53 protein-coding genes (2 of these 53 running past the window's edge) are annotated in these 57171 nt (G+C 55.6%); 29 read left to right on the forward strand and 24 right to left on the reverse strand.

What is annotated here, in order from left to right:
* A protein-coding gene (locus AC1RKC_RS00270) for an alpha/beta fold hydrolase (RefSeq protein WP_261135423.1) crosses the window boundary here: on the forward strand, positions 1-326 show its final stretch. It extends 472 nt beyond the left edge of the window; the window shows 326 of its 798 coding nt (coding positions 473-798); its start codon lies off the left edge, out of view; it ends in the stop codon at positions 324-326.
* Positions 327-555: 229 nt separating this feature from the next.
* Positions 556-1452, forward strand: a complete 897-nt coding sequence (rluB, locus tag AC1RKC_RS00275) for a 23S rRNA pseudouridine(2605) synthase RluB (protein ID WP_020827138.1) — start codon at positions 556-558, stop codon at positions 1450-1452.
* Between the two features lie 44 nt (positions 1453-1496).
* Here the strand turns inward: rluB and cobO are convergent, their stop codons facing one another.
* On the reverse strand, positions 1497-2087 hold the full coding sequence (gene cobO, locus AC1RKC_RS00280) for a cob(I)yrinic acid a,c-diamide adenosyltransferase (RefSeq protein ID WP_493092251.1): 591 nt from the start codon (positions 2085-2087) through the stop codon (positions 1497-1499).
* A 13-nt stretch (positions 2088-2100) separates the two neighbouring features.
* Positions 2101-2862 (reverse strand): YciK family oxidoreductase, encoded by a 762-nt coding sequence (locus tag AC1RKC_RS00285; RefSeq protein ID WP_020827136.1) that lies wholly within the window; start codon positions 2860-2862, stop codon positions 2101-2103.
* Between the two features lie 358 nt (positions 2863-3220).
* Here AC1RKC_RS00285 and sohB point away from each other — a divergent pair, with 358 nt between their 5' ends.
* Positions 3221-4267 (forward strand): protease SohB, encoded by a 1047-nt coding sequence (gene sohB, locus AC1RKC_RS00290; protein WP_020827135.1) that lies wholly within the window; start codon positions 3221-3223, stop codon positions 4265-4267.
* Between the two features lie 47 nt (positions 4268-4314).
* On the opposite strand, the gene AC1RKC_RS00295 is transcribed toward sohB, so the two are convergent.
* Positions 4315-4566 carry a YciN family protein gene (locus tag AC1RKC_RS00295; RefSeq protein ID WP_020827134.1) on the reverse strand — a complete coding sequence of 84 codons (252 nt, stop codon included), beginning with the start codon at positions 4564-4566 and terminating at the stop codon, positions 4315-4317.
* 426 nt (positions 4567-4992) lie between these two features.
* Here AC1RKC_RS00295 and topA point away from each other — a divergent pair, with 426 nt between their 5' ends.
* Positions 4993-7590: a type I DNA topoisomerase gene (gene topA / locus AC1RKC_RS00300; RefSeq protein ID WP_020827133.1), complete on the forward strand. Its 2598-nt coding sequence runs from the start codon at positions 4993-4995 to the stop codon at positions 7588-7590.
* Positions 7591-7951: 361 nt separating this feature from the next.
* Entirely contained in the window at positions 7952-8926 is a 975-nt protein-coding gene (cysB, locus tag AC1RKC_RS00305) for an HTH-type transcriptional regulator CysB (protein ID WP_020827132.1), read from the forward strand.
* Between the two features lie 106 nt (positions 8927-9032).
* Here the strand turns inward: cysB and AC1RKC_RS00310 are convergent, their stop codons facing one another.
* Positions 9033-9635 carry a hypothetical protein gene (locus AC1RKC_RS00310; RefSeq protein WP_174574321.1) on the reverse strand — a complete coding sequence of 201 codons (603 nt, stop codon included), beginning with the start codon at positions 9633-9635 and terminating at the stop codon, positions 9033-9035.
* A 346-nt stretch (positions 9636-9981) separates the two neighbouring features.
* Between AC1RKC_RS00310 and acnA the strand changes: the two genes are divergently transcribed.
* Positions 9982-12654 (forward strand): aconitate hydratase AcnA, encoded by a 2673-nt coding sequence (gene acnA, locus AC1RKC_RS00315; RefSeq protein WP_174574320.1) that lies wholly within the window; start codon positions 9982-9984, stop codon positions 12652-12654.
* 48 nt (positions 12655-12702) lie between these two features.
* Here acnA and ribA read toward each other — a convergent pair whose 3' ends face one another.
* On the reverse strand, positions 12703-13296 hold the full coding sequence (gene ribA / locus AC1RKC_RS00320; protein WP_041415420.1) for a GTP cyclohydrolase II: 594 nt from the start codon (positions 13294-13296) through the stop codon (positions 12703-12705).
* 278 nt (positions 13297-13574) lie between these two features.
* Between ribA and pgpB the strand changes: the two genes are divergently transcribed.
* The 3 genes from pgpB (at position 13575) to lapB (ending at position 16109) form a co-directional block, all read left to right on the forward strand.
* Positions 13575-14345 (forward strand): phosphatidylglycerophosphatase B, encoded by a 771-nt coding sequence (pgpB, locus tag AC1RKC_RS00325; RefSeq protein ID WP_020827128.1) that lies wholly within the window; start codon positions 13575-13577, stop codon positions 14343-14345.
* A 285-nt stretch (positions 14346-14630) separates the two neighbouring features.
* Positions 14631-14933 carry a LapA family protein gene (locus AC1RKC_RS00330; RefSeq protein ID WP_020827127.1) on the forward strand — a complete coding sequence of 101 codons (303 nt, stop codon included), beginning with the start codon at positions 14631-14633 and terminating at the stop codon, positions 14931-14933.
* A 6-nt stretch (positions 14934-14939) separates the two neighbouring features.
* Complete coding sequence (lapB, locus tag AC1RKC_RS00335; protein ID WP_020827126.1) at positions 14940-16109, forward strand: lipopolysaccharide assembly protein LapB; 1170 nt, start codon at positions 14940-14942, stop codon at positions 16107-16109.
* A 57-nt stretch (positions 16110-16166) separates the two neighbouring features.
* Here lapB and AC1RKC_RS00340 read toward each other — a convergent pair whose 3' ends face one another.
* Positions 16167-16463: an Arc family DNA-binding protein gene (locus AC1RKC_RS00340; protein ID WP_020827125.1), complete on the reverse strand. Its 297-nt coding sequence runs from the start codon at positions 16461-16463 to the stop codon at positions 16167-16169.
* 170 nt (positions 16464-16633) lie between these two features.
* Positions 16634-16894: a multiple stress resistance protein BhsA gene (gene bhsA, locus AC1RKC_RS00345; RefSeq protein ID WP_493092250.1), complete on the reverse strand. Its 261-nt coding sequence runs from the start codon at positions 16892-16894 to the stop codon at positions 16634-16636.
* Between the two features lie 328 nt (positions 16895-17222).
* Here bhsA and pyrF point away from each other — a divergent pair, with 328 nt between their 5' ends.
* Both pyrF and yciH read left to right on the forward strand, forming a co-directional pair.
* A complete protein-coding gene (pyrF, locus tag AC1RKC_RS00350) occupies positions 17223-17951 on the forward strand; it encodes an orotidine-5'-phosphate decarboxylase (RefSeq protein WP_258089597.1) in 729 nt (242 codons plus the stop codon).
* A 10-nt stretch (positions 17952-17961) separates the two neighbouring features.
* Positions 17962-18288 (forward strand): stress response translation initiation inhibitor YciH, encoded by a 327-nt coding sequence (gene yciH / locus AC1RKC_RS00355; RefSeq protein ID WP_020827122.1) that lies wholly within the window; start codon positions 17962-17964, stop codon positions 18286-18288.
* A gap of 207 nt (positions 18289-18495) precedes the next feature.
* Here the strand turns inward: yciH and osmB are convergent, their stop codons facing one another.
* Positions 18496-18714, reverse strand: a complete 219-nt coding sequence (gene osmB, locus AC1RKC_RS00360) for an osmotically-inducible lipoprotein OsmB (RefSeq protein ID WP_004945176.1) — start codon at positions 18712-18714, stop codon at positions 18496-18498.
* 352 nt (positions 18715-19066) lie between these two features.
* Between osmB and araD the strand changes: the two genes are divergently transcribed.
* Complete coding sequence (gene araD / locus AC1RKC_RS00365) at positions 19067-19762, forward strand: L-ribulose-5-phosphate 4-epimerase (RefSeq protein ID WP_020827121.1); 696 nt, start codon at positions 19067-19069, stop codon at positions 19760-19762.
* Between the two features lie 50 nt (positions 19763-19812).
* Here the strand turns inward: araD and AC1RKC_RS00370 are convergent, their stop codons facing one another.
* Genes AC1RKC_RS00370 through AC1RKC_RS00380 form a run of 3 tightly spaced genes read right to left on the reverse strand, consistent with a single transcriptional unit; the run spans position 19813 to position 23944 of the window.
* On the reverse strand, positions 19813-20559 hold the full coding sequence (locus AC1RKC_RS00370; protein WP_046373397.1) for a DeoR/GlpR family DNA-binding transcription regulator: 747 nt from the start codon (positions 20557-20559) through the stop codon (positions 19813-19815).
* Between the two features lie 48 nt (positions 20560-20607).
* Positions 20608-23040, reverse strand: coding sequence for a formate C-acetyltransferase/glycerol dehydratase family glycyl radical enzyme (locus AC1RKC_RS00375; RefSeq protein ID WP_493092249.1), 2433 nt, complete (start codon positions 23038-23040; stop codon positions 20608-20610).
* A gap of 4 nt (positions 23041-23044) precedes the next feature.
* Entirely contained in the window at positions 23045-23944 is a 900-nt protein-coding gene (locus AC1RKC_RS00380; protein ID WP_048758679.1) for a glycyl-radical enzyme activating protein, read from the reverse strand.
* Between the two features lie 147 nt (positions 23945-24091).
* Between AC1RKC_RS00380 and fsa the strand changes: the two genes are divergently transcribed.
* On the forward strand, positions 24092-24757 hold the full coding sequence (fsa, locus tag AC1RKC_RS00385) for a fructose-6-phosphate aldolase (RefSeq protein WP_020827117.1): 666 nt from the start codon (positions 24092-24094) through the stop codon (positions 24755-24757).
* A 200-nt stretch (positions 24758-24957) separates the two neighbouring features.
* On the opposite strand, the gene AC1RKC_RS00390 is transcribed toward fsa, so the two are convergent.
* From AC1RKC_RS00390 to gloA, 3 genes are all read right to left on the reverse strand, one after another.
* The gene (locus AC1RKC_RS00390; RefSeq protein ID WP_116690360.1) at positions 24958-27015 is read right to left on the reverse strand and encodes a carbon starvation CstA family protein; all 2058 of its coding nucleotides are present in this window, start codon (positions 27013-27015) and stop codon (positions 24958-24960) included.
* Positions 27016-27243: 228 nt separating this feature from the next.
* Positions 27244-29178, reverse strand: coding sequence for an exoribonuclease II (locus AC1RKC_RS00395; protein ID WP_217331320.1), 1935 nt, complete (start codon positions 29176-29178; stop codon positions 27244-27246).
* 185 nt (positions 29179-29363) lie between these two features.
* Positions 29364-29891, reverse strand: coding sequence for a lactoylglutathione lyase (gene gloA, locus AC1RKC_RS00400; RefSeq protein WP_020827114.1), 528 nt, complete (start codon positions 29889-29891; stop codon positions 29364-29366).
* Positions 29892-29990: 99 nt separating this feature from the next.
* Between gloA and AC1RKC_RS00405 the strand changes: the two genes are divergently transcribed.
* On the forward strand, positions 29991-30845 hold the full coding sequence (locus AC1RKC_RS00405) for a LysR family transcriptional regulator (RefSeq protein WP_217331319.1): 855 nt from the start codon (positions 29991-29993) through the stop codon (positions 30843-30845).
* Positions 30846-30860: 15 nt separating this feature from the next.
* Here AC1RKC_RS00405 and AC1RKC_RS00410 read toward each other — a convergent pair whose 3' ends face one another.
* On the reverse strand, positions 30861-33167 hold the full coding sequence (locus AC1RKC_RS00410) for an FdhF/YdeP family oxidoreductase (protein WP_217331318.1): 2307 nt from the start codon (positions 33165-33167) through the stop codon (positions 30861-30863).
* Positions 33168-33447: 280 nt separating this feature from the next.
* On the opposite strand from AC1RKC_RS00410, the gene dacD reads away from it, so the two are divergent.
* Together dacD and AC1RKC_RS00420 are read left to right on the forward strand one after the other, a co-directional pair.
* Entirely contained in the window at positions 33448-34617 is a 1170-nt protein-coding gene (gene dacD, locus AC1RKC_RS00415) for a serine-type D-Ala-D-Ala carboxypeptidase DacD (protein ID WP_041414592.1), read from the forward strand.
* A gap of 81 nt (positions 34618-34698) precedes the next feature.
* Entirely contained in the window at positions 34699-35595 is an 897-nt protein-coding gene (locus tag AC1RKC_RS00420) for a LysR family transcriptional regulator (protein WP_020827110.1), read from the forward strand.
* 3 nt (positions 35596-35598) lie between these two features.
* On the opposite strand, the gene AC1RKC_RS00425 is transcribed toward AC1RKC_RS00420, so the two are convergent.
* The 6 genes from AC1RKC_RS00425 to sapA all read right to left on the reverse strand — a co-directional run bounded on the left by AC1RKC_RS00425 (position 35599) and on the right by sapA (position 42669).
* Positions 35599-36786, reverse strand: a complete 1188-nt coding sequence (locus AC1RKC_RS00425) for a CMD domain-containing protein (RefSeq protein WP_217331317.1) — start codon at positions 36784-36786, stop codon at positions 35599-35601.
* 585 nt (positions 36787-37371) lie between these two features.
* Positions 37372-38184 (reverse strand): putrescine export ABC transporter ATP-binding protein SapF, encoded by an 813-nt coding sequence (gene sapF / locus AC1RKC_RS00430; protein WP_020827108.1) that lies wholly within the window; start codon positions 38182-38184, stop codon positions 37372-37374.
* 1 nt (position 38185) lies between these two features.
* Positions 38186-39178: a putrescine export ABC transporter ATP-binding protein SapD gene (gene sapD / locus AC1RKC_RS00435; RefSeq protein ID WP_020827107.1), complete on the reverse strand. Its 993-nt coding sequence runs from the start codon at positions 39176-39178 to the stop codon at positions 38186-38188.
* A complete protein-coding gene (gene sapC, locus AC1RKC_RS00440; RefSeq protein WP_020827106.1) occupies positions 39178-40068 on the reverse strand; it encodes a putrescine export ABC transporter permease SapC in 891 nt (296 codons plus the stop codon). Before sapC ends, sapD begins: the two co-directional genes overlap by 1 nt.
* Positions 40055-41020, reverse strand: coding sequence for a putrescine export ABC transporter permease SapB (sapB, locus tag AC1RKC_RS00445; RefSeq protein WP_046373407.1), 966 nt, complete (start codon positions 41018-41020; stop codon positions 40055-40057). The genes sapC and sapB overlap by 14 nt, the downstream gene beginning before the upstream one ends.
* Entirely contained in the window at positions 41017-42669 is a 1653-nt protein-coding gene (gene sapA / locus AC1RKC_RS00450) for an ABC transporter substrate-binding protein SapA (RefSeq protein ID WP_020827104.1), read from the reverse strand. The genes sapB and sapA overlap by 4 nt, the downstream gene beginning before the upstream one ends.
* A gap of 205 nt (positions 42670-42874) precedes the next feature.
* Between sapA and folE2 the strand changes: the two genes are divergently transcribed.
* The 3 genes from folE2 to zigA are packed head-to-tail and all read left to right on the forward strand — an operon-like array spanning position 42875 to position 45554.
* Positions 42875-43804: a GTP cyclohydrolase FolE2 gene (gene folE2 / locus AC1RKC_RS00455; RefSeq protein WP_176983499.1), complete on the forward strand. Its 930-nt coding sequence runs from the start codon at positions 42875-42877 to the stop codon at positions 43802-43804.
* Positions 43794-44354: an LbetaH domain-containing protein gene (locus AC1RKC_RS00460; protein WP_046373410.1), complete on the forward strand. Its 561-nt coding sequence runs from the start codon at positions 43794-43796 to the stop codon at positions 44352-44354. The genes folE2 and AC1RKC_RS00460 overlap by 11 nt, the downstream gene beginning before the upstream one ends.
* Before the next feature lie 12 nt (positions 44355-44366).
* A complete protein-coding gene (gene zigA, locus AC1RKC_RS00465) occupies positions 44367-45554 on the forward strand; it encodes a zinc metallochaperone GTPase ZigA (RefSeq protein ID WP_129982772.1) in 1188 nt (395 codons plus the stop codon).
* Between the two features lie 192 nt (positions 45555-45746).
* Here zigA and pspF read toward each other — a convergent pair whose 3' ends face one another.
* Positions 45747-46754: a phage shock protein operon transcriptional activator gene (gene pspF / locus AC1RKC_RS00470; protein WP_128865188.1), complete on the reverse strand. Its 1008-nt coding sequence runs from the start codon at positions 46752-46754 to the stop codon at positions 45747-45749.
* 184 nt (positions 46755-46938) lie between these two features.
* Between pspF and pspA the strand changes: the two genes are divergently transcribed.
* From pspA to tyrR, 7 genes are all read left to right on the forward strand, one after another.
* Positions 46939-47604: a phage shock protein PspA gene (pspA, locus tag AC1RKC_RS00475; RefSeq protein WP_020827099.1), complete on the forward strand. Its 666-nt coding sequence runs from the start codon at positions 46939-46941 to the stop codon at positions 47602-47604.
* A 160-nt stretch (positions 47605-47764) separates the two neighbouring features.
* The gene (pspB, locus tag AC1RKC_RS00480) at positions 47765-47992 is read left to right on the forward strand and encodes an envelope stress response membrane protein PspB (protein ID WP_012145351.1); all 228 of its coding nucleotides are present in this window, start codon (positions 47765-47767) and stop codon (positions 47990-47992) included.
* Positions 47992-48351: an envelope stress response membrane protein PspC gene (gene pspC / locus AC1RKC_RS00485; RefSeq protein ID WP_020827098.1), complete on the forward strand. Its 360-nt coding sequence runs from the start codon at positions 47992-47994 to the stop codon at positions 48349-48351. Before pspB ends, pspC begins: the two co-directional genes overlap by 1 nt.
* A gap of 96 nt (positions 48352-48447) precedes the next feature.
* A complete protein-coding gene (gene pspD / locus AC1RKC_RS00490) occupies positions 48448-48696 on the forward strand; it encodes a phage shock protein PspD (protein WP_262255521.1) in 249 nt (82 codons plus the stop codon).
* Between the two features lie 122 nt (positions 48697-48818).
* The gene (locus tag AC1RKC_RS00495; protein ID WP_262255520.1) at positions 48819-50216 is read left to right on the forward strand and encodes a YcjX family GTP-binding protein; all 1398 of its coding nucleotides are present in this window, start codon (positions 48819-48821) and stop codon (positions 50214-50216) included.
* Positions 50213-51274, forward strand: coding sequence for a YcjF family protein (locus AC1RKC_RS00500; RefSeq protein ID WP_020827095.1), 1062 nt, complete (start codon positions 50213-50215; stop codon positions 51272-51274). Before AC1RKC_RS00495 ends, AC1RKC_RS00500 begins: the two co-directional genes overlap by 4 nt.
* Positions 51275-51602: 328 nt before the next feature.
* Positions 51603-53174, forward strand: a complete 1572-nt coding sequence (tyrR, locus tag AC1RKC_RS00505) for a transcriptional regulator TyrR (protein ID WP_020827094.1) — start codon at positions 51603-51605, stop codon at positions 53172-53174.
* Positions 53175-53250: 76 nt separating this feature from the next.
* On the opposite strand, the gene tpx is transcribed toward tyrR, so the two are convergent.
* The gene (tpx, locus tag AC1RKC_RS00510) at positions 53251-53754 is read right to left on the reverse strand and encodes a thiol peroxidase (protein ID WP_020827093.1); all 504 of its coding nucleotides are present in this window, start codon (positions 53752-53754) and stop codon (positions 53251-53253) included.
* 224 nt (positions 53755-53978) lie between these two features.
* Between tpx and ycjG the strand changes: the two genes are divergently transcribed.
* Positions 53979-54950: an L-Ala-D/L-Glu epimerase gene (gene ycjG / locus AC1RKC_RS00515; RefSeq protein ID WP_262244107.1), complete on the forward strand. Its 972-nt coding sequence runs from the start codon at positions 53979-53981 to the stop codon at positions 54948-54950.
* Positions 54951-54955: 5 nt separating this feature from the next.
* Here ycjG and mpaA read toward each other — a convergent pair whose 3' ends face one another.
* Positions 54956-55663, reverse strand: coding sequence for a murein tripeptide amidase MpaA (gene mpaA, locus AC1RKC_RS00520; RefSeq protein WP_020827091.1), 708 nt, complete (start codon positions 55661-55663; stop codon positions 54956-54958).
* A 207-nt stretch (positions 55664-55870) separates the two neighbouring features.
* On the opposite strand from mpaA, the gene AC1RKC_RS00525 reads away from it, so the two are divergent.
* Positions 55871-56221: a hypothetical protein gene (locus AC1RKC_RS00525; protein WP_020827090.1), complete on the forward strand. Its 351-nt coding sequence runs from the start codon at positions 55871-55873 to the stop codon at positions 56219-56221.
* A gap of 158 nt (positions 56222-56379) precedes the next feature.
* Positions 56380-57171: the beginning of a peptide ABC transporter substrate-binding protein gene (locus tag AC1RKC_RS00530; RefSeq protein ID WP_041414588.1), read on the forward strand. It continues 843 nt past the right edge of the window; 792 of the gene's 1635 nt are visible here — the first part of the coding sequence; its start codon is at positions 56380-56382; its stop codon lies beyond the right edge, outside the window.

The following is a 57171-nucleotide window of genomic DNA, read 5'->3' on the forward strand; positions in this document are numbered from 1 at the left end:
AACACCCACAGGTAAAACAGCATTTGACCGTTGAAATGGCGCAGGAGGATTATCGCGTTTGGCAGGCCGCCGGCGTGGCGATTGAGCAAGCCTACAGGCAATACGGTTCGCCGCTAAACCGGCTGGGGGAATTAGCTTCACCGCCTGCTTGCCGGCATATTTACTCACTGGATCGTGGCGAAGACTATTTGCGGCAACAGCAGAGCTTTGCCGCCAACCATCCATTTTTCTCGGTCGTGCGGCTGGAGAATGCCCGTACTCACCTTGGTATTCTTGAGCAGCCAGCGGCAGTGTATCGGGCGGTAGTCGATTTCCTCGATGATTAATCCGTTTTCCGAGTAGGTTATAAAGCGGGGGCAGACCCGCTTTTCAGCGAGTTCTCACGCAATCGATAGCTTTCGATAATCGACCAGACAACAAAGTGGGTTTCAACCCTATTGAAAGCCTGTATAATGCGCGGTTCGATCCAAGTAAACGTATTGTTACCGCTGTGGCGCCTGACGCCGCGACGGTCATCCCCCCGACGCCTGTGAAGGCGACACTAGAGGTTGCTCAATGAGCGAAAAGTTACAGAAAGTTTTAGCGCGCGCCGGTCATGGCTCGCGTCGTGAAATCGAAACCATTATTGAAGCCGGGCGCGTCAGCGTCGACGGTAAAATTGCCAAACTGGGTGATCGCGTTGAAGTAACCCCTTCAATGAAAATCCGTCTGGATGGTCACGTCGTTTCGGTTAAAGAATCTGAAGAAGCGGTTTGCCGCGTGCTGGCTTATTACAAGCCGGAAGGCGAATTGTGTACTCGCAGCGACCCAGAAGGTCGCCCGACGGTCTTCGATCGCTTGCCCAAGCTGCGTGGTTCGCGCTGGGTAGCGGTAGGGCGCCTGGACGTCAATACCTCAGGCCTGTTGTTGTTCACCACCGACGGTGAACTGGCTAACCGCCTGATGCACCCAAGTCGTGAAGTTGAGCGTGAATATGCCGTGCGCGTATTTGGCCAGATTGACGACGAAAAAGTGAAGCAACTGAGCAAAGGCGTTCAACTGGAAGATGGCCCGGCGGCTTTCCGCACCATCACTTTCCAGGGTGGCGAAGGCATAAACCAGTGGTACAACGTAACCCTGACCGAAGGGCGTAACCGCGAGGTTCGTCGTCTGTGGGAAGCCGTTGGCGTCCAGGTTAGCCGCCTGATCCGCGTGCGTTACGGCGATATCGACCTGCCAAAAGGCATTCCTCGTGGCGGTTGGACCGAACTGGAATTGCCGGCGATCAACTACCTGCGCGAACTGGTTGACCTCAAGCCTGAAACCGTCAGCAAGATGCCTGTTGAGCGCGAGCGTCGCCGTGTGAAGGCTAACCAGATCCGTCGTGCCGTTAAGCGTCACACCCAGGTGGCTGGGAGCGGTCGCCGCAGTGCTGCGGGCAGCAAGCCGGGTAAACCGAGCAAACGCAGCTGATTATCACGCCGTAGCCCATTCGGGCTGCGGCGTTTTTCTTTTCGTTACCAGTCAATCCCCTGTTGTGCCTTGATACCCGCGTCAAACGCGTGCTTCACCGGCCGCATCTCGGTCACCGTATCCGCCAGCTCCAACAAATCACGATGGCAGCCACGCCCGGTGATGATCACCGTCTGGTGCGCAGGACGTTGTCGTAGCGCTTCCAGTAGCTCATCCAGTTCAAGGTAGCCGTAGCTGACCATATAGGTCGGTTCGTCCAGCAGCACCAGATCCAGGCTGCTGTCAGCCAGCATACGTTTGCCGTGTTGCCATACGGCCTGACAGGCGGCGGTATCGCTGGCCTTATCCTGTGTTTCCCAGGTAAAGCCGGTCGCCATCACCTGAAACTCGACGCCGTGCTGTTGCAGCAGATTTTTCTCACCGTTCGGCCATTCACCCTTGATGAACTGAATGACGCCAGCTTTCATCCCGTGGCCAACGGCCCGGGTCACGGTGCCAAACGCCGCAGTGGTTTTACCTTTACCGTTGCCGGTGAATACCAGCAGCAGCCCCCGCGCTTCCTGAGCAGCAGCAATGCGCGCATCCACCTGCTCTTTAAGGCGTTGTTGACGTTGTTGGTGGCGATCTTCAGCCATGATAAAGCCCCTTTTATTCGGCCGCGCCGGGTTTACGGTTAGGTTGAGCGTCGAAACTCATACCGGTTTTACGGCGGCTGTCATCCCCCATCAAATAGAGGTAAAGCGGCATGATGTCAGCCGGGGTTTTCAGCTTGCTTTTGTCTTCGTCAGGAAACGCAGATGCGCGCATTTGGGTGCGAGTTCCGCCCGGATTGATGCAATTTACCCGCAGATTGCGATTTTTGTATTCATCGGCCAGCACCTGCATCATGCCTTCGGTGGCGAATTTTGACACGGCGTAGGCGCCCCAGTTGGCACGCCCGGTGCGGCCAACGCTGGAACTGGTAAACACCAGCGATCCGGCGGGGGATTTCAACAGCAGAGGCAGCAGCGCCTGGGTGAGCATAAAGGTCGCATTGACGTTCACTTGCATCACCTCGTTCCACATCGTCATTGACAGCTCGGCCATCGGGGCGATGTCACCCAGCAGGCCGGCATTGTGCAACACGCCGTCGAGACGCGGGACGCGGGTTGCCAGCTCATTCGCCACCTGTTGGCACTGCTCTTGCGTAGTATGCAGCAGGTCCAGCGTGATGGTGTAAGTGGGGGCATCACTGAGTTTGGCGATTTCGGCCTGTACCGCCTTTAGTTTGCTTTCGGTGCGGCCCAACAGCACTAATTGTGCGCCAAATTTGGCATAGGTGAGTGCGGCTTCGCGGCCGATGCCGTCACCGGCGCCGGTGACCAGAATAATACGTTGTTGCAACAGATCCTGCTTGGGTTGGTAATGCACAATAATTCCTCGCGCCTTGGTGGCTGGTCTCCCGCTTGCATCGGGGAGGGGGTGGATTGAGGGGCCATGACAGGAGCAAAGGCTCGACCGCATGCAGGCCCCGCAGCGAATTTGGATCATCATCTTGATGAATAATCCGTGTTATATGCCTTAAATGGATCGTATTTTCAATGATTAGGCGGCAGAAACGGCATTCTTTTGTAACAAAAATGGCAGGGGGCCAGCTTGGTTAAGCCAAAACCCGCCCACATAGTAAAGAGGCCGCACAAGGAATTTTTATTTAGTCGCGACAGCCACCGCTTCGGTTGGCTAGAATGAATGAGATAGTACTAACAACCTGTTAATAAAGGCGGAATCTGTGGAGTTTATATCTGTTTACGGCCTGTTTCTGGCCAAAGTCGCGACGGTTGTGATTGCCATCGCCGCGCTGGCGTTGCTGGCGGTCAGCCTTGGGCAACGCAAAGCCCGACACAAAGGGGAACTGCAGCTTACCGACCTCGGAGAACAATACCGGGACATGCAGCGCGATATGCGTTTGGCGCGGATGGGCGAAGCGGAACAAAAGGCCTGGAGCAAGCAGTTTAAAAAGCAGACCAAAGCCGACGATAAACTGAAGAAGCAACGTGCCAAAGCCGGGGCGGTGGAAGCCACCAAACCTTGTCTTTACGTGCTGGATTTCAAAGGCAGCATGGATGCCCATGAAGTGACTTCACTGCGCGAGGAAGTCTCCGCGGTGCTGGCCGTGGCGACGCCGCAAGATGAAGTTTTGCTGCGGTTGGAAAGCCCCGGCGGGGTGGTTCATGGCTACGGGTTGGCCTCATCGCAATTGGCCCGTTTGCGTGCCGGCGGCATTCGCCTGACGGTCGCGGTAGACAAAGTCGCCGCCAGCGGCGGTTACATGATGGCCTGCGTGGCGGATCGCATTGTCGCCGCGCCCTTTGCCATCATTGGTTCGATCGGCGTCGTGGCGCAAATCCCGAACTTCCACCGCTTGCTGAAAAAGAATGATATTGATGTGGAGTTGCACACCGCCGGCGAGTTCAAACGCACATTGACCCTGTTTGGCGAAAACACCGAGCAGGGGCGTGAGAAGTTCCGTGAAGATCTGAACGAAACCCACGAACTGTTTAAAGAGTTTGTGCATCAGCAGCGCCCATCGCTGGATATCGACAGCGTGGCGACCGGTGAACACTGGTTCGGTACCCAGGCGAAAGAAAAAGGGTTGGTTGATGCAATTGGCACCAGTGACGATCTGCTGATTGCTGAAATGGAAAATCACGAGGTGGTGGGGGTGCGCTATGCACGTCGTAAACGCCTGATGGACCGTTTTACCGGCAGCGCGGCCGAAAGTGTCGATCGTCTGCTGTTACGTTGGTGGCAGCGCGGGGAAAAACCGCTGCTTTAAGCGTAGCGATTAAATAGCAGGGGGGCTTAGCCCCCCTTTTTTTATGCTTAATCGACCAAATGGTATTTCTCAGAAAACACGTGAGCCAGGTGTTTAAACATATTAAATACTGCGGTCGTTTTTGCCGTTGGCAATCCATCCGGATCTAAAAAGAATTCTCCGCGAAAAACTAAAACGCTGCCTTTTTGTTCAACATCGGTAGCAATCATGCCATGCAGATAATCATCGTGCTGGCGAATCAGGTTATTTGCTTCTTGCAGTAAGGTTTCACGATCAATGGGTAAGGTATTAGCGCGCATTTATTACACTCCAAACATAAATTCTGCTCATATTCTAACGTCAGTTCGCATTTATCCGCAAACAGACTAAGGTTTATTTGCCGTCTGGATGGCTAGCGGTATCTGCCGATTGGCGAAATCTGCCTTTCCGTGCTAATTAGGTTGCGTGACGCTTTTTATCAGGTACAGTGTGGGATTTTGCGGCGTCGGGTGGAAGGTTTTGTTTACGCCATAAATGAGTCTCACACAGCCATACTTCTGGGGCATGGGTGAATAGCAGGCAGGATCAACAACTTGCGTTCAGGTTGAGCAGTTAAGCAGCCAACAGAAAAAAACATGTTGATCTCTTGCCAGACTGCCGCAATATAAAAAAGAGATATGAATCGCTGCGGCACGGCGAGATAAAAGACTTCTTTTTAGAAGAAATAAAATTAGGTAAAGGTAAATATGGGTAAAGCTCTCGTAATAGTTGAGTCCCCGGCAAAAGCCAAAACTATTAATAAATACTTAGGTAATGACTACGTGGTGAAGTCCAGCGTCGGTCATATCCGTGATTTGCCGACCAGTGGCTCAGCCAGCAAAAAGAGCGCTGACTCAACCGAAAACAAAGCCAAGAAGAAAGTTAAAAAAGATGAGAAGACGGCGCTGGTAAATCGGATGGGCGTCGATCCTTACCATGGCTGGGAAGCGCAATATGAAATTCTGCCGGGTAAAGAAAAAGTTGTCGCCGAGTTAAAGTCGTTAGCGGAAAACGCTGACCACATTTATCTCGCAACCGACCTTGACCGCGAAGGGGAAGCCATTGCCTGGCACCTGCGGGAAGTGATCGGGGGGGACGACAAACGCTTTAGCCGCGTGGTGTTTAACGAAATTACCAAGAACGCGATCCAAAATGCGTTCAAACAGCCGGGTGAGCTGAATATCGATCGTGTTAACGCACAGCAGGCGCGTCGTTTTATGGACCGCGTTGTGGGTTACATGGTTTCGCCACTGCTGTGGAAGAAAATTGCCCGTGGCCTGTCTGCTGGGCGTGTGCAATCCGTTGCGGTACGGCTGGTGGTAGAGCGTGAACGCGATATCAAAGCCTTCGTGCCGGAAGAATATTGGGAATTGCACGCCGATTTGTTAGCGAAGGGCGATACCGCGCTGCAAATGGAAGTTACGCATGCCCACGACAAACCTTTCAAGCCGGTTAACCGCGAGCAGACTCACGCCGCGCTTAAACTGCTGGAAAAAGCCCGCTATACGGTACTGGATCGCGAAGACAAACCGACCAGTAGCAAGCCGGGTGCGCCTTACATTACTTCTACGTTGCAGCAGGCAGCCAGTACCCGTCTGAGCTTTGGCGTGAAGAAAACCATGATGATGGCCCAGCGCCTGTATGAAGCCGGTCACATTACCTATATGCGTACCGACTCCACCAACCTGAGCCAGGATGCGCTCAACATGGTGCGTGGTTACATCGGCGAAAACTTCGGTGATAAGTACCTGCCGAAAGCGCCGAACCAGTACAGCAGCAAAGAAAACTCGCAGGAAGCGCATGAAGCTATCCGACCTTCGGATGTGAACGTGCTGGCCGAACAGTTGAAAGACATGGAAGCGGATGCGCAGAAACTGTATCAGCTGATTTGGCGCCAGTTCGTCGCCTGCCAGATGACGCCGGCGCAGTACGACTCCACCACGCTGTCGGTTAAAGCCGCTGATTACCTGTTGCGCGCCAAAGGCCGTACGCTGCGTTTCGATGGCTGGACCAAAGTGATGCCTGCGCTGCGCAAGGGCGATGAAGACCGCACCTTGCCGTATGTAGAAGTGGGCAGCGAGCTGGAACTGCAAAAGCTGATCCCAAGCCAGCACTTTACCAAACCGCCTGCACGTTACAGTGAAGCCTCGTTGGTCAAAGAGCTGGAAAAACGCGGTATCGGCCGCCCATCTACCTACGCTTCTATTATCTCAACCATTCAGGATCGTGGCTATGTGCGGGTCGAAAGCCGCCGTTTCTACGCCGAAAAAATGGGCGAGATCGTTACTGACCGTCTGGAAGAAAACTTCCGCGAGCTGATGAACTATGACTTCACCGCTCGCATGGAAGATGGCCTGGACCAGGTAGCGAACAACCACGCCGAGTGGAAAGCGGTGCTGGATGAATTCTTTGCCGAATTCAGCGAACAGCTGGAAACGGCGGAAAAAGATCCTGAAGAAGGCGGTATGCGCCCGAATCAGATGGTGATGACCAGCATCGACTGCCCGACCTGCGGTCGCAAGATGGGCATTCGTACCGCCAGCACCGGCGTGTTCCTGGGCTGTTCCGGCTATGCGCTGACGCCGAAAGAACGCTGCAAAACCACCATTAACCTGGTGCCGGAAACGGAAGTGCTGAACGTTCTCGAAGGGGATGATGCGGAAACCAACGCATTGCGTGCACGCCGTCGTTGCCAGAAATGCGGCACGGCGATGGACAGCTACCTGATCGATAACCAACGCAAGCTGCACGTATGCGGTAATAACCCAGCGTGTGACGGCTACGAGATCGAAGAGGGCGAATTCCGCCTGAAAGGCTATGACGGCCCGGTGGTTGAGTGCGATAAATGTGGTTCCGAAATGCACCTGAAAATGGGGCGCTTCGGCAAGTACATGGGATGCACCAACGAGAACTGTAAAAACACCCGCAAGATCCTGCGTAACGGTGATGTTGCACCGCCGAAGGAAGATCCGGTTCCATTACCGGAACTGCCGTGCGAAAAGTCGGATGCTTACTTTGTTCTGCGTGACGGCGCAGCCGGGGTGTTCCTGGCGGCCAATACCTTCCCTAAATCGCGCGAAACCCGTGCGCCATTGGTGGAAGAACTGGCTCGCTTCAAGGATCGCCTGCCTGAAAAGCTGCGTTATCTGGCAGATGCGCCGGTAACGGATGCGGAAGGCAACAAAACCATGGTGCGTTTCAGCCGTAAAACCAAACAGCAGTATGTCTCTTCGGAGAAAGACGGCAAAGCCACCGGCTGGTCCGCTTTCTACATCGATGGCAAGTGGGTTGAAGGCAAAAAGTAAATTTACAGCCTGAATGCAACATAAAAAAAACCAGCCCCTGTGGCTGGTTTTTTATTGGCTAAAGCCGGTGAACAGATCTATTCTTTGCTGTTTTTTCCATCCTGGCCCCTGGGTTTCACGTTGATCGCAATGCAAAATAATCGTTACCATAGTGTGACGCGGATCTATACTTGAAGCTGTAGCGTGATATAGTGGTTATATAAAAAGTTTTTTTATGATTAAAGCTTATTAGCAACGGCGGTTTCTTCAGCCTCTGAGTGAAACACTGTGTTCATGGCTTATTCGTTTTCAGCATACCGGGGCGACACCGATATACCTGGCTGCGGCTCAACGCAGTGTTTAACCTAGGATGGTATAAGATATGAAATTGCAGCAGCTTCGTTACATCGTGGAAGTGGTTAACCACAACCTGAATGTCTCCTCGACGGCAGAAGGGCTTTACACCTCGCAGCCCGGCATCAGTAAGCAGGTACGGATGCTGGAAGATGAGCTGGGTATCCAGATTTTCGCCCGCAGTGGCAAGCACCTGACTCAGGTCACGCCGGCAGGATTGGAAATTATCCGTATTGCGCGTGAAGTTTTGTCCAAAGTGGATGCTATCAAAGCCGTCGCCGGCGAGCATACCTACCCGGACAAAGGCTCGTTGTACGTGGCGACCACCCACACCCAGGCGCGCTACGCGCTGCCTAACGTCATTAAAGGCTTTATTGAGCGCTATCCGCGAGTCTCTCTGCACATGCATCAGGGATCGCCGACGCAAATTGCGGAAGCCGTCTCTAAAGGCACGGCAGATTTTGCCATTGCCACTGAAGCGCTGCACCTCTACGACGATTTAATCATGCTGCCGTGCTATCACTGGAACCGCGCGGTAGTGGTGAAACCCGATCATCCTTTAGCCGGTAAAAGCCACATTACCATCGAAGAACTGGCGGCTTATCCTATCGTGACCTATACCTTCGGCTTCACCGGCCGCTCTGAGTTGGATACGGCATTCAACCGTGCCGGACTGACACCGCGCATCGTATTTACGGCTACCGATGCCGACGTGATTAAAACATACGTGCGTCTGGGCCTTGGGGTGGGTGTGATCGCCAGCATGGCGGTGGACCCGATACAAGACCCGGATCTGGTGACGGTGGATGCTCGTGATATCTTCACCTACAGCACCACCAAAATCGGCTTCCGTCGCAGCACCTTCCTACGCAGCTATATGTACGATTTTATCCAGCGTTTTGCGCCACACCTGACGCGTGACGTAGTCGACAACGCGGTTGCATTGCGTTCCAACGAAGAGATCGAAGCGATGTTCAAGGACATCAAGCTGCCGGAAAAATAAGCCGGTAATCTAACAACTAACAAAAAGATTTATGCAGCAGGAGAGGTGTGTTCTCTCCTGCTTTCCCCTCTTACTGACTTCCTTCATTCAGGCTTTATTTCCTCTGTTAACCGCCTTTTGCCAGTTTACGCTGTACTGAAAGCAAGGTACGCCGTCGGATCCACCCGCTGGCGGGACGGATCATCGCCCAATAGCCGGCAAGCCGCGCTTTAACCTGCGATGTCGGGCACCAGATAAAGGTTTCGGTACGCAGCATAGCGCGCCCGGAAGCCTCCGGGATAACCTTAAAACGCAGCACCAGTTTTGCGGCTTTCTGGTCGTTAAATTGGTGAAAATCCTCTGCAGTTGCCAGTTTATTGACGCCCAACATAGGCCGCCAAAAACGCCCGGCCAACCCCAGCGAGACTTCATGGCTGTCCTGATGGAGCAGGGTAAAGGTGTCGAAGCCAAAGGCCGCTGGCGGCGTAGTAAGCTCTGTTTTGAAGAGCCTTTGGCGCACCGTGCCCGGCAGTTGGCGTAGCATCAGCAGCCTGCGGATGATCGGATCTTCCGCCATATCCAGTGATAACACCGCTTGAATAATGGCTTCGGGTGCAGCGTCGATAGGTTCTGACTGGTGTTTTTCATAAAAACTGAACGCGGGAAGGTAAACTGATGCATCTTGCCAGCCACGACACTGCCGTTCACTGACGAACCCCAAAAATGCCACTGCGCGCTCCTTAAGCTCAAGTTGTTAGCCATCCGTCGCCGCGCCAACGGAGGTCTGGACGCGGGGGCATTGTCGAACGATACTATACTGGCATTGCGCGCTATGTTCCCACTAGTGTGATGATGAAACCTTTGCTTTTGCACTGCCATCGACGCATGTCCGACCAGTTAGCTGCCATTCTTAGACTAATCCGCAGACCTAACAAGCACTTACCTTTATTGATTGTTATTGCCTATCGTTATGATCAAAACGTGTTGTTATCAAAACGTTACGTCATCTTTGTGTTATCTTTAAATAAGACCTCAGTGATTACCCTGTTTTAGACATAATAAGAAATGGAGGAGCTATGTCGTCCGATCTTCGTGAAACGAGTATGGATAAGCTGGTGGCACTCAATACTGAGTACGGCTATTACAGCCTGCCATTGGCGGCAAAACAGTTGGGCAACATCGACCGACTGCCAAAATCAATGAAAGTACTGTTGGAAAACTTGCTGCGCCATGTGGATGGCGACACCGTGCAGGTTGACGATCTGAAAGCTATTGTTGGCTGGTTGCAAACGGGCCATGCCGATCGTGAGATTGCCTACCGTCCGGCCCGCGTGCTGATGCAGGATTTTACCGGTGTGCCAGCGGTCGTAGATTTGGCTGCGATGCGTGAAGCGGTGCAGCGGTTAGGCGGGAACGTTGACCAGGTCAACCCGCTGTCACCGGTCGATTTGGTGATTGACCACTCGGTCACCGTTGATGAGTTCGGCGATGACGACGCTTTTGAAGAAAACGTGCGCATTGAAATGGAGCGCAACCACGAGCGTTACACCTTCCTGCGTTGGGGGCAAAAAGCCTTTAACCGCTTCCGCGTTGTTCCGCCGGGCACCGGTATCTGCCACCAGGTCAACCTGGAGTATCTCGGCCAAACCGTATGGCATACGGACGAGAGCGGGCAGCGTATCGCTTACCCGGATACCTTAGTCGGTACCGATTCTCACACCACCATGATCAACGGCCTGGGCATTCTGGGCTGGGGTGTGGGTGGCATTGAAGCCGAAGCGGCAATGTTGGGTCAACCGGTGTCTATGCTGATCCCTGACGTGGTGGGCTTTAAACTGACCGGTAAGCTGAGCGAAGGCATTACCGCCACCGATCTGGTGTTGACCGTGACCCAAATGCTGCGCAAACACGGCGTGGTGGGGAAATTTGTCGAGTTTTACGGTGACGGCCTGGCAGACCTGCCGTTGGCCGACCGGGCAACCATTGCCAACATGTCGCCAGAGTTTGGCGCAACCTGCGGCTTCTTCCCGGTGGACGAAGTGACGCTGGGTTACATGAAACTCAGTGGCCGTAGCGACGAGCAAATCGCACTGGTAGAAGCCTATGCCAAAGCGCAAGGCATGTGGCGTAACCCGGGCGATGAACCGGTCTTTACCAGCACGCTGGCGTTGGATATGTCGACGGTGGTCGCCAGCCTGGCAGGGCCGAAGCGCCCTCAGGATCGCGTCGCGCTGCCGGATGTACCTAAGGCGTTCAACGCCGCGACCGAACTCGAGATCGGCAATCAGCATCGCAAGTCCGAATTCAAAACCTTCACTTTGAACCAACAGCAGCATGAGCTGCATAACGGCGCGGTGGTTATCGCGGCCATTACTTCTTGTACCAACACCTCGAACCCCAGCGTAATGATGGCAGCCGGCCTATTGGCGAAGAACGCGGTGAAAAAAGGTTTGCGAACCAAGCCTTGGGTGAAAACCTCGTTGGCACCGGGGTCCAAAGTGGTGACTGACTATTTTGACAGCGCCAAACTGACCGCCTATCTTGAGGAACTCGGTTTTAATCTGGTCGGTTACGGCTGTACCACCTGTATCGGTAATTCCGGGCCATTGCCTGATCCGATTGAGCAGGCGATTAAAGAGGGTGATTTGACCGTAGGGGCGGTGCTATCCGGCAACCGTAACTTTGAAGGTCGTATCCATCCACTGGTCAAAACCAACTGGTTGGCTTCGCCGCCGCTGGTGGTCGCTTATGCGCTGGCTGGCAGCATGAAGATTGATTTGACCAAAGAGCCACTGGGCGAAGGTCACGACGGGCAGCCGGTCTATCTGAAGGATATCTGGCCGAGCAGCAAAGATATCGCCCAGGCGGTGGAAGAAGTTCGCACTGAGATGTTCCATAAGGAATACGGCGCGGTATTTGACGGTGACGCCAACTGGCAGTCGATTCAGGTTACCGGCTCGGCCACTTATCAATGGCAGGCGGATTCCACCTATATCCGTCATCCGCCATTCTTCAGCACCATGAAGGTGAAGCCGGACCCGGTACGGGACATCAAAGATGCGCGTATTCTGGCGATCCTGGCCGACTCGGTGACCACCGACCATATCTCTCCAGCGGGGAATATCAAGCGTGACAGCCCAGCGGGACGTTATCTGAGCGATCATGGCGTTGCGGCGCAGGACTTTAACTCCTACGGCTCTCGCCGTGGTAACCACGAAGTGATGATGCGTGGCACCTTTGCCAATATCCGTATCCGTAACGAAATGGTGCCGGGTGTTGAGGGGGGCTACACGCGCCATATTCCGTCGCAGAATCAGCTGTCGATCTATGACGCCGCCATGCAATATCAACAAGAAGGCGTGCCGTTGGCGGTGATTGCCGGTAAAGAATACGGTTCAGGCTCCAGCCGTGACTGGGCGGCGAAGGGGCCGCGGTTGCTGGGTGTTCGGGTGGTGATTGCCGAGTCCTTTGAACGTATTCACCGTTCTAACCTGATTGGGATGGGCATTCTGCCGCTGGAATTCCCGGCAGGCGTGACGCGCAAGACACTGGGGCTGAGCGGTGACGAGCAGATCAGCGTCAGCGGGCTGCAAACGCTGCAGCCGGGGCAGACGGTGCCTGTACATATCACCTATGCCGACGGGCGCAAGGAAGTGGTGAATACCCGTTGTCGTATCGATACTGGCAATGAGCTCACTTACTATGAAAACGACGGTATCCTGCACTATGTAATCAGGAAAATGCTGTAATAAAAAAGGGCGCCTTATTCGGCGCCCTGATTTTTTCCCGCAGGGAAATTATTTCTGGTCCAGCAAATGGCCCATTTTGGCTGCCTTGGTGGCCAGGTAACGTTCGTTCTTCGGATTGCGGCCAACGATCAGCGGCACGCGCTCGGTGATGTTGATGCCGGCTTCCGTCAGGATCTCAACCTTTTTCGGGTTGTTGGTCAGTAAGCGTACCGCATCCACGCCCAACAGCTTGAACATGTCGGCGCACAGGGTGAAGTCGCGCTCATCGGCGGCGAAACCTAGCTGATGGTTGGCCTCTACCGTATCCGCGCCTTTGTCCTGCAAAGCATAAGCGCGGATTTTATTCAGCAAACCGATATTGCGACCTTCCTGACGATGGTAGAGCAGGATACCGCGACCTTCCTCTGCGATATGCTCCAGCGCCGCTTCCAATTGAAAACCGCAGTCGCAGCGCAGGCTGAATAATGCATCACCGGTCAGACACTCAGAATGTACGCGTGAGAGTACCGGCGTCGCGCCAGAAATATCACCGAACACCAGCGCCAAATGGTCGTGTCCGGTAGCCAGTTCTTCGAATCCTACCATCAGGAAATCGCCCCAAGGTGTTGGCAATTTGGCCTCTGCCACCCGTTTAAGCTGCATGTTGCTCTCCACAAATACATCCGATTCAATCATGGTTGCGCATCCTACTTCCGGTACGGTGAACTGACCAGTATTAAAATGCGCAACGACGATCGGCATTTCGTTAATTATCGGCTATTTTGCCATAACTTCTTGCCCTGCGGTGCTCAGCAAACCAGCATCCGGCGTTTTCAGCCAACTATTATTGCGATAGGTTTTTTATCTGTTTAATTTTTAGAGTGTTATCGATATTACAAGATTGTTACACTGCAAATTGGCTTAAGCAAAGGACGATAGGAATGTTTGAGATAGCAAAACGCACGGCGGCAGGTGCCATAGTTCTGTTGCTGATGCCTTTGGCGGTGTGGCTTTCCGGCTGGCAATGGCAACCGGGGGGCGACGGACGCCTTCTGAAAGGCCTGTATTGGTTGACCGAAACGGTCACTTCGCCATGGGGCATTATCACCAACATCATTCTCTGCGCCTGGTTCCTGTGGTGCCTGCGCTTTCGCATCAAGCCGGCCATTGGCCTGCTGGTGCTGCTCAGCGCGTCGATAATGATTGGCCAGGGCGTGAAGTCCTTTATCAAGGACCGGGTACAAGAGCCACGGCCTTTCGTGCTGTGGCTGGAATCAGCCCATCAGATTGATGAAAAGTACTTTTACTCACTCAAGCGCAAAGAGCGGGGGGCGTTGGTCAAAGAGCAACTGCAGGACCAACCGCTGGTGCCCGTATGGTTGCGCGAACATTGGCAGTTTGAGACCGGTTTTGCGTTTCCTTCGGGCCATACCATGTTTGCCGCCAGTTGGGCGCTGCTGGGCGTGGGGTTGCTGTGGCCGCGTAGGCACTACAAGACCGTGGCGATACTGATGGTTTGGGCAGTAGGGGTGATGGGGAGCCGTTTGTTGCTGGGGATGCATTGGCCACGTGATCTGGCGGTGGCGACCTTGATTAGCTGGTTGCTGGTCACCTTGGCCTGTTGGCTGGTGCAACGCTGGTTCGGGCCGTTGACGCCACCACCGCAAGAGCAACAGGAAATCGCAGAAAGAACTCTGTCTGACAAAAACTAGGTGACTGTGTCACTTTTACGGCGTCAGCATGGCGCCGTATTAACCACTTACATAGCACTTCATTGCAATTCGCATTAACGCCCCCATATCTTTATTAATCCATTATTTTGAGAAGCTTTCTCATTAATTTGTTCGGGAGTGCCGTTTACTGTCGAATATGCCAGCATATATGGTTTTATCGTGCCGCAGGGTTTCCCTGCTACGACGGGAAATGCTAACTTATTAGTTAGGGACGCCACGTATTGGCATAGTTCATCCGATTAACTCGGCATCGCGGGAAAGAATGTGAAATATTTGCTGATTTTTTTGTTGGTTCTGGTGATCTTCGTGATTTCTGTCACGTTGGGCGCGCATAACGATCAGGTGGTGAGTTTTAACTATCTGGTTGCGCAGGGCGACTATCGCGTATCGACTCTGTTGGCGGCGTTGTTTGGCGCCGGTTTTGTTCTCGGTTGGGTCATTTGCGGCCTGTTTTATCTGCGTACCCGCATTGCGCTGGGGCGTGCCGAACGCAAAATCAAAAGGCTGGAACTGCAGCTTGAACAACCTGCTGAGCCGGCAGCTCAGTCCGTTGTCAGCAAGGAATAATCTTCTATGTTAGAGCTGCTGTTTCTGTTGCTGCCCGTGGCTGCCGCGTACGGATGGTACATGGGGCGCAGAAGTGCTCAACAGGATAAACAACAGGAAGCCAACCGTCTGTCGCGCGAGTACGTGGCCGGGGTTAACTTCCTGCTCTCCAACCAGCAGGATAAAGCGGTCGATCTGTTCCTTGATATGTTGAAAGAGGACAGCAACACCGTTGAAGCCCACCTGACGCTGGGTAACCTGTTCCGCTCGCGTGGTGAAGTCGACCGCGCTATCCGCATCCATCAGGCGCTGATGGAAAGCGCTTCCCTGACCTTCGAACAACGTTTGCTGGCCGTGCAACAGCTGGGCCGCGACTACATGGCCGCTGGCATGTACGATCGTGCCGAAGACATGTTTGGCCAACTGGTTGGCGAAGAGGATTTCCGTCTTTCTGCGCTACAGCAACTGTTGGCTATCCATCAGGCCACCAGCGACTGGTTGAAAGCCATCGACGTGGCGGAAAAACTGGTCAAATTAGGCAAAGACAAACAGCGCGTCGAGATCGCACATTTCTATTGCGAACTGGCCTTGCAGGCGATGGGCAGCGACGATCTCGATAAAGCGATGGGATTGTTGAAACGCGCGGCTTCCGCCGACAATCAGTGTGCCCGGGTGTCGATCATGGTGGGACGTATTTATATGGCCCAGGGTGAGTACGCCAAGGCGGTTGAGTCGCTACAGCGCGTGCTGAATCAGGATAAAGAACTGGTGAGCGAAACCTTGCCGATGCTGCAAGAGTGTTACCAGCATCTGGAACAGCAGCAGGGTTGGGCGGACTTTCTCAAGCGCTGCGTGGAAGAGAATACCGGCGCTACTGCAGAACTGATGCTGGCGGAAATAATTGAGCAGCATGAAGGGCGTGACGTGGTGCAGGTGTATATCAACCGGCAGCTACAGCGCCACCCGACCATGCGAGTATTTTACCGCCTGATGGATTATCACCTGGCGGATGCGGAAGATGGTCGTGCCAAAGAGAGTCTGTTACTGCTGCGCGATATGGTCGGTGAGCAAATTCGTACCAAACCGCGCTACCGCTGTCATAAATGCGGTTTTACCGCTCACTCGCTGTATTGGCATTGCCCGTCGTGTCGGGCCTGGTCATCGGTTAAGCCGATCCGCGGGTTGGACGGACAATAACGACAATAAAAAACGGGGCCTAATCAGGCCCCGTTTTCTTATGATCACTAAACCGACTTATTTTTTCTTGCCGGTCTTCGCGCTACCTTTCAACAGCTGACGCAGCTTCTTCAACTCTTTCTGATTCAGCGGTTGCTCAACTTCTTCTTCAATCCCCTGATTATCGATTTCGCCATGATGCAACTCGGCTGCTTTTTTAGCGGTTTTTTCCGCTTTGGTCGGAAGATCGAAGCTGCTTTCTAGACGCTGGCAAACCTCGGCACTCAGAGAGAGTTGATTATCGGCAGCAATGGCACGAATTTTTTCTTTGAGTTCCAGAGGAATTTTAATGGTTAATGTAGATATCTCGCTCATTTTGAAGCCTTTCTGCGGGAGGATTGCCTTCAAGCTAAGCCACTATGGGGAGAGAGTCTAGTGTGTAATAAAAATTTAATATTTTTGTAACATTGCAGTGCGGGAATAGCGAACGATCTGGCGGGGGAAATAAAGTAAAGCCCGGCGTGCCGGGCCCTATACCTAATAGCTTATTTGTAGATAACTGCGGTACCACTCAGCATGTTGTTACCACCGGCAGAAATGATGCGGTAGCTGCTGGCGCCTTGGGCGTCGGCTTTAGCGGCCAGTTTGGCTTCCAGGCCACTCAGGGTAGTGGCATGACCGGCGGAAACGACGCCTGAAGCGGTCAGGCTGCTGGCCTGTTGCTGATCCACCGGCTCAGCGGCGAAGGTAGCGAAAGAGTTCATGGCGATAACGGCTGCTGCTGCAAAATATTTGATGCTTTTCATGAGAGACTCCAGTCTGTTTGTTTAGGTTGGAAGGCGTATGCTTCCGATGTGTTGAATAATAAAGCATCCGCAGGGATTTAAAATCTGATAATGCTGAGCATGTTGTTCAAATTATTTGATTCATAATTTACGCATCTTTACGGCGGTTTACGCAGGCTGGGTTAAGGGCTGTCAGGGGTTATTGACGCTTGATGACGTACGAGGGGATAACATTACTTAAGCGCAGAGCGCGCTGCGGCTGGGATTTCTGTCGGCCGGCATGTAGAATGCGGCGGTCAGTTTGGCGGGTTATTACCTATTTATGTCCATTTTACAGAAGGTAGAAGAAATGAAGTCTGAAAATAACATCAATAACAATGACTTAAAATCATCTCCGATCATCGTTGCGCTGGATTACGCAGATATTGGCGCGGCACTGGCATTTGCCGATCGTATTGATCCGCAGGACTGCCGGTTAAAAGTGGGCAAGGAAATGTTCACCCTGTTTGGGCCGCAGCTGGTGCGCGATTTACACTCGCGTGGTTTCGACGTGTTCCTGGATTTGAAATTCCATGACATTCCCAACACCACCGCCCGTGCCGTTGCTGCTGCGGCCGAGTTGGGTGTATGGATGGTGAACGTGCATGCCAGCGGTGGTGCACGCATGATGACCGCAGCGAAAGAAGCATTGCTGCCCTATGGCGCTCAGGCCCCGTTGCTGATCGCCGTCACCGTGCTGACCAGCATGGAAGCAGAAGATCTGCGTGGTATCGGTATCGAGCTTTCTCCGGCCGAGCATGCAGAGCGCTTGGCACGTCTGACCCGCGATTGTGGGTTGGATGGCGTAGTTTGTTCAGCGCACGAAGCCGAGCGTCTCAAAGCAGCCTGTGGCCAACAATTCCAACTGGTGACGCCGGGCATCCGTCCTGAAGGCAGCGACGCCGGCGATCAGCGACGCATCATGACGCCGGTACAGGCGCAAGCGGTTGGTGTTGACTACATGGTGATTGGGCGCCCGATCACCCAATCCGCCGATCCCGCTGCTACGCTAAGTGCGATCCGCGCTTCTCTGGCTTAAGGAGATGACAATGAACAACGATAACAGCCGGCTGGTGTATTCCACCGATAGCGGGCGTATCAAGCAGGAAGACGTCAAACCGCCGCGTGAAAAGGGCGACGGTATCGTGCGTATTCAGCGCCAGACCAGCGGGCGCAAGGGAAAGGGCGTTTGCCTGATCACCGGCGTTGATCTGGATGATGCCGCATTGGACAAGCTGGCGGCAGAGCTCAAGAAAAAATGCGGCTGCGGCGGTTCGGTGAAAGAGGGCGTGATCGAGATCCAGGGCGATAAGCGGGATCTGCTTAAACAGCTGTTAGAAGCCAAAGGGATGAAGGTCAAGCTGGCGGGCGGCTAATCGAATCGCCTGAGCGAATGGCCATGCCGCGGTGCAATACTGCGGCATGGCTGGGATACTGCTGCCGGGCGTTAACCCGTTGATGGCAACCCGCCATCGATGAAAGGTAAAACAGACCTGAAATAATCTTTATTATGCGTAATACGTCAAAGCGATATCGCTTTTGCCAGCCTGTCGGCAGAGGTATCTGAATACTGGCCGAACAGGTTATTTACCTACCTGATGACCAATGATGCCCCCTACCGCAGCCCCGCCGAGCGTACCCAGTGCGCTACCATCGGTCAACACCGCGCCGCCTACGGCCCCTGCACCGGCACCAATGGCGGTGTTACGGTCACGTTTGGACATGTTTGAACAAGCGCTGAGTGAAAACGCCAGAGTAAGCGCCAGAGCGGCGGTGGCAAAACGTTTATTGATAATCATCATAATGAATTCTCCTTAGCATTGGCTATCTGGGAGTGCCTATTAAGTATAGGCATGAACCCGAATTTCGGCCTGCTAGTCGCTCCCAGTAAGTATCGCTATAAAAAATGGCATTTTTTGTTAAAGGCAGAATAATTGAAACGCCCAGAGCGCTCCCTCCGCCAATATTCACTATAAGCTTCTGCTGAACGATAAACAGGTAAATAGTCTTAAAGTCCATTGTGCGCTATTTAATCCCCAGCTCGCAAATTGCCGTTTCCAGCAGAAGACTACGCGGTCTTTAGCGATTTACGCCATACCGCCCCCAAGCCTGCCTGCCGACAATATTCCCAACAGGGTTAACCGGGAAAGAAACATGCTTAACGATCTCAAGCAGCAGGTATTGGAGGCTAATCTGGCGCTGCCACGCCATCGTCTGGTGACCTTCACCTGGGGGAATGTCAGCGCTGTCGATCGGCGTGAGGGATTGATGGTGATCAAACCCTCGGGGGTGGAATACGGGGTGATGACCCGTGACGATATGGTGGTGCTGGAACTGGAAAGCGGCAAGGTGGTGGAGGGGGACAAAAAGCCCTCATCAGACAGCGATACCCACCGCGTGCTGTACCTGGAATTTGGCGATGCCGGGGGCATAGTGCACACCCATTCGCGGCATGCCACCATTTGGGCGCAGGCCGGGTTGGATATTCCGGCCTGGGGCACAACGCACGCCGACTATTTCTACGGCGACATTCCCTGTACCCGACGGATGCAGGATGAGGAAATTAATGGCCGCTATGAATGGGAGACCGGCAGAGTGATTGTCGAAACCTTTGGCCAGCGCCGGTTAAATCCGGCGGCGGTGCCGGGCGTGCTGGTGCATTCTCATGGCCCCTTTACCTGGGGGGAAAACGCAGAAACCGCAGTTCATAATGCGGTGGTACTGGAAGAAATTGCCTATATGGGGATTTTTTCGCGCCAGTTGTCGCCGGGCCTGGCGAATATGCAGCAAACCCTGCTGGACAAACATTACCTGCGCAAGCACGGTAAAAACGCCTACTACGGCCAGTGAGCATCAGGAGGTCCGCCTGTCGGCGGCTCTCCCGTTGTTTCGTCTGAAGGCTAGTCGTTCACCATATCCAACTGTATTCCCTGGCGCTTCAACAGGTGTTGATACTCCAACGACAGCCGCGAATCGGTGATTACCCGCTGAACCTTGCCCTGCTGGGCCAGCGGATTGGGCTGAATTTGACCGAATTTTGACGAGTCGGTCAGGACAATATTTTCTACGCCCTTCGCCAGCACGGCGTTGACCACGTCGGCGCGCATCATATCGCGGCCGGTGAAGCCAGTATCCGCATGATAGCCATCGACGCCAATAAACGCCTTGCTGAAATGCACTTGCTGAATGCATTGGCGGGTTAATGGCCCGACCACGGTCTCGCTCTTTTTCTGGTACATGCCGCCCAGTACGATCACCTCGCAATCCGTCTCTTTTAGCAGATGGGCGATATAGTGGCTGACGGTGATCAGCGTGATGCGTTTACGCTCGGCGATATAACGCGCCAGCAGCGCGTTGGCGCTGCCACTTTCGATAAAAATGGTTTCATCGTCGTTAACCAGCGAGGCGGCATACTGCGCCAGCTTTTGCTTGAGGGTGAAGTTGGACATCATGCGCGCATCGACGTCGTCGCTTTCTAATGCCAGCGCGGAACCGTGCACCCGTTTCAGGTAGCTGCGTTTCTCCAGCAGGTTCAAATCCTGGCGGATCGTCACCTCTGAAACGCCGGTGGCCGCGGCCAAATCGCTGACGCTGATACGTCGGCGATCGTTTACCAATTGAAGTATTGTCTGTTGTCTTGAATTCATATCAACCTGATGTGCGGCCACCAATGTGCGGCCGCTAATATTTATTGTTTAAATAGTATGTTCTGTTCGCGCAATAATATCATCCTGCGCGTCAGGGGATAATGCGGTAAAGAAAGCGGAATATCCAGCAACGCGGACCACTAAATCACGATATTGGTCAGGATGTTGCTTCGCTTTCAGCAGCGTTTCCCGCGACACGATGTTGTATTGCACGTGCCAACCCAGGTAGTCCTCAAAGAAGGTGCGCAGCATCAACATCAGTTTTTCTCGGTCCCGCGGATCCTCCAACGTCGCCGGGTTCAGTTTCTGATTCAGCAACACGCCGCCGAGGATAGACGCGGTGGGCAGTTTGGACAGCGAATTGAACACGGCGGTCGGTCCCAGATGATCGGTACCGGAGGCCGGGCTGGCACCTTCCGCCAACGGCGTATGCGCTTTACGGCCGTCTGGCGTGGCCAGGGTAGCCGCGCCAAAGGGCACGTTAGCTGAAATCGACGACGTTCCGGCGTAGTAGGTGCCGCCTATCGGGCCACGACCAAAGCGGGTGTTGTGGTACTGCTTCAGTTCGTCGATATAAGTTTGATAAGCACGCACCAGCAGTTGATCGACCTCATCCTCGTCGTTACCGTATTTTGGAGCGGCGTTGAGCAGACGCTGGCGTAACTGTTCGCCGCTCAATCCGTCGAAGTCATTTTCCAGCGCAGCCGCCAATTGCCGTTGGCCAATAACCCCTTGTTCGAAGACCAGCTTGCGCACCGCCGCCAGGCTGTTGCCCAGGTTGGCTATGCCGACCTGCAGACCAGAAACCCAATCGTATTTTGCGCCACCTTGCTTGATACTTTTGCCGCGTTCGATGCAGTCATCCACCAGCGCTGAGCAGAGGATATCGTGAGCGTTCTCTTCTAATACGGTATCGACCACGCATTCAATTTCAATCGACTTACGCGTGTAATAGCGGATCTGGTTGTCCCAGGCACCCAGCACCTGCTCAAAGTCGGCGAAGTTTTCCTTCGAGAGCGCCTCTGCTTGTGGCAGGAAAATTTTGCCGGAGGTCGCATCGCGCCCTTGTTCCAGTGCCGCCAGCATGACGCGAGTGAAGTTGATAAAGCTCATGCCGGTGCAGCGGTAACCCCATTTCCCGCCCACGGCGGTTTCGATACAGCCGATCGCCGCGTAGTCATAGGCATCCTGCGGCTCCACGCCCAGTTTGATAAACTCAGGGATAACGATTTCATCGTTGTTGAAGGCCGGCATGCCGAACCCACAGCGGATCACTTGCACGCAGGCGTCGAGGAAGTCGTTACTCATTCCTGCATGGTAACGCACGCTGAGATTAGGCTGGGTGGAGCGTAAGCGCCCGCAGGACTCCAAAATGGCATAGGACAAGGGGTTAACCGCATCGCAGGGTTTGCCGTTGATCAGTTGCTGTCCGCCAATAGTGACGTTCTGATACAGCGGGCTGCCTGCCGAGGCTTTGGAGTGAGAACCGGAACGGATCTTGTTGATCTCCAACAGCTTCAACCAACAACTGTGCAGCATTTCAATCGCACGCTCGCGTGGCAACGTCTGTTCTAACTCTACGTCACGACGGTACCAGGGGTAGAGATATTGGTCGAGGCGGCCAAAGGACACCGAATGGCCGTTGGATTCAATCTGTAGCGTCAGTTGAATGAAGTAGCACAGTTGCAGGGCCTGCCAGAAGGTTTGTGGTGGCCGATGGGCAATCAGCTCACAGTTTTCCGCGATGGTCTGCAGCTCTTCACTTCGCCACAAACGGTTTTCCGTCTGCGCCATGTCGCGCGCCAACTGGGCAAAGCGCAAGATATGCGCGCTCAGCGCTTCCAGGGTCAGATCGATTGCCTTCAGGAATTGCTCCTGATGCAACTCTTCCCAGTCGGTAAGCCGGATACGACTGCGACGTTCATCGACTTTCTCGCGCAGCCCGTCGAGGCCTTTTTCCAACAGTAGTGGGAAATTCACCGCGAGATGGGCATCCCCTGAGGTCATATTGCCTTCAGCCTTGATGATACCGGTGGCCAGCAGGGCCTTTTGTTCGTCGGTAAACATGCCGTAGCAGCGATCTTGCACCGTCTGGCCGCGCCACCACGGGCATAGCCGATGCAAAATGGCCTTGTTCTCTTCGCTGACTGAGAAACCGGCGCCCGGACGGTCGGCCAGTTGGTCAATCTCGTCTTCGATCCAACTGACGGTATATTCGGGGAAAATCGGCGCAGCGCGTAATTCGCTGGCCTGGTTGCCGATAATCAACTCGTCGTTATCGATTCGCAAAGTTCGCTTAGCCAAATGGTTAGCCAATGCCAGTGCCCGACGAACCGGCAAGGGTTTGTCCTGATGCTGCTGATAGGCTTCGGTGTAGTGCTGGGCGCGTTCGGTGCAAACCGGCGGTTTGACGATATGGATCAGCGCGTTCTTGTGAGCCTGGGTGCGTTCGGACAGGGTGGTCAGATCCAGCTTAGTCATGGTGTTATCCTCGCAAAATGGCAGTCAGCCCTTTGGCCTCGGCGTACTGTTCGGCATAGGCCAGCAGTTCAGGGGCATCTAGTGGGGTGCGGGCCGCGTGATAAGGCTCGCCGAGCAGGTTATATTTGTTGATACCCAACGTGTGGTAAGGCAAGAAATGAATCTCTGTAACGCCGGCCTCATCGGCGGCGAAATCGACAATCGCGCGAATTGAGCGGCGATCGGCGTTAAAGTCGGGGATCAGCGGGACGCGCACGGTCGTTCGGGTACCGTGGGCGGCCAGGCGGCGGAAGTTTTCCATTACCCGTTTGGCGGAGCCGCCGGTCCACTGCTTGAAACGTTTTTCATCGACGTGTTTCAAATCCGCCAGCATTAGATCGAGCCAGGGCAGCGAAGGCGCTATGTGTGACCAGGGCGTATGCAGGCAAGATTCCACCGCGGTATGAATGCCGGCCTCACGGCCGCGCTTCAGCAGTTCTGCCGCCACGGCAGGCTGCATAAAGGGTTCACCGCCGGAGAGTGTCAGGCCGCCACCGGTGCGCAGATAAAAAGGCCGATCGCGCAGCACCTCGGTCATGATATCGTCGATATTTACTGCGCTGCCGCACAGGCTGAGTGCGTCGGTTGGGCAACGGGCGGCTAATGCGGCATACTCTTCGTGGCTGAGTAACTCGCGCTGGATCAGCAGGTTGTCGTCTATTCGTTGAATCGCCTGAGGATGGCCTTCGGCGCACAGGGTACAGCCGCTGAGGCATAAACGCGGATCGAACAGCAAGTCCGCTTTTCGCGAGCGGCTTTCCGGATTCTGGCACCAGAGACAGCCCAACGAGCAGCCCTTCAGGAACACTACGCTGCGGATGCCTGGACCATCATGGGTGGAATAGCGCTGCAGATTGAAGATCACGAGTCACCTGTCATTCGGTTGCTTTTCTTTTGTCATTAAAATTGTTTCGAATGAAAGTTGATTTGATTTCGATCAAATATAAATGCGTTGCATGTTCCTACTATGATGAGAGTTTGAATTCGTCCACAAAAGATTCAGGAGTCCGTAATGGAGCTTTATCTCGATACCGCCGATGTGAACGCAGTAAAACGACTGGCGCGCATCCTGCCTCTGCACGGTGTGACCACCAATCCGAGCATTGTTGCCAAAGAGGGAAAACCGATTTGGGAAGTGTTACCGGCGCTGCGCGATGCGCTGGGGGGCACCGGCAAACTCTTTGCTCAGGTGATGGCTAACGACGCCGAGCGCATGGTGGCGGAAGCGGCGTTGCTTCATCAGCGAGTGCCTGGACTGGTGGTTAAGGTACCGGCGACCGCAGAAGGCCTGGCAGCGATTAAAAAACTGAAGTCGATGTCGATTCCTACGCTGGGGACGGCGGTTTATGGTGCGGGTCAGGGACTGCTGGCGGCGCTGGCGGGAGCTGAGTATGTGGCCCCATACGTGAACCGCCTGGACGCGCAGGGCGGTGACGGCATTGAAATGGTTCACGAGCTGCAGCAATTGCTGACGCTGCACGCGCCGGGAGCCCGGGTGCTGGCGGCCAGTTTCAAAACGCCGCGTCAGGCGCTGGAATGCTTGCTGGCGGGTTGTCAGGCCATCACTCTGCCGGTCGACGTGGCTGAGCAGTTCCTCGCGGCACCGGCGGTTCAGGCCGCGGTAGAGAAATTCGAGCAAGATTGGCAGGGGGCGTTCGGCACTAATCTGCTGAACTGAGAACCGGATAAGCAAAGAAAAGGGCGCCCGTTGACAAAGTGCTCTGTTGTTTAATGGTAGCGGCGCTGCATGCTGTGCCCAATAGCATAATCAATGGGTTAAATCGGGTCGAACATGTTCGACCCCTACCGGTTTAGCCTTTACGCAGGTTTGTCAGCAGTCTGAGGGCGCCGCAGCGCCCTGATTATAACCAACTGAATTTATACATTTTCACGCAGGACGATCGGCGACTCCTGCGCCGTGGGCTGGCTGGCATTCAGCGCACGACGGATCACAAAGAAGGCGGAGACCAGCATGGTTACCGCCACCAGCATAAAGAAAGCGCACAGTGCGGCGTTAATCTGGTTACTGAAAACGATGGTCTCCATATCCTTCAGCGTCTTGGCCGGTGCGATCAGCGTGCCTTGTTCAATACCGGCAGAGAATTTCTTCGCCTGCGCCAGGAAGCCGATGCTCGGTTTCTCGTGGAATATTTTCTGCCAGCCGGCGGTCATTGAGGTAATAAACAACCAGACGGTCGGTAAAATGGTCACCCAGGCATAGCGCTGTTTTTTCATTTTGAACAGCACCACGGTACCGAGGATCAGCGCCATCGAAGCCAGCATCTGGTTGCCGATACCGAACAGCGGCCACAGCGTATTGATGCCGCCGAGCGGATCGACCACCCCCTGATAGACAAAGAAGCCCCAGCCGGCGACGGCCACGGTGGTTCCCGCCAGATTACCGAACCACGAACGGTTGTTAGCTAACCTTGGGATCGCTACACCGACCAGATCCTGCACCATAAAGCGACAGGCACGGGTCCCGGCATCGACGGCGGTCAGAATAAACAGCGCCTCGAACAGAATGGCGAAGTGGTACCAGAAGGCCATCATTGCGCGGCTGTTAAACACCTCGGTAATGATATGTGCCATGCCCACGGCGAAGGTCGGGGCGCCGCCGGCGCGCGACAGGATGGAGTGCTCCCCGACGTCCTTGGCAATCATCGTCAGGGTTTCCGGGGTGATCATAAAGCCCCAGCTGTTAATCACCTGAGAGGCATTTTCCACCGTGGTGCCGATCAGCGCCGCCGGCGAGTTCATGGCGAAGTAAACGCCTGGGTCGATCACCGACGCGCAAATCAACGCCATGATAGCCACGAAGGACTCCATCAGCATGGCGCCATAACCGATAAAGCGAATATGGCTCTCGCGCTCCACCAGTTTCGGCGTGGTACCGCTGGAAACCAGCGCATGGAAACCGGAAATCGAACCACAGGCGATGGTGATAAACAGGAACGGGAACAGCGAGCCGGCGAACACCGGGCCGCTGCCGTCGATAAAGCGCGATACCGCCGGCATTTTCATTTCCGGCATGGCGAAGACGATACCTACAGCCAACCCGATAATGACGCCAATCTTCATAAAGGTGGACAAATAGTCACGCGGTGCCAACAGCAGCCACACCGGCAACACCGAAGCGACAAAGCCGTAAACCACCAACACCCAGGTCAGCGTGGTGCCGTGCAGCGTAAAGAACGGGCCCCAATAGGGGTCTTGCGCCACGTTGCCGCCGTAGATGATCGCCAGCAGCATCAGCGCGAAACCGATCACCGAGATTTCAGCGATTTTACCCGGCCGGATAAAACGCATATACACGCCCATAAACAGGGCGATTGGGATGGTTGCAGCGATGGTGAACAAGCCCCAGGGGCTGTCGGCCAGGGCTTTAACCACCACCAGCGCCAGCGCGGACAGAATGATAATCATCACCCCCAGCGCGCCCAGCATGGTAATCACACCGGCGAAGGCCCCCAGTTCCTGCTTGGCCATTTCACCCAGCGAACGACCGTCACGACGGGTAGAGATGAACAGAATCAGGAAGTCCTGCACGGCGCCGGCCAGCATGACCCCGACCAGGATCCAGATAGTGCCGGGCAGAAAGCCCATTTGCGCTGCCAGAATAGGGCCAACCAGCGGCCCGGCCCCGGCGATGGCAGCAAAGTGGTGGCCAAACAACACCCACTTGTTGGTAGGGACATAGTCCAACCCGTCGTTGCGACGTTCGGCCGGGGTCATACGGCGGTCGTCGAGCTCAAAGACTTTTTTGGCGATAAACAGGCTGTAGAAGCGATAAGCGATGCTGTAACAGGCGACCGCCGCTACCACCAGCCAAACCGCATTGACGTGTTCACCGCGGCTTAGCGCCAGCATGGCGAAGGCGAATGCACCGACCAACGCCACCACCAGCCAGATGATCCCGGACTTGACGTTTTTCATGTTCAACAACTCCTTGGTGTGCAGAAAAAAGAAAGAAGTGTTCTTAGGGAGAATGGCTACAAATTAAAAGTAGGAGTTTTGCAGGCGAAGAGAAGCAGGTCGGATGAGAAATGTGAAGCCGGTTGAGTAATAGCGTAAAAACAAGGTGATGAGGATGTTACTGGGAATAAAAAAACACCGGAGGGAGACCCGTCCGGTGTTTGTCTGGCATAACGTTTATGTTGCGGGTTAAGCTGCCGGTCTGGCGATCACGCTGCGGGTTTCCATACGCACTTCGGCGATGGTGACCTGCAGGGTATCCCCCTGGCGATAAACGACTTCGCCTTTGATCTGCACCGTGCCGGTATCCTGGCTGCATACCATTTCATCACGTACCGCGTGAATGAAGGGCGCCGGGATAAAGGCCACTGCGCCATTGTCCAGCAGACGAACGCGCAGGCCGCCGCGGGTTACGTCGATGATTTCCGCGTTGAAGCGTTCATCGGTGCCTGCTTTATCCTTGAGGTAGCGCGCGTAGAGCCAATCGCCGACGTCACGTTCCGCCATCCGGTTCAGACGACGACGTTCGGCCAGTTGGATTGTCACTTCGTCCAGCGGTTTCTCTGCGGACTGCCCGGTGATAACGGCTTTCAGCAAGCGGTGGTTGACCATATCGCCGTATTTACGGATCGGAGAGGTCCAGGTGGCGTAAGCCTCCAGGCCCAGACCGAAATGTGGCCCCGGCGTAGTGCTGATTTCGGCATACGTCTGAGAGCGACGAATACGGCTGTCGAGGAACTGGGTCGGTTGCGAATCCAGGTGACGGCGCAGTTCGCAGAAACCTTCCAGCGTCAGCAGCTTCTCGGCTTCGGCTTCAACGCCGTTGGCTTGCAGTACGGTTACGGCTTGCTCAACCAGCAGCGGATCGAAACCGGTGTGCACGTTGTAAATGCCAAAGCCCAGACGGTCGCGCAGCACAATGGCGGCGCAGACGTTGGAAGCAATCATGCACTCTTCGACGATGCGGTTGGCGGTGCGGCGCTGCTCGGTGATGATCTCCAGCACTTCGCCTTTTTCACCCAACACAAAGCGGTAGTCTGGGCGATCTTTGAATACCAGAGCATGCTGGTGGCGCCAGGCGTTACGTGCATCGCACACGCGCTTGAGCAGGGTGATTTGCTGTGCGATTTCATCGCTCGGCGGCTGCCAGCCAGCAATGCCTTCCAGCCAGTCGGAAACTTCGTCATAAACCAGTTTGGCTTTTGATTCGATCTCGGCGCCGAAGAAGCGAATATCGTCACCCAATGCGCCGTCTGCACCGATGGTCACGCGGCAAGCCAGCACCGGACGGCGTTGGTTCGGACGCAGTGAACACAGGTTGTCTGACAGATCGCGCGGCAACATAGGGATGTTGAAACCTGGCAGGTAGTTGGTAAAGGCGCGCTTGCGGGCGATTTGATCCAGCGCGCTGCCTTGCGCGACGTAGGCGGTCGGATCGGCAATGGCGATGGTCAATTGCAGCGAGCCGTCGCCGTTTTCCTGCACAAACAGCGCATCGTCCATATCTTCGGTGCTGGCGCTGTCGATGGTGACAAAATTCAGAGCGGTCAGATCTTCACGCGGCACGGAAGCATCCGGCTCATCGATCGCGATCATCTCCGGCGCTTCTTTTTCCAGGCTGTGACGGGCCAGCGTGACCCACCACGGCGCCAGGTGATCTTCGCCGTCGGTAATAAATTGGGTCAGGTCGGCGTTGAAGCCGCGATCGCCTTTCAGCGGGTGGCGGCACATTTCCGCTACCGCCCAGTCACCGGCCTGGAAGTTATGTTTCAGTTCACGCACCGGACGGCAAGGGATCGCGTCTTTCAGCAACGGATGATCGGGTACGATGGACAGACGGTCATCACGCTTTTGCACACGGCCGACAAAGCGCGACAGGAAGGGCTCGATCAGGGTTTCCGGCTCGGCGATTTCACGTTCTTTCTCGGTATGCAGGGTTGCGGTCACTCGGTCCCCGTGCATGACTTTCTTCATGTACGGTGGCGGAATGAAATAGCTTTTTTGACCGTCGACCTCAAGAAAGCCAAAGCCTTTCTCAGTCCCTTTTACTACGCCTTCAACGCGCGGGGTCTGAGAGTGAAGTTGCTGTTTAAGCTGCGCCAGCAGCGGGTTATCTTGAAACATATCGTCCAGTGAATGGGTTGTGAGTGGCAAGATTTGCGGCTGACAGTTTTACGCGAATCACCCGCTGCGGGCAAGCCAAACGTCACGGTTTTCCCGCGTTGGGGCGCGATTTTATGGAATATTGGGCGTTCAAAAGGCGGGAAGAAAACCCCGGCTCGAAACGCCGGGGGGAAACGGGGAGTAAATCAGTTCTGTAGCGGCGTAGGCTGCAGGATTTCAATCCAGTAGTCGTCGGGATCCTTGATAAAGGCCACGTAATTCATGCGACCTTCATGCAGACGTTTCTGGAAGTTCACGCCAAGGCGCTCAAAACGCTCGCAGGCAGCGTGCACGTCAGGCACCGTCACACAGAGGTGGCCAAAGCCACGCGGCTCACTGTTGCCGTTGTGGTAATGAAAATCAGCCTGCTGTTCGGTGCCATGGTTATGGGTGAGCTCCAAAATACCCGGTTGACTCAGGACCCAGCGTTTACGGGCATCGTCATCCTGTGGGATCTGGTCGCGTGGGCTGCGGGTCAGGTAGCAAATGGTAAACGCGGCTTCATTGAAGGTTTCCAGATACACCGGGGTAAAGCCGAGCACGCGGGTATAAAAGTCCAGCGCTTGGGTTAAGTCCTTCACGCGGATCATGGTGTGATTGAACACGTAGCCGTCGGTGACGGTTTCCGGCTGCGCGGTTACGCCCGGCAGGTTCAGTAAATCATTCAGTGGCATAGGGATCCCTCTTAGGTTGTCGATACGACTCTATGGCAAATAAATGCTAATCTAAAGTGATTGTTTCTAACCAAAACACTAACTAAAAGTGAATGAACCATGAAGCTGAGTCAGCTTAGATTTTTCTGCGCCGTGGTGGAGTATAAAACCATTGCCGCCGCCGCGCGGGAATTGCACTGTGTCCCCTCCAACGTCACGTTGCGCATCAAAGAGTTAGAAGACTCACTGGGCGGCGAGTTGTTTTTTCGCGATAAAAACCGGCTCTATGTCACGCCGAAAGGCCGACAGTTCTATCAACAGGCCGTCGACATCCTGACGCTGGCAGACCGCAGCCAACAATTGTTCGCCGGTCGTCAACCGCAGGGCCTGCTGAATTTTGGGGCGCTGGATTTTTCTCTGATCAGTCACCTGCCGTCACGCATCGCTCACTTGCGCCGCAGCCAGCCCCACATGCAGGTCAACGTGCTGAGTCGAGACTCGCTGGTGCTGGAGCGAATGCTGATTGACAGCGAGATCGATCTGGCGTTGACCGACGGGCCGATAGAGCACCCGCTGCTGGCCAGTCGCGCGGCGTTTGATGAGCGCCTGGTGCTGTTGATGCCGGCCTCGGTGCCGCAGCTGGACGCCGCAACCCTGGCACAGTTAGAGTTTTATACCTTCAGCCGCGAGTGTTCTTTCCGCCTGAAAATCGATCGCTGGTTGGCCTCACGCCAGCTAAAGCCGCGGATGACGCTGGAGATGGAGTCGTACACGGCGATGGCAGCCTGCGTAAAAGCGGGTTGTGGCGTCGCCTGTGTTCCGGGGTCTTTGCTGCCGATGATCCTGCCTGAGCAGGCGTTAAAAGTGGTAGAAATGGGGGCGGAAGGGGTTAGCAATTTGTACTTCGTGTGGCGCCGCCATCAGCTCTCTGACGAGTTGCAGACGGCGCTCGATCTGTTAATGCACCCGGCGTGAACCGGGCGCATCCATTCAGGCAATACGCAGCGTCGGTTGCGCCACACAACGGCGGATCTCCACCGGTATCGACTTCGACGTTGGCGTGCCGGTGCCGTCACCAAAGCTGGCCAACGGAACCAACGGGTTAGTCTCTGGGTAGTAAGCCGCCAGATTACCGCGTGGGATATCGTAGCTTACCAGTTTGAAGCCACTGACCTTACGTGTAATGCCGTCATTCCACAGCGTTTCAATCTCTACCAGCTCACCGTCTTGCATATCCAACGCCGCCAGATCTTCAGGGTGTATAAACAGCACCTCTCGTTGGCCGTAGACGCCGCGGTAACGGTCATCCAGTCCGTAGATAGTGGTGTTGTACTGATCGTGCGAACGCAGTGTTTGCAGCGTGAAGGGCGCCTGTCGGCCATCCAACTGCGGGAACAGGCTGGTTGGCAGAGGCGCTGCGCTAAACTCGGCCTTGCCGCTTGGGGTGTCAAAACGCAATTCTGCGGCGGCGTTACCCAGGTAGAAACCACCGGGCTGGTCGCAGCGCCGGTTGAAATCTTCGAAACCGGGAATGGTGGCGGCGATATGGTCGCGGATCAACGAATAATCGTCTGCCAGCTCCAGCCAGTCGAGCTGCTGGTTGCCCAACACCGCATCGGCGATGCCGCACACGATGGCGGTTTCTGAACGCTGGGTCTCCGCCAGTGGTTTACCGACGCCTTCCGACGCATGCACCATGCTGAAAGAGTCTTCAACCGTAATGTACTGTGGGCCGCTGGCCTGCATATCCTGTTCGGTACGGCCCAGGGTCGGCAGGATCAGCGCGTCTTTGCCGGTGACCAGATGACTGCGGTTGAGCTTGGTGCTGATATGCACCGTCAGATCACAACGGCGCAGGGCGCGGGCAGTGCGTTCGGTGTCCGGCGCAGCCGCGGCCAGATTGCCGCCCAACGCCAGCAAGACCTTAACCTCACCGCGCAGCATCGCCTCAATGGCCTCTACGGTGTTATGGCCCGGTTCGCGTCGCGGCGAGAAGTCAAAGTGCTGCTCCAGGCTGTCGAGCAGTGCCTTGGGGGACTTCTCATCAATGCCCATGGTGCGGTTGCCTTGCACGTTGCTGTGGCCGCGTACCGGACACAGGCCGGCGCCCGGTTTACCCAACTGACCGAACAGCAGCTGCAGGTTGGTGATCTCACGTACCGTTGGCACAGAATGCTTATGCTGGGTGACGCCCATCGCCCAGGTGCAGATCACGCGTTCGGCACCCTGATAAATCGCCGCCGCCTGACGCAATTGTTCCTCGCTGAGGCCGGACTGCTGGGTGATTTGTTGCCAGGTCGTAGCATCGACCTGCGCCAGATACGCCTCGACGCCGACGCTGTGTTGACTGATGAATGCCTGATCGAACAGGCCGGGTTCACCGGCCGCCAGGCGCTCACGATGACTTTCCAGCAGCGCTTTCACCATGCCGCGCACGGCCGCCATATCCCCGCCGAGGTTGGGTTGGTAATAGGATGAACTGATCGGCGACGACTTGGGCGTCAGCATTTGAATCGGGCTTTGCGGATCGGCAAAACGCTCGAGGCCACGTTCGCGCAGGGTGTTAAAACTGACGATGCGCGCACCGCGGTTGGCGGCATTTTTCAGGCTATGCAGCATGCGCGGGTGGTTGGTGCCAGGATTCTGGCCAAACACGAAGATGGCATCGGCTTTTTCAAAGTCGTCCATGCGAATGGTGCCTTTCCCTACGCCGATACTTTGTTTGAGGCCCACGCCGCTGGCTTCGTGGCACATATTGGAGCAGTCAGGGAAATTGCTGGTGCCGAGCATACGACCAAACAATTGATACAGATAAGAAGCTTCATTGCTGGCGCGGCCCGAAGTATACAACTCGATCTGGTTCGGGTTATCCATCTGGTTAATATGCTGGGCGATTAACGCTAGTGCGTCCGGCCAACTGATCGGCTGGTAGTGGTCTGTTTCGGCGTTATAGCGCATGGGGTGGGTGAGACGGCCCTGGTATTCCAGGAAATAATCACTTTGCTGCAGCAGGGTGCTGACGCTGTGAGCCGCGAAAAACTCCGGCTCGACCGCGTTACGCGTTGCTTCCCAACTGACCGCTTTGGCGCCGTTTTCGCAGAAACTGAAGGTGCTGTGGTTGTCGTCGCCCCAGGCACAACCTGGGCAGTCGAAGCCACGAGCCTTGTTCACGCGCATCAGGTTACGCAGGTTTTGCAGCGTCTGTTTACTGTCGAGCACATAGCGGGTAGTGGCTTCGAGTGAACCCCAGCCGCCCGCCGCGCCGGTATACGGCTTTATTGACGGTTTAAATTTCATATTGTTCTTCGCAGGTGATGTAGCTAATAAGTGAACGCTTTTTTAAGCGCTTTCAGTGTTTATGTCACAAGTTTAGGTTGGGGCGGTGTGAGCGTCTAATCGAATGGGACAATGGCGGCATAGAGCAGATTTATCGCGTAGCGGTACCGGGCAAACAAATCGTTGCATTATGACACCTGCTGAAAAAGAGTAACGATTCCGCTTTCCCGATAATTAATGCAGTCTATATCACGGATTATATTGGCATTTTATTTAGCCCGCAGGGCCTGAGGAACAGTGATTGAAGCGTTCAGTATGGGTGATGATCGCCGGCATGTTAGTGCCGCTGGCGGTACAGGCAGCAGATGTTCCCTCCAGTATTGCGCAAAACACACCGCCGGCGATAGACGCCGCCTCTTACGTATTGATGGATTACACCACCGGACAGGTGTTGGCGCAGGCGAACGCAGATCAGCGCCGCAACCCAGCCAGCCTGACGAAGCTGATGACCGGATTGGTGATTGATCACGCGCTCGATCAGCACAAAATTGGCCTGGATGACGTGGTGACGGTGGGCAATGACGCCTGGGCGCAGGGCAACCCGGTGTTTAAGGGATCATCATTGATGTTCTTAAAGCCAGGTGACAGGGTCACGGTTCGCGATCTCAGCCGCGGTATCATCATTGATTCGGGCAACGATGCCTGTGTCGCGATGGCGGATTATGTGGCAGGTAGCCAGGCGGCATTCGTTAAGTTGATGAATGAAAAGAGTGCCCAGCTTGGCCTGCAGAATACCCATTTCGAAACCGTGCATGGGCTGGATGCGCCGGGGCAATTCACTACGGCGGGCGATTTGGCGGTGATTTCACGCGCTATCATCATGAGCGAACCGGCGGAGTATCACATGTACAGCGAGAAATCGCTGACCTGGAACGGCATCACCCAGCAAAATCGCAATGGGCTGCTGTGGGATAAAAACCTGCACGTCGACGGGTTGAAAACCGGCCATACCGCCTCGGCCGGCTTTAACATTATTGCCTCTGCTACCGAAGGAGACCGGCGGCTGATTGCGGTGGTGATGGGCGGTAAAAGTTCGAAAGGGCGTGAAGAGCAGGCGCGCAAATTGCTGACCTGGGGCCTGCGTGATTTCACCACCGTGCATCTGTTCAGCGCCGGGCAAAATCTGGGGCAGGAAAAAGTGTGGTATGGCGACCGTCATGAGGTCGCGGTGGGCAGTGCAAAAGAGGAATATCTCAGCCTGCCGAAAAGTGAAGCCGACAAACTGAAGGCGCAGTATGTGGTCAGCGTTCCGCGCCTGGATGCCCCGTTAACCCAAGGGCAGACGATTGGCGAAATCCGTATCAGCGATAACGGCAAGCTGCTCAAAACCTTGCCGCTGGTGGCATTGCAACCGGTCCAGCAAGGCGGCGCGTTCTCACGATTGATGGACTACGTAAAACTGAAGATTTGACCCCTCCGGGCGTAGCCAGCTGCGCCCGAAACCCTACAGCGATGGTATACTCAGGTCAGTCATGACTTATTGAGCCGTTTTATGGATATTAAGCAACTGATCTACCTGTGTAATCTCGAACGCGAGCGCCACTTCGGCCGTGCGGCAGAGGCCAGCTTTGTCAGTCAGCCGACATTGTCTATGCGGCTGAAAAATTTGGAAAAAGAGCTGGGCGTATCCTTAATCAACCGCGGTAACAACTTCGAGGGTTTTACTGCCGAAGGGGAGCGGGTGCTGTCGTGGGCGCGCGAGATCGTGTCGGTTTATCAGGGGCTGAAGCTGGAGGTCGAGTCGCTTAAACACGGGCTTAACGGCACGTTGCGTATCGGTGTGGTACCGCAATGCAGCATCTCGCTGGCGCAAATGTTAAAGGACGTCAGTGAGCGTTACCCTCAGCTGGATTATCGGGTAGCGGTGCTGAGTGCCGATCAGTTGCTGGAGGCGTTGACGGCACATACCGTAGATGTCGGCATCGGTTTCTTCGAGCTTTCCACGCTGCAAGAGCTGCACTTTCAGTCCCAGCCATTGGCGGACGCCGGGGTCGAGCTGGTTTTCCACCCGCAGCATTTTCCTGAGTTGGTAGGAGATACCCCCCTGACGCTGGAGGATGTAGCCACGCTGCCGCTGTGCCTGGCTGAGCCTACGCGTTACTTCCGCCGTTATCTTGATCAAAACTTCCGTGAAGCCGGACTGACGCTGCACGTTCGAATGGAAACCACCTCAATATTCCAACTGTTGCAGGGCATTTTCGTCGGTCTGGGCTGTGGGCTTTTCCCGCATGGCAACCTGTTACCGGCAATGATGCCGGAGTTGCAACACCGACCGATAGCGATTGCGGCGATGTCACGTCATGCTGCGGTCGTGGTCGCCGAGCCGGGACGCGCATCGCCGTTGGCGCAGCATTTTTTTGATGCCGCGCGAGGTTGGTTGCTGCGCTAGCGATTACGCCAGGTTTTCACTGAGATATTGGGTGTCGCCGAGCGTCTGACGCAGGCGGTTCTCCCAGGCATACAGCGCGCCGGTGAGGATCACGTCCAGCGCCTGCGCCTGATTCAACCCACTGTTAAACAGCGGCTGCACGCTGCGCGGCGTGAACTTTTCAGGCGTGCGGGTCAGGTCGGTTGCTACGCGGATCACAGCCTGGTTAACCGGGTCATTGGTACTCTCCAGCCCCTGTTCAATGCTATTGAACAGGGCGCCGACCAGTTCTTCCTGTTGAATATCCTGTGCGACGGTCGCTGCGCAGTAGCGGCTGCCGTTAATGCGGGAAACTGCCAGCGTCGCCAGCGCTTTCAGCCGCGCCGACAGGCCATAACCGTCGGCATTGATACTGTTGAACACGCCATTACGTTCACGCAGCGCGGGCGCATCGTGGGCCAGCAACAGATAATAGGATTCGCTGCGAGCGTCGGGATGGCTTTGATCCAGCACGTCGAGCTGTTCGGCACGGGCCTCTTCCGGCACCACCACGGTAAGACGCGCTTGCCATGCCAGTTCTTCCTCGGTGAACACAATGCCTTCGGCGTCAGCGATGTTCGGGAAACCGGGCACCACTCCCGTTGGCCGCCCGGCCAAGGCAGCCACGCCGGCGACCACGCGTGCCTGGTAGCTAACAAAACCGATAATCTGCGAAAAGGTCACGATATCCGCCGGGCTTAACCCGACGTCGCTCAGCTGCTGCAACGCCTTGCTGCAAATCAACGTCGGTTGACTGGCGAGCTGGCGGGCATACTGGGTGATTTGGGCCAGGCGGATATTACTTTCACGGGAGGCGTCGGAGCTGTACAGGGGGGCGAGGCGGGCGGCGTAGTGGCTACAAAGAGACTGCACGCCGGTCACCTGTGCCACGGTTAATGCGGTGCTGAGGCGATCATAAGGTGACAATGTCACTGTGCGTGACAATTCGACCCGATCGGGAAACAGCACGTGATATCCGGCCAGGGAGGCGTTAAATACCCCGGCGCGTACGGTCAGCGCGGTGTTCAGCGCTTCGTCGGCAAAAGCGCCCAGCCCCAGCAAAAATCGATCGCGGATGCCGGCCGCCTGCGGCTCCAACGGCTGCTCACCGCGCACGCTGCTTTGGGTTTCGTGATACCACTGGGCATTATGTTGTCGACGTAGTAGTTCCATAGGGGATGATCCTTAATCATGAGCAACAGCCACCGGTGCAGCAGGCAACGGCGGCAAGACAAAATGGCAACATGCCCGCAGAGGGACACGGAATGACAGGATCAACCTTGGTCATCACAACACAGCGCGTGACCATAAACAGAGAAACCTGCGGCTAAAGCGAGTAGAAACTGCGAGAGTCGGCGATTGCGATGGCTGTTCATCAGTGCGATATCCTGTCGTTTAATAAGCTCAACGTAGGGGATATCCTCACCGATTCGATTGGCGAGATAAAATAATGTTAAGGACTAATCAATAACTGAATGGAATAAAATATAATGATATATAGCAAGATTGTAATTTGTATTTGCGGTTTTTGGCTAAGCGCTCACTGAATCGGGGCGATAAAAAACCCGCTTTAAAGCGGGTTGATACCGTTGACGAAGTGCTCTGTTGTTTTTCTGTAGGGGCGCTGAAAGCTGCGCCCAATGGCATAATCAATGAGTTAAATCGGGTCGAACATGTTCGACCCCTACAGGTTTAGCCTTTCACGGATATCTGCAGTCTGAACCCGCTTTAAGGCGGGTTCTCTTTATGATTTGACGATCAGAATCTGCCGCCGTCACGTCGCCAGGCGTCTGCGGTAAGCGCCTCGCCAAAGTGGCTGGCAATCAGGCGTTTGGTCAGCTCATGCAGCGGTGAAGCCAATACCTCGGCCGTACTGCCGCGTTCGACGATTTCCCCTTCATGCATCACCATCACCTGATCGCTGATGTGTTTCATCATGCCCAGGTGTTGAGTCACATAAATGTAGGAAATGCCGTGTTTTTCCTGCAGTTCCAGCATCAGGTTGATGATTTGCGAACGCATCGACATATCCAGCGAGGCCAGCGCCTCATCGGCTACGATCACCTTCGGTTGCAGGATCAAGGCGCGGGCCAAAGCCACCCGCTGTTTCTGGCCGGACGCCAGCATATGCGGGTAATAATTGGCGTGATCCGGCAGCATCCCCACCTGACGCAGGGTTCGGTTGATCTGTTGCTCACGTTCAGGGGCGGCCATTTCGGTATTGAGCCGCAGCGGGGCGTCCAACAGCTGGCCGATACGCTGACGAGGATTGAGCGAGGTGCTCGGATCCTGAAATATCATGCGGATACGCTGGCTGCGGTAACGATAATCGCCATAGTTAAGCCGATGGTCGTCAATCAGCAGTTCTCCGGCTGAGGGCTCGACCATGCCGGACAGCATCTTGGCCAGGGTGGACTTGCCAGAGCCGTTTTCACCGATGATCGCCAGCGTTTGCCGTTCACGCAGGGTAAAGCTGACTGATTTGACCGCTTCGACATGCTGGCGGCGAAACAGCCCGGTGCGGTAACGGTAGGTTTTGCTCAGATTGCGCACTTCCAACAGCGTTTCCATGTTATTGCTCCTCCATGTTCAGCGGGAAGTGACAGGCGAACAGGTGGTTTTTCACCGGACGCAGGCGAGGTGTCTCAATGCATTTCTTCTGCGCATAGGGGCAGCGCGGCCCCAGCCGACAACCTATCGGCAAATGCTCCAGCGACGGAATGGCTCCCGGCAGGGTATTGAGGCGGCTTTTATGCGGCAATGCGCGGCCAAAGTCCGGCATTGCGCGGATCAGCGCCTGAGTGTAAGGGTGGTGCGGTGCGGCCAGCAGGTCTTCGCACTGAGCGCTTTCTACCGTCTGCCCGCAGTACAACACGTTGACCCGATCGGCCCATTTGCTCATCATTTGCAGATCGTGGCTGATCAGCAAAATGGTGGTGTTGTTGTTTTGATTCAAACGCGCCAGCAGACGGAAAATCTGCGCCTGAGTGGTCGGTTCCATGGCGTTGGTCGGTTCATCGGCGATCAGCAGGCGCGGCTGATTGGCCAGGGCGATGGCGATCATCACTTTCTGGCACTCACCGTCGGTCAGCTCATAAGGAAAGCTGCCCATGATGTCTTTGTGATCCTTGATGCCCACCCGGTGCAGCAGCTCTATGGCGCGGCGTTTGCGCCAGTTAAAGCGCTGCCACCAGCGGCCTTTGTAGGTCCAACCCGGAATGGCCTGCACCAGCTGACGGCCGATGCTTTCGGAAGGATCCAGACAGGATTGTGGCTCCTGGAAAATCATCGACACGTTATGCCCGACCAGCTTGCGTCGTTCACGCGGTGTTAGCTGCAACAGGTCGATATCATCGAAACGGAAACGGTCGGCGGTGACGCGCCAGTTGTCTTTGGTGACGCCACAGATCGCTTTGGCGATCAGGCTTTTACCGGAACCGGACTCGCCCACCAGGCCGCGGACTTCCCCCTCACTCAGGGTCATGCTGACGCGATCGACTGCCTTTACCGGGCCTTCGGCGGTCATAAATTCAATCGTCAGGTTGCGGATATCAAGTAATGGCATTATTCCACCCCCGTATTGATTGCGCGGCGCATACCGTCGCCCAACAGGTTAACCAGCAACACGCTGACCAGGATTGCCGCGCCGGGCAGCATCACCGTCCAGGGGGCGACATACACCAGCTCCAGCGAATCGCCGAGCATGGCGCCCCATTCAGGGGACGGCAGCTGTGCGCCAAGATCGAGGAAGCCGAGGGCGGCAATGTCCAGGATCGCCATCGACAGCGCTCGGGTGAACTCCGTCACTAGCACCGCCACAATGTTGGGCATCACGGCGTACCACAGTATTTGCAAGGTTGACGCGCCATCGAGACGCACCGCCACCACATATTCTTTTTCCAACTCGTCATGCACTGCGCTGTAGATAGTGCGCACCATGCGAGGCAACAGCGCCAGCCAGACGGCCAGCATGGCGTGCTCGAGTTTTGGCCCAAGGAACGCCACCACCACGATCGCCAGCAGCAGCGAAGGGATGGAGAGCAGGGTGTCGAGAATATGATTGAGCACCGCCGAGCGCAGGCCGCGGGTTACCCCGGCAAACACCCCGAGGATCACCCCGACAAAGGCGGCGGCAACGGTAACCAGCAATGCGGAACCGAAGGTGGCGGCGGTGCCGGTCAGCAGGCGGCTGAGAATGTCGCGGCCAAGATCGTCGGTGCCCAGGAAGAAGGAAACGTTGCCGTAACGTGACCAGGAAGGCGGCAACAGTTGATAACCCAGGAACTGTTGATCGAGCGCATAAGGGGCCAGCAGGCTGCCGAACACGGAAAGCAGCAGCAGCGCTATCACGCCGTAGAAGCCGATCATCGCCAGCGCATCGCCGTAAAAAATCCGCCAGGTATACAGCAGCGGGCTCGGCATTTTCTTTTCGCGGTATACGTTATCTAAGGGCATACCATTCCTTATGTTTCAGTGGGTTGGTGGCAGCGCCTAAAATATCGGCCAGGACGTTAATGGTGATCACCAGCGTGCCGACCACCATAACGCCGGCGGAGATCGCCGCATAATCCTGCTGGCGAATGGCATTGATCATCCAACGCCCGAGCCCCGGCCAACTGAACACCACTTCGGTGATCATCGCCAGCGTCAGCATGGTGGAAAACTGCAGCCCCAGCTTGGGCACGATAGGCGGCAACGCATTGTGCAGCACGTGGCGGCGGATAATGGTGAAACGGGATAAGCCACGGGTTGCGGCGGCTTTGATGTAGTTCTGATTGAGCACGTCGTCGGTGCTGATACGCATCAAACGCACCACCTCGGTGGTGGGCGCTACCGCCAGTGCGGTAATCGGCAAAATCATATGGCGCAGTGCGCTGCCGATCATTTCCGTGCGGTAGGGTGAATCGGACAGCCAGGCGTCAATCAGGGCAAAGCCGGTGATGGGCTTGACCTGATACAGCAGATCGAAACGTCCGGAGACCGGCAGCCAGCCAAGGTGCAGCGAGAAAAACAGCATCAGCAGCAATGCCAGCCAGAAAACCGGCATCGAAAAGCCCAACAGCGCAAAGGTGCTGATGGCGGTGTCCTGCCATTTGCCACGCATCACGCCGGCAATAATGCCCAGAGGAATGCCGATAAACAGAGCCAGAGTGAAGGCGAGCAGGCACAGCTCCATAGTGGCAGGAAACACTTCGCGCAGCTGTTCGCTGATTGCCTGGCCATTAATGCTGGAGACGCCAAAATCCCAGTGCAGCAGGCTGACAAAGTAAAACTGGTAGGCATCCAGCAGGGCAGCGCCGTTCAGCGGCGCCCGCGGTGTGAAATAGCTGAGGCTAAAGCTGACCAATGTCAGGAAGAACAAGGTGATCAGCAGCAGCAAGAAACGGCGTAAGGTAAAGATAATCACTTTTTCGGCCCCTCCGCAGACTCACGGTACACCCCGGCAAAGGACGCATTGCCGAACGGGCTCAGTACCAGTCCTTTGATGTCGTAACGATAGGCCTGCAGGCGCAATGAAGACGCCAGCGGCAACACCGGCAACTGCTGCTCAAGAATTTTCTGCGCCTTCTGATAGTTTTCGATGCGCTGCGCCAGCTGTTGTGACAGCAGGGCATTTTGCAGCACTTCGTCAAACGCCGGGTCACACCAGTGAGCATAGTTGGTTTGCGAGCGGATTGCCGCGCAGCTCAGCAGCGGCCGGAAGAAGCTGTCCGGGTCGTTACTGTCGGTGGCCCAGCCGGTGAGGGTCAGATCGTGATTCATCTCCATCAGCCGCGCCTCCTGGAAACGGCCTTCGACCGGCACTATGGTCACGTTAATGCCGACCTGAGCCAAATCGGCCTGGATCAGCTCGGCGGTTTTTAACGGACTGGGGTTGTAGGATTGCGAAGCGGTCGGTACCCACAGGCGCAGGTTCAGCGACTCAATACCCGCTTGCTTGAGCATTTCGCGCGATTTGGCCGGATTGAATTCGGTAACGTGCGCTTCATTGTCGTAGGCCCAGGAGGCGCGCGGCAAGATGGAGGCGGCGGTTTCCGCGGTGCCATAGTAAATCGACTGCATCAGACGCTGGTTGTTGATCGCCAGCGAAATAGCCTGACGGACGTTCAAATCGTTCAGCGGCGGTTTGCGGGTGTTAAACGCCAGATAGGCGATGTTCATGCCTGGGCGCAGCGTCAGCCGCAGGCGCGGGTCATCGCGCAGAATTGAAAGCTGGCTGGCGGCGGGATAGGCCAGCACGTCGCACTCACCGGTCAGCAATTTCGATAGCCGTCCGGTACCGCCGGCACCCAGATCGATCACCACCTGCGGCATACGCGGTTTACCTTTCCAGTAAACATCGTTGCGCGCCAGGCGGATATATTGCCCTGAGCGATATTCATTGAGCATGAACGGCCCGGTACCGACCGGTTCGCGGTCAATCATCTCCTGACGGCCTTCTCGCGTCAGATCGTCTGCGTATTCTGCCGACAACACCGGCGCATAGTGGGTGGCGATGTGCCACAAGAATGAGGCGTCCGGCGCCTGCAGGCGGATTTCCACCGTGTACTCGTCCAGCTTCTTCACGCTTTGCACCGAGTCGCCAAATTGCAAACTGTCGAAATACGGGTACTCGCCGCCGTTGACGTCATGGTAGGGGTGCTTTTGGTTAAACACGCGCTCGAAGCTGAAGACCACGTCGTCGGCATTCAGCTTGCGGGTCGGTTTGAACCAGTCGGTGGTCTGGAACGGCACGTCTTTGCGCAGGTGAAAACGGTAAGTGGCCCCGTTATCCAGTACTTCCCAGCTTTGCGCCAATTCGGGGATCAGCCGGTAGGTGTACGGATCGACGTCCAGCAAGCGGTCATAAAGCTGTGCGGCCAGGGTATCGACCGTCAGGCCGCTGCTGGCCATCTGCGGGTTGAAGGTGTTCAGTATGCCGCTGACGCAATAGACAAAGCCGCTTTGGCGGATGTCCGGCAATGGCGATGCCGCGGTGGGCGCAGGGGGTGTGGAGGCCAGAGCGCTGCCGGCAAGACAGCTCAGTGACAATATCCAAAGGGGTAAACCACGCATAGAGGCTTCATGGGTTAATAAGCAATAGCATTAGTGTATCGTACTCTGGCGAACAGCCCAATCCATTGAGCAAAATGGCTGAGTTTTCTGCTACTTGATTGAACAATTCGGCACTTCAGACAAAAAAGTTACAATTGATATGTTATAACATAACAAAATCATGTTACCGTTCCCTGGCAATGTACTGATAACAGCAAGGGGATGTATGAACAAGGTTGCACTTCCACCACGCCAGCCGCTGCCGGACGCGCAGGCCTGGCAGGGCGCAATGAGTGATGTCGGGCTCGATTGGGTCGGGATGCAAGGGATAGCGTTGCCGCTGGAGTTGGCTGGAAAGCCGTTGATGGCAAGGGTCAACGCCGGGATCAATTTGCGCGCCGGCAGCCAAGGTGCGCGGGGTATACACATGTCGCGGCTGTATCTGGCGCTGGATGAGTTAACCCAGGGCGAACTGACGCCGCAACGCATTGCCGACCAACTGCACGCTTTTTTGGCATCGCAGCCGGAAAACAGCGACCGCGCCAGCCTGCACATCAGCGGTGAGCTGCTGTTGTCGCGTCCGGCGCTGCTTTCGCCACACCGGGGCTGGAAAGCCTATCCGCTGGAAATTAGTGCCTCGCTGGCAAGCACACTCACCCTGACGCTGACGGTGGGCGTGCCCTATTCGTCTACTTGTCCGAGTTCGGCGGCGCTCAGTCGTCAATTGGCGCAGCAGCAGTTTCAGTTTGATTTCGAACATTCGGCGCAAAAGGTCGACCAGCAGCAGGTCATCGACTGGCTGGGCGATCACGGTATGCCGGGGACGCCTCACAGTCAGCGTAGCTGGGCCTGGGTGACGGTGACGCTCAATGAGCGCGAAACGGCATTGCCGGTGGTCAACCTGATAGATCGTATCGAGCACGCGCTGGGCACGCCGTTGCAGACGCTGGTGAAACGCAGTGACGAGCAGGCGTTTGCCCTGGCTAACGGCCAGAACCTGATGTTCTGCGAAGATGCCGCTCGCCGCCTATACCGAATGCTGCGCAGCCAGTGCAGCCACCGCGCCTTTTCGCTGCGGGTCGAACATCAGGAAAGCCTGCATGCCCACAATGCCGTGGCGGAGTTGAGCTGGCGGGAGGATCAGGATGCTGCGTAAAAACCCCAGTGGACACCTGCCGCAGGTCTCACCGCAGGCCTATATCGATCCTACCGCGATAATCTGCGGCCGGGTGATTATCGAGGATTTTGTCTACGTTGGGCCGTACGCGGTGATCCGTGCCGACGAACTCAATGCGGCCGGAGATATGGAACCGATCGTGATCGGCTCTCATTCCAATATTCAGGATGGCGTGGTGATCCACTCGAAAAGCGGCGCGGCGGTTACCATCGGCCGCTTCAGCTCCATCGCCCATCGCGCCATTGTCCATGGGCCGTGCTGCATCGAGGACCGGGTGTTTATCGGTTTCAACAGCGTGTTGTTCAACTGTCACATCGGTTCCGGCTGCGTGGTGCGCTACAACGCGGTGGTGGATGGCGTGACGTTGCCGCAGAACCTGTATATCCCGTCAACCGAGCGCGTCGGCGCCGACAGCGATCTGTCGCTTTACCGGCAGGTCGATCGCGGCGCACTGCAATTTTCAGAAGAAGTCGCCGCCACCAACGTTGAACTGGTGCGCGGTTACCAGGCATTACGCAATGAGTTTTGAGTGAGGAACCCCATGAATCCATTACCCGTAACCGTGCTTTCCGGCTTTCTCGGCGCCGGTAAAACGACGGTATTGAACCATATTTTGAACAATCGTCAGGGCATGCGCGTGGCGGTTATCGTCAACGACATGAGCGAAGTCAACATTGACGCTGCCCTGGTCGAGAACGAAGTCCAGCTCGATCGCCAGCAGGAAAAATTGGTGGAAATGAGCAATGGCTGCATCTGCTGCACGCTGCGCGAAGATCTGCTGATTTCGGTACGCGAACTGGCGCAGGCCGGGCGCTTCGATTACCTGCTGATCGAATCCAGCGGCATTTCCGAACCTTTGCCGGTGGCGGAAACCTTTACCTTTGAGGACGAACAGGGGGAAAGCCTGTCGCAATTTGCAAGGCTGGATACCTTGGTCACCGTGGTGGACGGGGTTAATTTTATCCAGCAGTACCAGCAGGCGCAGACGCTGCAGGAGGCCGGTCAAAGCCTGGGAGAAGACGATCTGCGCAGCGTTGCGGATCTGTTGATCGAACAGATTGAGTTCTGTGACGTGATGCTGGTAAGCAAAACCGACCTGCTGACGCCAGAACAGCAGGGAGAAGTGATGGCGCTGCTGGCCAGTTTGAATCCGGATGCCCGTATTCTGCCCGTATCGCCAGGCAAATTGCCGCTGGAGGCGGTATTGAACACCAACAGTTTCAGCTTCGACAAAGCGCAGCAGGCGCCGGGCTGGTTGAAGGAGCTACGCGGCGAGCACCTGCCCGAAACCGAAAACTACGGGATCAGCAGCTTTGTTTATCAGGCGCGCCGTCCCTTTGCACCGGACAAATTCTACCGGGTGATCAACGGTGACTGGGGCGGTGGCAAGCTACTGCGTTCCAAAGGGTTCTTTTGGCTGGCGACGCGCCCGCGTCAGGCCGGGCAGTGGAGCCAGGCGGGAGGGATTGCTCATTATGGGTTGGCAGGCACCTTCTGGCGCGCCATAGCGCAAGATAGATGGCCGGAAGATGAAGAGACGAGGGCGCAGATTATGGAGAAATGGGTGGAGCCTTTCGGTGACATGCGCCAGGAGTTGGTGTTCATCGGCCAGCATCTGCAGCAGGCCAAAATAACGCGTTTGCTGGACGCTTGCCTGCTAAACGATGAGGAAATGGCCGCCGGGGTGGATTACTGGCACGAGATGGCCGACCCCTTCCCTGAGTGGTAATTGCACAATGACAGTGTGGTAATGAGAAAAATTCTCAACAAAGTGCTTTACAGATGATACTGATAACTATTATCATCGCTTGGCAGTTCACGGAAGGCCACTCCCTGTGGTTCTGCTGTGGAAGGCACGACATTGCTCACATTGCTTCCAGTGTTTTTTAAGCCAGCTCGGGTGCTGGCTTTTTTTTGCCCGCTATTCGTCGTCCGCCTCGCCATTTTGCAGTAACGCATGTTTTTTCAGCATGCCGCGTAGCTGGTGGTAGGTCAGCCCCAGCAACTCCGCCGCTTTACGTTGGTTAAACCTTCCCTGTTGCAGTGCCGCTTCGATCAGAGACTTCTCCTGCGCCAATTGCCAGGCTTTTAAATCCAGCGGCAGTACCGGCAGGCCATCATGCGCTTCGGCCTCTACAGGCAATGGCACACTTTCCCGCTGGGCGAACGGGTTGATGACGATGTTATCCAGCGCTTCCGAGCTGGTGCCGTGGCGGTAGACCGAACGCTCCACCACGTTTTTCAATTCGCGTACGTTACCTGGCCAGTGATAGCCGAGCAGGGCATCTCTGGCGCGCTCGGTAAAGCCAGGAAACAGCGGCAACGACAGCTCACGACACATCTGGATCGCAAAGTGTTCGGCCAGCAACATGATGTCTTGCTGGCGCCGGCGCAGCGGCGGCAACTGCACCACGTCGAACGCCAGGCGGTCCAGCAGGTCGGCGCGGAATTTTCCTGCCGCCGCCAGCGCGGGCAAGTCGTCGTTGGTGGCACACACCAGCCGGACATCGACCTGCAGCGGTTGGCTACCGCCGACGCGTTCCAGATGGCCGTATTCAATCACCCGCAGCAATTTTTCCTGTACCAGCATCGGCGCGGTCGCCAGTTCATCGAGAAACAAAGTGCCGCCGTCGGCGCGTTCAAAGCGACCCAGGTGGCGCTTCTGCGCACCGGTAAAAGCCCCTGCCTCGTGGCCGAACAGTTCCGAATCAAGCAGGTTCTCATTCAGGGCCGCGCAGTTAAGCGAGATAAATGGCCCTTGCCAACGGTTGGAGAGGTAATGTAAACGGTGGGCAATCAACTCCTTACCGGTTCCGCGCTCACCAATAACCAACACCGGCTTGTTCAACTTTGCCAGTTGCGAGACTTGCTCCAATACTTCGACAAAGGCGTTTGCTTCGCCCAGCAGGTTTTCTAACTGTTCGCTCATGATGAAATTCGCCAATGTTTGGTGAAAATAATCACTCTACAGGATGCGTTCAGAGAGTCAAAAATAAATAGTCTTTATTATTCAACGAAATAAAAGTTGGCACGGGTTTTGATTAAGTCTTTGGGCAATCTGCATGATTTAACGCGGCGCTTCAGACGCCATCAGAACCAAGAGGAAGTTAATTATGGGTATTTTTTCTCGTTTTGCCGACATCGTGAACGCCAACATCAATACGCTGCTGGATAAGGCAGAAGATCCGCAAAAACTGGTGCGGTTGATGATCCAAGAGATGGAAGACACGCTGGTCGAAGTCCGTTCTACCTCAGCGCGTGCGCTGGCGGAGAAAAAGCAGCTGTTACGCCGTATCGAGCAGGGTGAAAACCAACTGAGCGACTGGCAGGACAAAGCCGAACTGGCGCTGCGTAAAGATAAAGAAGATCTGGCCCGTGCGGCGCTGATCGAAAAACAAAAAGTGGCCGACCTGATCTCTACGCTGACTCATGAAGTCTCGACCGTAGAAGAAACCCTGGCCCGCATGAAAAGCGAAATCGGCGAGCTGGAAAACAAGCTGACCGAAACACGCGCACGCCAACAAGCACTGACATTGCGTCATCAGGCGGCGTCGTCTTCCCGCGAAGTGCGTCGTCAGCTCGACAGCGGCAAACTGGATGAGGCAATGGCGCGTTTCGAGCAGTTCGAACGTCGCATTGACCATATGGAAGCCGAAGCGGAAAGCGTCAGCATCGGTAAAAAGAAGTCTCTGGATCAAGAGTTTGCCGAGCTGAAAGCCGACGACGCCATCAGCGAGCAGTTGGCGGCGCTGAAAGCAAAAATGAATCGTTCCGAGTAAGGCAATAAAGGTTTTGAAAATAAATCAGGAAAATCAGTTTATTGATTTTCGGCTGATAACACAAAGGGGGAAAAACCACGCTTTTATCCCCCTTTGTCAATAACCTGGGCGGCCACGGTAGGGTGGCCGCCCACCAAAGACGCATTAAGAAGGAAAAGAAATGAGTGCTCTATTACTTGCCATTCCGTTGACAATCTTTGTGTTGTTTGTCGCACCGATTTGGCTTTGGCTGCATTACAGCAATCGGCAACAAAACGGCATTCAACTGAGCCATCAGGAAATGCAGCGTCTGGCACAGCTGGCAGAAGATGCCAAGCGTATGCGTGAACGCATTCAGGCGCTGGAAGAGATCCTCGATGCAGAACACCCGAACTGGAGACAGTCTTGATGAACAACACTCTGGGCAGTAAAAAGCTTTATCGCGTACCTGAAGAAGGGATGGTGAAGGGCGTCTGCGCCGGTCTGGCCCATTATTTCGACGTGCCGGTACGCCTGATCCGGGTGATCGTGGTGTTATCGATGTTCTTCGGGCTGTTTTTCTTCACCCTGATTGCTTATTTCGCGCTGGTGTTCGTGTTGGATGAAGCGCCGGCCAGCCGTTTTGACGGCGAACAGCAAAAAACGCCGCGTCAGTTGCTCGACCAACTTGAATATCAACTGGGCAGCGGCGAACAACAGCTGCGACAGGTTGAGCGTTACGTCACGTCGGACACTTTCGGCGTACAGAGCCGTTTCCGCAAGCTGTAACCCGCCCCGCATGCTATGGCCTGCGCCGTGCGCAGGTCAGGCATTGCACCCGTCATCATCCTTTATTGACCCGAACTGTGCCGGAGGGCATTGATAATGAACAAAACCTATGCCGCAAACGCCGCTAAAACCGGTGGATTTAAACGAGGAGCAGGTGCAATGTTGAAGACAGTGTCTAAAGTCATCATCATAGCGTTGCTGAATTACGGCCCGGCAGGGGCGGCCGGCTGGCTGCTGCGGACCGTGGGTCGCAAACCGATTCGCTTTGTATTGGCGCTGGTGCTGGAACCTCTGTTCCGCAAAGGCCTGAACAAGGTGTTTGGGCGTTATACCCGTCATACTTGAAGCTGCCTCTTTGTTGGCTGCGCTTGCCCGCCCTGGTCACATAGTGCGCTATGCTTCCAGGACTTACAAACTGGCCGCCGCGATGCAACTCCAATTATTTAGGGCCTATGCCAAGGAGAACAATGAAACGACTGCAAAATGAGTTAACGTCGCTGGTCAACCGCGGAATGGATCGCCATCTGCGCCTGGCGGTGACCGGTCTGAGCCGTAGCGGCAAAACCGCCTTTATCACCGCTTTCGTCAACCAATTGCTGCACGTTCACAGCGGTGCGCGCATGCCGCTGTTCTCGCCGGTGCGTGAAGAGCGCCTGCTGGGCGTGAAGCGCATTCCGCAGCGCGATCTCGGCATTCAACGTTTTACCTATGATGAAGGGTTGGCGCAGCTGTATGGCACACCGCCGAGCTGGCCGACCCCGACGCGTGGCGTCAGCGAAATTCGCCTGGCGCTGCGTTACCGCTCCAACGATTCACTGCTGCGTCATTTCAAAGACACGTCGACCCTGTACCTGGAAATCGTCGATTATCCCGGCGAGTGGTTGCTGGACCTGCCGATGCTGGAGCAGGACTATCTGGCCTGGTCGCGGCAAATGGCCGGCCTGCTACAGGGCGATCGCGCCGAGTGGGCCAAGCCTTGGCTGGCGCTGTGTAAAAGCTGCGATCCGCTGGCTCCGGCGGATGAAAACAAACTGGCGGCTATCGCCCAGGCCTACACCGACTATCTCCTGCGTTGCAAAAGTGAAGGGCTGCACTTTATTCAGCCGGGGCGCTTTGTCCTGCCGGGGGATCTGGCCGGTGCGCCGGCGTTGCAGTTTTTCCCGTGGCCGAATGTGGACGCTCATGGGGAATCGAAGCTGGCGCAGGCGGATAAACACAGCAACATCGGCATGCTGCGTGCGCGTTTCAATTATTACTGCCAGTCGATCGTCAAAAACTTTTATAAAGAGCATTTTGTCCGTTTCGACCGCCAAATCGTGTTGGTGGACTGCTTGCAGCCGCTCAACAGTGGCCCGCAGGCGTTTAACGACATGCGCCTGGCGCTGACCCAGTTGATGCAGAGTTTCCACTATGGCAAGCGCACGCTGTTTCGCCGGTTGTTTTCACCGACCATCGACAAGCTGATGTTCGCCGCCACCAAAGCCGACCATATTACCGCCGACCAGCACGCCAATCTGGTGTCGCTGCTGCAGCAGTTGGTGCAGGAAGCGTGGCAGAACGCCGCGTTTGAAGGCATCAGCATGGACTGTGTTGGGCTGGCCTCGGTACAGGCTACCGAGAGCGGTATCGTTGATCATCAGGGGCAGCGCATCCCGGCGTTAAAAGGCAATCGTCTGAACGACGGAGCGCCGCTGACGGTTTTCCCCGGCGAAGTGCCGGCGCGCCTGCCAGGGCCGGCGTTTTGGCAAAACCAGGGCTTCCATTTCGATGAGTTTCGTCCACGCGCCATGAGCGTGGACAGCCCGTTGCCACATATTCGCCTGGATGCGGTGATGGAGTTTCTACTGGGAGATAAATTGCGATGAGCGAGCCGATAAAACCGCGTATCGATTTTGAACAACCGCTGCAACCGCCGCAGGAGCCCGTGCTGCGTGCTAACGTCGCTTTCGACGAACAGCAGGCGGAAAGCTTTTTCCCGGCGGCGCCGGAGCTGCAGCAGGAAGACGAAGAGGGGCGCGCCGAAGGCATCATCAATGCGGCCCTGAAACCCAAACGCAGCCTGTGGCGCAAAATGGTCACTGCCGGGCTGGCGCTGTTTGGCGTCAGCGTAGTGGCGCAGGGCGTACAGTGGGTACATACCGCCTGGGTGCAGCAGGATTGGATTGCCATGGGCGGTGGCGTAGCGGGTGGCTTGATCGTCTTTGCCGGGGTGGGTTCGGTGGTGACCGAATGGCGCCGGTTATACCGTCTGCGTCAGCGTGCCGAAGAGCGAGATGTGGCTCGAGAACTACTGCACAGCCACGGTTTGGGCAAAGGGCGGGAGTTCTGCGAGAAGTTGGCGCGTCAGGCCGGTCTGGATCAAGGGCATCCGGCGTTGCAGCGCTGGCAGGCCTCGCTGCATGAAACCCAAAACGACCGTGAAGTGGTGGCGCTGTACGCCAAACTGGTGCAGCCGGTGCTGGACAACCAGGCCCGGCGTGAAATCAGCCGTTCGGCCGCGGAATCCACGTTAATGATTGCCGTCAGTCCGCTGGCGCTGGTGGATATGGCGTTTATCGCCTGGCGCAATATTCGCCTTATCAACCGCATCGCGGCGCTGTATGGCATCGAACTGGGCTACTTTAGTCGTCTGCGGCTATTCCGCCTGGTGCTGTTGAACATTGCCTTTGCCGGTGCGTCCGAACTGGTGCGCGAAGTGGGGATGGACTGGATGTCGCAAGATCTGGCGGCTCGTTTGTCTGCCCGTGCAGCACAGGGGATCGGTGCCGGTTTGCTGACCGCGCGGCTAGGCATCAAGGCGATGGAGCTGTGCCGTCCACTGCCTTGGCTGGAAGGTGAGAAACCCAAACTGGGTGATTTCCGCAGCCAATTGGTCGGCCAACTGAAAGAAACCATGAAGAAAGGCGACAGCAAAGCCAAATAATCTCCTCACGGCGTCCATTTGGGCGCCGTGCTTCCTTTCTGCCTTTGTCACGCCGTGCAAAGCCAATACGTAACCTTCACTTGACGAAAGACGATCCCCCTGCAAATACATTATATTTATCTGCAAATTTATTGGCGGTTGTGATAACTCTCTGCCGATCAGCTAAAATGACGCCGATGGTGTTATTCACTTGCGTTTAAAAACATCAACAACAGCGATAAATCAGAGTTCTGTCAACTTTTGCTGACAGATTGCTTCTACCGTTCGGGGTGAGAGAGTATCATCATTGCCAGTCATCCCCGCACCTGCAGAGATAAGGCCAATACTGATGCGTTTGGAAGTTTTTTGCGAAGACCGAATCGGTCTGACTCGAGAGTTACTCGATCTTTTGGTATTGCGCAGCATAGATTTACGTGGCATCGAAATCGATCCCATCGGCCGCATTTACCTCAATTTTTCCCAGCTGGATTTTGACACCTTCCGTGCCTTGATGGCAGAGATCCGCCGCATCGCCGGCGTGACCGACGTACGCACCGTGAATTTCATGCCGTCCGAGCGTGAGCACCGCGCCCTGCGGGCGTTGCTGGAGTCGATGCCGGAACCGGTCTTCTCGATAGATATGAAGGGCAAGGTCGAGCTGGCTAACCCGGCGGCTCAGGCGCTGTTCGGTTTCAGCGAAGACAAAATCCGCAACCAGACCGCCACTGCGTTGATTGGCGGTTATAACTTCAGCCGCTGGCTGGAGAGCGAACAGGCGACTCCGCAATCTGAGCGGGTGGTGATCCGCAGTCAGGATTTCCTGATGGATATCACCCCCATCTATCTGGAAGACGAAAACCAGCAGAAAGACACCGTCGGCGCGGTTGTGATGCTGAAGTCCACGGCGCGCATGGGGCGTCAGCTACAGAACTTGTCGGTGAACGACGATACCGAATTTGATCACATCGTCGCCGCCAGCCCGAAAATGCGCCAGGTGCTGGATCAGGCGCGCAAGCTGGCGATGTTGGATGCGCCACTGTTGATTGTCGGGGATACCGGTACCGGTAAAGATATCCTGGCCCGGGCCTGTCACCTGCGCAGTCCGCGCGGCAAGCAGCCGTTCCTGGCGCTAAACTGTGCCGCTTTGCCGGACGACGTAGCGGAAAGCGAGCTGTTCGGCCATGCGCCGGGCGCTTACCCCAATGCACTGGAAGGCAAGAAGGGCTTCTTCGAGCAGGCACACGGCGGTTCGGTATTGCTCGATGAAATCGGTGAAATGTCGCCGCGCATGCAGACCAAACTGCTGCGCTTTATTAACGACGGCACTTTCCGCCGGGTTGGCGAAGAACACGAAGTGCATGTCGATGTACGCGTGATCTGCGCGACGCAGAAAAACCTGACCGAACTGGTGCAACGCGGTGAGTTCCGTGAGGACTTGTATTATCGCCTTAACGTACTCACCATTACCCTTCCGCCGCTGCGTGAGCGTCCGCAGGACATCATGCCGCTGACCGAACTGTTCGTGGCGCGCTTTGCCGATGAGCAGGGCGTTGCGCGGCCGAAATTGTCCAACGATCTGGGCAGCTTCCTCAGCAAATACGGCTGGCCGGGCAACGTGCGGCAGTTGAAGAACGCCATCTATCGCGCGCTGACGCAAACGGAAGGTTTCGAACTTCGTCCACAAGATATCGTTCTACCGGAATTTGAAGTTGAAATGTCATTGGGGGATGAAGTGTTGGACGGCTCGCTTGACGACATCAGCAAGCGTTTTGAACGCTCGGTGTTGACGCGGTTGTACCGCACCTATCCAAGCACGCGAAAGCTGGCGAAACGCCTGGGGGTTTCACATACCGCGATCGCCAACAAGCTGCGCGAGTATGGTCTTAGCAGCCGCAAGCCGGCTGGGGAAAGCGAAGAGTAAAAAGAATGGGCGCCTAAGGCGCCCATTTTAATACTTGGCTATCAGAGCCCGGCATTCGCGGGCCTTATGAATGACATTACTTCAAGGCAGCCAGCGCCGCGTCATAGTCTGGTTCGTTGGTGATTTCATTCACCAGCTCGCTGTACAACACGTTATCCTGGCCATCCAGCACCACGACCGCACGTGCAGTCAGACCGGCCAGTGGGCCCTCGGCGATTTCAACGCCGTAGGCTTGTTTGAATTCTGCACCGCGCAGAGTGGACAGGGTCACCACGTTGCTCAGGCCTTCCGCGCCACAGAAACGTGACTGTGCGAACGGCAGGTCGGATGAAATGCACAGCACTACGGTGTTATCCAGGCCGCTGGCCAACTGGTTGAATTTACGCACTGAAGTCGCACAAACGCCGGTATCGATGCTTGGGAAAATGTTCAGAACTTTGCGTTGACCCGCGAAGCTGCTCAGTGCCACATCTGACAGGTCTTTGGCAACCAGAGAGAAGGCTTTGGCTTGTTCGCCGGACTGTGGCAGATGGCCTGCAACGCTAACCGGGTTGCCTTGAAAATGTACTGTCTGAGTCATTAGCTTGATTCCTTTTACAGGTGTTTATACAAAGGGCATGAGCCTAATGAAAAGGGACTTTACGCCGCGCTTAACATTAGGTTCACACCCTGGCATCAGTTTATGTCAACAATTGCGGGTTGGATATATAAAGTTTGCTAAATAGTTGTATATATTAGGTTGTGTCCAGAATTTATCCTTCTGGTCGCCCTTGTTTATGCGCAATTTTCGCCTCAGGAGCCGTTATGAGAAGCATGCGTTTTTACCCAGAAGCCTGGCCGCTGCATACTGCCTTTGTGATAGCTCGCGGTAGCCGTACCGAAGCCAAAGTCGTGGTGGTCGAAATTGAACAGCAGGGCGTGCGTGCCAGCGGCGAATGTACGCCATATGCGCGTTACGGCGAAAGTGAAGCCTCGGTGATGGCGCAGCTGGCTGAAGTGGTAACGGCTGTGGAACAGGGCGTGACGCGGGAGCAACTGCAGCGGCTAATGCCGGCAGGTGCAGCGCGTAATGCGGTGGATTCTGCACTGTGGGATCTGGAATGTCGCCTGAACGGCCAGAGCCTGTGGCAACGCAGCGCAGTCGTAGAGCCGGAACGCATTGTGATGGCGCAAACCGTCAGCATCGGCTCGCCGGAGGCGATGGCGTTCGCCGCGCGTGAGCTTGAGCAACAAGGGGCCCGGCTGTTGAAAATCAAGCTGGATAACCACCTGATCAGTGAACGACTGGTGGCGATCCGTGCGGCAGTGCCGACGGCCACCTTGATCGTCGACGCCAATGAGTCCTGGCAGGCGGAGGGGTTGGCGGCACGTTGTCAGCTGTTGGCGGATCTGGACGTGGCGATGCTGGAGCAACCGCTGCCGGCGAAGGACGACAGCGCGCTGGAAAACTTTATCCACCCGTTACCGATTTGCGCCGATGAGAGCTGCCACACGCGTAGCGATCTACCGCGGTTGGCCGGTCGCTATCAGATGGTCAATATCAAGCTGGACAAGACCGGCGGTCTGACGGAAGGGTTGGCGTTGGCGGCATTGGCGCGAGAGCAAGGGTTCGCCATCATGCTGGGCTGCATGCTCTGCACTTCTCGAGCGATCGGCGCGGCGTTACCCTTGGCTCCGGGGGCGCGATTCGTCGATTTGGACGGGCCAACCTGGCTGGCGAAGGACGTTGAACCGGGTCTGGATTTCGAATGTGGGGCGATCAACCTCGCCCCGTAACCGACTCAGTCCGGGTAGGTCAGTAATTCCACCATGGCGTCGAGGTAGCTTTCGCTGGCGGCATCGGCAGAGATTGGTGGGAACTCTGCGGTGATGCAGGGCAGCGACAGATCGGCGCACCAACTGCCGAACGATCCCGGCGTCTCGTAACCGACGCTGGTGACCAGCGGCAGGGCAAATTTGTGCGAAAGCCAGACGCCAAGCTGAGAGCTGGCAGGATCTTCGATGCAGGCCAAGGGTTCATGGAAGGAAACTACCCAGCGAGGTTTCAGCCGATGGATCAGGTGGCACAGCGCCTGGGTCTCCGGCTCGGAACCCGGACGACCACCGGTCGAAAGCTTAACGTCCCGAGCCTCCGCCGCGCTGTTCCAGCGATAAACCGTGTCGCCAGAGCGCCAGTTGGCCGCCGGGAAATTGCGATTCAGGTCGACCCCGTTGGCATTGGCGCGCAGCCCGAGTTGGCAGCCATCCGGGTTGACGGCCAGCACCACATGGTGACGCAACTGATTGGGGGCGATGCTGCGCAGCGCACAGGACAGCGTGACAATAGCGGCACCTTCGTCGCCGTGCGTACCGGCGATGATCAGCCCGGTATCCGGGCTACTGATGGCCGCCGGGAAATAGAGCAGCGGTGCGCCCAGCAGCGAACTGCCGTAATTCTCTCCTGCAACGGCCAATTGGCCACGTTCACTGCGCGGTCGATGCTGGATCATGATGCGTTCCCTGATTTAAAGGTCGAGAGTGATTATCATTTTATTCAGTGTATTACGCTTTAGCTGCACTTTCCCAGAGCTATTGTTCAGCTATCGCGCGTTATGTGAACTGTGCGTTAGCGCAGGTAACAATAAAACCCCGCCGGTCAATTCGCTGTTGTTATACTATCGGCAAAGCTAACCCAATAACCAAACAGGGGATTTAACATGCCAGTAGCCAGAATTATTGCCAGCTATAGCGAAAATGAAAAAGATACCATCACGCTGCTGTGCGGCGTGGACGAGGAAAACCAAATCCGCCAGGGTGAATGGTTCGGCGTGGTGAAAAACGACGACGGGCGCGGCGATGAGTCCAACTATCCGTTTACCCTGCACGTCGACTATCAAAAAAACAGCTTCTATCTGGACTATGGCTATGACGATGCCGAGTCACGTCAGATGCAAAAGACCGATATCCATGCCAAGCCGCTGGTGGAGAAAGGCTTCTTCACTATCTTCGATGAAGAAGAGGGCGAAGAATTCAGCTACCGTATCAACAGCATCCATCTTTACGAATAATCCTCGTCGAGATCAAAATGCCCGTGTCGACTTCGTCGTACGGGCATTTTTTATTGCCTGGCCCCCAGTTTTTACATCTTGTCCGCCTGGAACTCTAGGTGAGACTAATCTTGTGCTATAAGATAAAAAATTCAGATGGTTAACGGGGATGAATCAGAATGACGAGAAAAATAATTCAACAGGGTTTTCGTTTGGCGCTGTGTGCGGTAGCGATCGGCGCAGGATTGAGCAGCGCAATGGCGGCGCAGGTTCCCCCGGGTACCACTCTGGCGGAAAAGCAGGAAATTGTTCGCCATATCAAAGATGAGCCTGCTTCGCTCGATCCCATCAAGGCGGTCGGGCTGCCGGAAGCACAATTGGCGCGCGATCTGTTTGAAGGTTTGGTGAATCAGGATGCCAACGGCAAAGTGATCCCTGGCGTTGCCACCCGTTGGCAAACCACGGATAACCAAACCTATATTTTCACACTGCGTAAGGACGCACGCTGGTCTAACGGTGACCCTGTCACGGCAAAAGACTTTGTCTATAGCTGGCAACGCCTGGTCGAACCAAAAAGTCTGTCTCCCTTTGCCTGGTTTGCCCAGCTGGCAGGTATCCAGAATGCCGATGAGATCATTACCGGTAAATTGCCAGCGGACAAGCTGGGCGTAACGGCGCTGGATGATTACACCTTAAAAGTACAGTTGAATAAGCCGGTACCCTATTTTGTCAGCCTGACAGCCAACTTCAGCCTGTTCCCGGCGAACAAGGCGGTGGTGGAGAAATTTGGCAATGACTGGACAAAAGTCGGCAATCTGGTGGGTAACGGTGCGTATAAGCTACAGGAGCGGGTGGTCAACGAGAAACTGGTGCTGACGCCCAACGAACACTATTGGGATCATGCGCATACCGTTTTGACCAAAGTGACCTTTGTACCAATCAACCAGGAATCTAACGCCACTAAACGCTAC

The sequence above is a fragment of the Serratia sp. GW822-FHT06E05 genome, assembly GCF_058799445.1.

Excerpts from the sequence above, each read along its gene's own strand:
- rluB (WP_020827138.1), top strand. The coding sequence starts at position 556 with ATGAGCGAAAAGTTACAGAAAGTTTTAGCGCGCGCCGGTCATGGCTCG.
- cobO (WP_493092251.1), bottom strand. The coding sequence starts at position 2,087 with ATGGCTGAAGATCGCCACCAACAACGTCAACAACGCCTTAAAGAGCAG.
- AC1RKC_RS00295 (WP_020827134.1), bottom strand. The coding sequence starts at position 4,566 with ATGCGCGCTAATACCTTACCCATTGATCGTGAAACCTTACTGCAAGAA.
- topA (WP_020827133.1), top strand. The coding sequence starts at position 4,993 with ATGGGTAAAGCTCTCGTAATAGTTGAGTCCCCGGCAAAAGCCAAAACT.
- cysB (WP_020827132.1), top strand. The coding sequence starts at position 7,952 with ATGAAATTGCAGCAGCTTCGTTACATCGTGGAAGTGGTTAACCACAAC.
- acnA (WP_174574320.1), top strand. The coding sequence starts at position 9,982 with ATGTCGTCCGATCTTCGTGAAACGAGTATGGATAAGCTGGTGGCACTC.
- ribA (WP_041415420.1), bottom strand. The coding sequence starts at position 13,296 with ATGCAGCTTAAACGGGTGGCAGAGGCCAAATTGCCAACACCTTGGGGC.
- pgpB (WP_020827128.1), top strand. The coding sequence starts at position 13,575 with ATGTTTGAGATAGCAAAACGCACGGCGGCAGGTGCCATAGTTCTGTTG.
- lapB (WP_020827126.1), top strand. The coding sequence starts at position 14,940 with ATGTTAGAGCTGCTGTTTCTGTTGCTGCCCGTGGCTGCCGCGTACGGA.
- AC1RKC_RS00340 (WP_020827125.1), bottom strand. The coding sequence starts at position 16,463 with ATGAGCGAGATATCTACATTAACCATTAAAATTCCTCTGGAACTCAAA.
- bhsA (WP_493092250.1), bottom strand. The coding sequence starts at position 16,894 with ATGAAAAGCATCAAATATTTTGCAGCAGCAGCCGTTATCGCCATGAAC.
- pyrF (WP_258089597.1), top strand. The coding sequence starts at position 17,223 with ATGAAGTCTGAAAATAACATCAATAACAATGACTTAAAATCATCTCCG.
- yciH (WP_020827122.1), top strand. The coding sequence starts at position 17,962 with ATGAACAACGATAACAGCCGGCTGGTGTATTCCACCGATAGCGGGCGT.
- osmB (WP_004945176.1), bottom strand. The coding sequence starts at position 18,714 with ATGATGATTATCAATAAACGTTTTGCCACCGCCGCTCTGGCGCTTACT.
- araD (WP_020827121.1), top strand. The coding sequence starts at position 19,067 with ATGCTTAACGATCTCAAGCAGCAGGTATTGGAGGCTAATCTGGCGCTG.
- AC1RKC_RS00370 (WP_046373397.1), bottom strand. The coding sequence starts at position 20,559 with ATGAATTCAAGACAACAGACAATACTTCAATTGGTAAACGATCGCCGA.
- AC1RKC_RS00375 (WP_493092249.1), bottom strand. The coding sequence starts at position 23,040 with ATGACTAAGCTGGATCTGACCACCCTGTCCGAACGCACCCAGGCTCAC.
- fsa (WP_020827117.1), top strand. The coding sequence starts at position 24,092 with ATGGAGCTTTATCTCGATACCGCCGATGTGAACGCAGTAAAACGACTG.
- AC1RKC_RS00390 (WP_116690360.1), bottom strand. The coding sequence starts at position 27,015 with ATGAAAAACGTCAAGTCCGGGATCATCTGGCTGGTGGTGGCGTTGGTC.
- AC1RKC_RS00395 (WP_217331320.1), bottom strand. The coding sequence starts at position 29,178 with ATGTTTCAAGATAACCCGCTGCTGGCGCAGCTTAAACAGCAACTTCAC.
- gloA (WP_020827114.1), bottom strand. The coding sequence starts at position 29,891 with ATGCCACTGAATGATTTACTGAACCTGCCGGGCGTAACCGCGCAGCCG.
- AC1RKC_RS00405 (WP_217331319.1), top strand. The coding sequence starts at position 29,991 with ATGAAGCTGAGTCAGCTTAGATTTTTCTGCGCCGTGGTGGAGTATAAA.
- AC1RKC_RS00410 (WP_217331318.1), bottom strand. The coding sequence starts at position 33,167 with ATGAAATTTAAACCGTCAATAAAGCCGTATACCGGCGCGGCGGGCGGC.
- AC1RKC_RS00420 (WP_020827110.1), top strand. The coding sequence starts at position 34,699 with ATGGATATTAAGCAACTGATCTACCTGTGTAATCTCGAACGCGAGCGC.
- AC1RKC_RS00425 (WP_217331317.1), bottom strand. The coding sequence starts at position 36,786 with ATGGAACTACTACGTCGACAACATAATGCCCAGTGGTATCACGAAACC.
- sapF (WP_020827108.1), bottom strand. The coding sequence starts at position 38,184 with ATGGAAACGCTGTTGGAAGTGCGCAATCTGAGCAAAACCTACCGTTAC.
- sapD (WP_020827107.1), bottom strand. The coding sequence starts at position 39,178 with ATGCCATTACTTGATATCCGCAACCTGACGATTGAATTTATGACCGCC.
- sapC (WP_020827106.1), bottom strand. The coding sequence starts at position 40,068 with ATGCCCTTAGATAACGTATACCGCGAAAAGAAAATGCCGAGCCCGCTG.
- sapA (WP_020827104.1), bottom strand. The coding sequence starts at position 42,669 with ATGCGTGGTTTACCCCTTTGGATATTGTCACTGAGCTGTCTTGCCGGC.
- folE2 (WP_176983499.1), top strand. The coding sequence starts at position 42,875 with ATGAACAAGGTTGCACTTCCACCACGCCAGCCGCTGCCGGACGCGCAG.
- AC1RKC_RS00460 (WP_046373410.1), top strand. The coding sequence starts at position 43,794 with ATGCTGCGTAAAAACCCCAGTGGACACCTGCCGCAGGTCTCACCGCAG.
- zigA (WP_129982772.1), top strand. The coding sequence starts at position 44,367 with ATGAATCCATTACCCGTAACCGTGCTTTCCGGCTTTCTCGGCGCCGGT.
- pspF (WP_128865188.1), bottom strand. The coding sequence starts at position 46,754 with ATGAGCGAACAGTTAGAAAACCTGCTGGGCGAAGCAAACGCCTTTGTC.
- pspA (WP_020827099.1), top strand. The coding sequence starts at position 46,939 with ATGGGTATTTTTTCTCGTTTTGCCGACATCGTGAACGCCAACATCAAT.
- pspB (WP_012145351.1), top strand. The coding sequence starts at position 47,765 with ATGAGTGCTCTATTACTTGCCATTCCGTTGACAATCTTTGTGTTGTTT.
- pspC (WP_020827098.1), top strand. The coding sequence starts at position 47,992 with ATGAACAACACTCTGGGCAGTAAAAAGCTTTATCGCGTACCTGAAGAA.
- pspD (WP_262255521.1), top strand. The coding sequence starts at position 48,448 with ATGAACAAAACCTATGCCGCAAACGCCGCTAAAACCGGTGGATTTAAA.
- AC1RKC_RS00495 (WP_262255520.1), top strand. The coding sequence starts at position 48,819 with ATGAAACGACTGCAAAATGAGTTAACGTCGCTGGTCAACCGCGGAATG.
- AC1RKC_RS00500 (WP_020827095.1), top strand. The coding sequence starts at position 50,213 with ATGAGCGAGCCGATAAAACCGCGTATCGATTTTGAACAACCGCTGCAA.
- tyrR (WP_020827094.1), top strand. The coding sequence starts at position 51,603 with ATGCGTTTGGAAGTTTTTTGCGAAGACCGAATCGGTCTGACTCGAGAG.
- tpx (WP_020827093.1), bottom strand. The coding sequence starts at position 53,754 with ATGACTCAGACAGTACATTTTCAAGGCAACCCGGTTAGCGTTGCAGGC.
- ycjG (WP_262244107.1), top strand. The coding sequence starts at position 53,979 with ATGAGAAGCATGCGTTTTTACCCAGAAGCCTGGCCGCTGCATACTGCC.
- mpaA (WP_020827091.1), bottom strand. The coding sequence starts at position 55,663 with ATGATCCAGCATCGACCGCGCAGTGAACGTGGCCAATTGGCCGTTGCA.
- AC1RKC_RS00525 (WP_020827090.1), top strand. The coding sequence starts at position 55,871 with ATGCCAGTAGCCAGAATTATTGCCAGCTATAGCGAAAATGAAAAAGAT.